At 45.0% G+C, this 56,501-nt stretch carries 59 protein-coding genes; 31 read left to right on the top strand and 28 right to left on the bottom strand.

What is annotated here, in order from left to right:
• Window positions 1-61 precede the first annotated feature (61 nt).
• Window positions 62-1,303, top strand: coding sequence for a protein kinase (locus tag JGK20_RS00985; RefSeq protein WP_293181982.1), 1,242 nt, complete (start codon window positions 62-64; stop codon window positions 1,301-1,303).
• 661 nt (window positions 1,304-1,964) lie between these two features.
• Here JGK20_RS00985 and JGK20_RS00980 read toward each other — a convergent pair.
• Window positions 1,965-2,183 carry a DUF4327 family protein gene (locus tag JGK20_RS00980; RefSeq protein ID WP_293181980.1) on the bottom strand — a complete coding sequence of 73 codons (219 nt, stop codon included), beginning with the start codon at window positions 2,181-2,183 and terminating at the stop codon, window positions 1,965-1,967.
• A gap of 201 nt (window positions 2,184-2,384) precedes the next feature.
• On the bottom strand, window positions 2,385-2,708 hold the full coding sequence (locus JGK20_RS00975) for a hypothetical protein (protein ID WP_293189827.1): 324 nt from the start codon (window positions 2,706-2,708) through the stop codon (window positions 2,385-2,387).
• 254 nt (window positions 2,709-2,962) lie between these two features.
• Here JGK20_RS00975 and JGK20_RS00970 point away from each other — a divergent pair, with 254 nt between their 5' ends.
• The gene (locus JGK20_RS00970) at window positions 2,963-3,943 is read left to right on the top strand and encodes an aspartate carbamoyltransferase catalytic subunit (RefSeq protein WP_293181976.1); all 981 of its coding nucleotides are present in this window, start codon (window positions 2,963-2,965) and stop codon (window positions 3,941-3,943) included.
• A 213-nt stretch (window positions 3,944-4,156) separates the two neighbouring features.
• Window positions 4,157-5,383 carry an RNA-guided endonuclease TnpB family protein gene (locus tag JGK20_RS00965; protein WP_293181974.1) on the top strand — a complete coding sequence of 409 codons (1,227 nt, stop codon included), beginning with the start codon at window positions 4,157-4,159 and terminating at the stop codon, window positions 5,381-5,383.
• Between the two features lie 252 nt (window positions 5,384-5,635).
• Here JGK20_RS00965 and JGK20_RS00960 read toward each other — a convergent pair whose 3' ends face one another.
• Window positions 5,636-5,995, bottom strand: a complete 360-nt coding sequence (locus JGK20_RS00960) for an SH3 domain-containing protein (RefSeq protein ID WP_293228927.1) — start codon at window positions 5,993-5,995, stop codon at window positions 5,636-5,638.
• Between the two features lie 724 nt (window positions 5,996-6,719).
• Between JGK20_RS00960 and JGK20_RS00955 the strand changes: the two genes are divergently transcribed.
• The 4 genes from JGK20_RS00955 (at window position 6,720) to JGK20_RS00940 (ending at window position 8,980) form a co-directional block, all read left to right on the top strand.
• Complete coding sequence (locus JGK20_RS00955; RefSeq protein WP_293189830.1) at window positions 6,720-6,947, top strand: hypothetical protein; 228 nt, start codon at window positions 6,720-6,722, stop codon at window positions 6,945-6,947.
• 45 nt (window positions 6,948-6,992) lie between these two features.
• Entirely contained in the window at window positions 6,993-7,484 is a 492-nt protein-coding gene (locus JGK20_RS00950) for a molybdenum cofactor biosynthesis protein MoaE (RefSeq protein WP_293181968.1), read from the top strand.
• A 91-nt stretch (window positions 7,485-7,575) separates the two neighbouring features.
• Complete coding sequence (locus JGK20_RS00945; protein ID WP_293181966.1) at window positions 7,576-8,235, top strand: sigma-70 family RNA polymerase sigma factor; 660 nt, start codon at window positions 7,576-7,578, stop codon at window positions 8,233-8,235.
• Between the two features lie 142 nt (window positions 8,236-8,377).
• On the top strand, window positions 8,378-8,980 hold the full coding sequence (locus tag JGK20_RS00940) for a zf-HC2 domain-containing protein (protein ID WP_293181964.1): 603 nt from the start codon (window positions 8,378-8,380) through the stop codon (window positions 8,978-8,980).
• Window positions 8,981-9,274: 294 nt separating this feature from the next.
• Here the strand turns inward: JGK20_RS00940 and JGK20_RS00935 are convergent, their stop codons facing one another.
• Window positions 9,275-9,385, bottom strand: a complete 111-nt coding sequence (locus JGK20_RS00935) for a type II toxin-antitoxin system ParD family antitoxin (protein WP_293181962.1) — start codon at window positions 9,383-9,385, stop codon at window positions 9,275-9,277.
• A 738-nt stretch (window positions 9,386-10,123) separates the two neighbouring features.
• Here JGK20_RS00935 and JGK20_RS00930 point away from each other — a divergent pair.
• A complete protein-coding gene (locus JGK20_RS00930; protein WP_293189833.1) occupies window positions 10,124-10,687 on the top strand; it encodes an ATP-binding protein in 564 nt (187 codons plus the stop codon).
• Between the two features lie 481 nt (window positions 10,688-11,168).
• Here the strand turns inward: JGK20_RS00930 and JGK20_RS00925 are convergent, their stop codons facing one another.
• Window positions 11,169-11,444, bottom strand: a complete 276-nt coding sequence (locus JGK20_RS00925; RefSeq protein ID WP_293187195.1) for an SUMF1/EgtB/PvdO family nonheme iron enzyme — start codon at window positions 11,442-11,444, stop codon at window positions 11,169-11,171.
• 293 nt (window positions 11,445-11,737) lie between these two features.
• Window positions 11,738-12,145 carry a gamma-glutamylcyclotransferase family protein gene (locus tag JGK20_RS00920; protein ID WP_293189834.1) on the bottom strand — a complete coding sequence of 136 codons (408 nt, stop codon included), beginning with the start codon at window positions 12,143-12,145 and terminating at the stop codon, window positions 11,738-11,740.
• A 120-nt stretch (window positions 12,146-12,265) separates the two neighbouring features.
• On the opposite strand from JGK20_RS00920, the gene JGK20_RS00915 reads away from it, so the two are divergent.
• Window positions 12,266-12,865 carry a glyoxalase-like domain protein gene (locus JGK20_RS00915; RefSeq protein WP_293144617.1) on the top strand — a complete coding sequence of 200 codons (600 nt, stop codon included), beginning with the start codon at window positions 12,266-12,268 and terminating at the stop codon, window positions 12,863-12,865.
• 182 nt (window positions 12,866-13,047) lie between these two features.
• On the opposite strand, the gene JGK20_RS00910 is transcribed toward JGK20_RS00915, so the two are convergent.
• The 11 genes from JGK20_RS00910 to JGK20_RS00860 all read right to left on the bottom strand — a co-directional run bounded on the left by JGK20_RS00910 (window position 13,048) and on the right by JGK20_RS00860 (window position 27,068).
• Window positions 13,048-14,325, bottom strand: coding sequence for a bifunctional sterol desaturase/short chain dehydrogenase (locus JGK20_RS00910; RefSeq protein WP_293184170.1), 1,278 nt, complete (start codon window positions 14,323-14,325; stop codon window positions 13,048-13,050).
• Window positions 14,326-14,399: 74 nt separating this feature from the next.
• The gene (locus JGK20_RS00905) at window positions 14,400-15,023 is read right to left on the bottom strand and encodes a restriction endonuclease subunit R (RefSeq protein ID WP_293184168.1); all 624 of its coding nucleotides are present in this window, start codon (window positions 15,021-15,023) and stop codon (window positions 14,400-14,402) included.
• Window positions 15,024-15,157: 134 nt separating this feature from the next.
• Window positions 15,158-16,054, bottom strand: a complete 897-nt coding sequence (locus JGK20_RS00900) for a polysaccharide deacetylase family protein (RefSeq protein ID WP_293228925.1) — start codon at window positions 16,052-16,054, stop codon at window positions 15,158-15,160.
• Between the two features lie 141 nt (window positions 16,055-16,195).
• Window positions 16,196-17,137, bottom strand: coding sequence for a hypothetical protein (locus JGK20_RS00895; RefSeq protein ID WP_293189838.1), 942 nt, complete (start codon window positions 17,135-17,137; stop codon window positions 16,196-16,198).
• A 3-nt stretch (window positions 17,138-17,140) separates the two neighbouring features.
• Complete coding sequence (locus JGK20_RS00890) at window positions 17,141-18,292, bottom strand: DUF3696 domain-containing protein (RefSeq protein ID WP_293189839.1); 1,152 nt, start codon at window positions 18,290-18,292, stop codon at window positions 17,141-17,143.
• Window positions 18,289-19,443: a DUF262 domain-containing protein gene (locus tag JGK20_RS00885; protein ID WP_293189840.1), complete on the bottom strand. Its 1,155-nt coding sequence runs from the start codon at window positions 19,441-19,443 to the stop codon at window positions 18,289-18,291. The genes JGK20_RS00890 and JGK20_RS00885 overlap by 4 nt, the downstream gene beginning before the upstream one ends.
• Window positions 19,444-19,603: 160 nt before the next feature.
• Window positions 19,604-21,253, bottom strand: coding sequence for a family 10 glycosylhydrolase (locus JGK20_RS00880; RefSeq protein ID WP_293189841.1), 1,650 nt, complete (start codon window positions 21,251-21,253; stop codon window positions 19,604-19,606).
• A gap of 421 nt (window positions 21,254-21,674) precedes the next feature.
• Complete coding sequence (gene psb27, locus JGK20_RS00875) at window positions 21,675-22,073, bottom strand: photosystem II protein Psb27 (protein WP_293184160.1); 399 nt, start codon at window positions 22,071-22,073, stop codon at window positions 21,675-21,677.
• Between the two features lie 294 nt (window positions 22,074-22,367).
• Complete coding sequence (locus tag JGK20_RS00870) at window positions 22,368-23,621, bottom strand: DNA replication/repair protein RecF (protein WP_293228924.1); 1,254 nt, start codon at window positions 23,619-23,621, stop codon at window positions 22,368-22,370.
• 221 nt (window positions 23,622-23,842) lie between these two features.
• A complete protein-coding gene (locus JGK20_RS00865) occupies window positions 23,843-26,662 on the bottom strand; it encodes a cation-transporting P-type ATPase (RefSeq protein WP_293184156.1) in 2,820 nt (939 codons plus the stop codon).
• Between the two features lie 271 nt (window positions 26,663-26,933).
• The gene (locus JGK20_RS00860; protein WP_293184154.1) at window positions 26,934-27,068 is read right to left on the bottom strand and encodes a hypothetical protein; all 135 of its coding nucleotides are present in this window, start codon (window positions 27,066-27,068) and stop codon (window positions 26,934-26,936) included.
• A gap of 53 nt (window positions 27,069-27,121) precedes the next feature.
• On the opposite strand from JGK20_RS00860, the gene JGK20_RS00855 reads away from it, so the two are divergent.
• The 9 genes from JGK20_RS00855 (at window position 27,122) to JGK20_RS00815 (ending at window position 35,216) form a co-directional block, all read left to right on the top strand.
• A complete protein-coding gene (locus JGK20_RS00855) occupies window positions 27,122-27,262 on the top strand; it encodes a hypothetical protein (protein ID WP_293184152.1) in 141 nt (46 codons plus the stop codon).
• Window positions 27,263-27,796: 534 nt separating this feature from the next.
• The gene (locus JGK20_RS00850; protein ID WP_293184150.1) at window positions 27,797-28,315 is read left to right on the top strand and encodes a phycocyanin subunit beta; all 519 of its coding nucleotides are present in this window, start codon (window positions 27,797-27,799) and stop codon (window positions 28,313-28,315) included.
• A gap of 108 nt (window positions 28,316-28,423) precedes the next feature.
• Window positions 28,424-28,912: a phycocyanin subunit alpha gene (cpcA, locus tag JGK20_RS00845; protein ID WP_293184148.1), complete on the top strand. Its 489-nt coding sequence runs from the start codon at window positions 28,424-28,426 to the stop codon at window positions 28,910-28,912.
• A 151-nt stretch (window positions 28,913-29,063) separates the two neighbouring features.
• Window positions 29,064-29,366, top strand: a complete 303-nt coding sequence (locus tag JGK20_RS00840; protein WP_363319182.1) for a phycobilisome rod-core linker polypeptide — start codon at window positions 29,064-29,066, stop codon at window positions 29,364-29,366.
• A gap of 343 nt (window positions 29,367-29,709) precedes the next feature.
• Window positions 29,710-29,817, top strand: coding sequence for a phycobilisome linker polypeptide (locus tag JGK20_RS00835; RefSeq protein WP_293184146.1), 108 nt, complete (start codon window positions 29,710-29,712; stop codon window positions 29,815-29,817).
• Between the two features lie 174 nt (window positions 29,818-29,991).
• The gene (locus JGK20_RS00830; RefSeq protein ID WP_293184144.1) at window positions 29,992-30,861 is read left to right on the top strand and encodes a phycobilisome linker polypeptide; all 870 of its coding nucleotides are present in this window, start codon (window positions 29,992-29,994) and stop codon (window positions 30,859-30,861) included.
• 383 nt (window positions 30,862-31,244) lie between these two features.
• The gene (locus JGK20_RS00825) at window positions 31,245-32,084 is read left to right on the top strand and encodes a HEAT repeat domain-containing protein (protein WP_293184142.1); all 840 of its coding nucleotides are present in this window, start codon (window positions 31,245-31,247) and stop codon (window positions 32,082-32,084) included.
• Window positions 32,085-32,486: 402 nt separating this feature from the next.
• Window positions 32,487-34,415: a hypothetical protein gene (locus tag JGK20_RS00820; protein WP_293218874.1), complete on the top strand. Its 1,929-nt coding sequence runs from the start codon at window positions 32,487-32,489 to the stop codon at window positions 34,413-34,415.
• Window positions 34,416-34,589: 174 nt separating this feature from the next.
• Window positions 34,590-35,216, top strand: coding sequence for a HEAT repeat domain-containing protein (locus JGK20_RS00815; protein WP_293184138.1), 627 nt, complete (start codon window positions 34,590-34,592; stop codon window positions 35,214-35,216).
• On the opposite strand, the gene JGK20_RS00810 is transcribed toward JGK20_RS00815, so the two are convergent.
• Window positions 35,205-35,498: a DUF2103 domain-containing protein gene (locus JGK20_RS00810; protein ID WP_293184136.1), complete on the bottom strand. Its 294-nt coding sequence runs from the start codon at window positions 35,496-35,498 to the stop codon at window positions 35,205-35,207. The two genes, JGK20_RS00815 and JGK20_RS00810, sit on opposite strands and share 12 nt — an antisense overlap.
• Window positions 35,499-35,597: 99 nt before the next feature.
• Complete coding sequence (locus JGK20_RS00805; RefSeq protein WP_293184134.1) at window positions 35,598-36,068, bottom strand: response regulator; 471 nt, start codon at window positions 36,066-36,068, stop codon at window positions 35,598-35,600.
• Between the two features lie 260 nt (window positions 36,069-36,328).
• Between JGK20_RS00805 and JGK20_RS00800 the strand changes: the two genes are divergently transcribed.
• Complete coding sequence (locus JGK20_RS00800) at window positions 36,329-36,655, top strand: antibiotic biosynthesis monooxygenase (protein ID WP_293184132.1); 327 nt, start codon at window positions 36,329-36,331, stop codon at window positions 36,653-36,655.
• On the opposite strand, the gene cas6 is transcribed toward JGK20_RS00800, so the two are convergent.
• Window positions 36,656-37,537, bottom strand: coding sequence for a CRISPR-associated endoribonuclease Cas6 (gene cas6 / locus JGK20_RS00795; RefSeq protein ID WP_293228922.1), 882 nt, complete (start codon window positions 37,535-37,537; stop codon window positions 36,656-36,658).
• 531 nt (window positions 37,538-38,068) lie between these two features.
• Here cas6 and JGK20_RS00790 point away from each other — a divergent pair.
• Window positions 38,069-39,043, top strand: coding sequence for an MFS transporter (locus tag JGK20_RS00790; protein WP_293228920.1), 975 nt, complete (start codon window positions 38,069-38,071; stop codon window positions 39,041-39,043).
• 744 nt (window positions 39,044-39,787) lie between these two features.
• Window positions 39,788-40,555: a glucose 1-dehydrogenase gene (locus JGK20_RS00785; protein WP_293189848.1), complete on the top strand. Its 768-nt coding sequence runs from the start codon at window positions 39,788-39,790 to the stop codon at window positions 40,553-40,555.
• 407 nt (window positions 40,556-40,962) lie between these two features.
• Here JGK20_RS00785 and JGK20_RS00780 read toward each other — a convergent pair whose 3' ends face one another.
• Window positions 40,963-42,045, bottom strand: a complete 1,083-nt coding sequence (locus JGK20_RS00780) for a class I fructose-bisphosphate aldolase (RefSeq protein WP_293197488.1) — start codon at window positions 42,043-42,045, stop codon at window positions 40,963-40,965.
• Here JGK20_RS00780 and JGK20_RS00775 point away from each other — a divergent pair.
• The 4 genes from JGK20_RS00775 to JGK20_RS00760 all read left to right on the top strand — a co-directional run bounded on the left by JGK20_RS00775 (window position 42,044) and on the right by JGK20_RS00760 (window position 45,939).
• Window positions 42,044-42,292 (top strand): hypothetical protein, encoded by a 249-nt coding sequence (locus tag JGK20_RS00775; protein WP_293202859.1) that lies wholly within the window; start codon window positions 42,044-42,046, stop codon window positions 42,290-42,292. The genes JGK20_RS00780 and JGK20_RS00775 overlap by 2 nt on opposite strands.
• The gene (locus JGK20_RS00770; protein ID WP_293228918.1) at window positions 42,273-44,891 is read left to right on the top strand and encodes a M1 family metallopeptidase; all 2,619 of its coding nucleotides are present in this window, start codon (window positions 42,273-42,275) and stop codon (window positions 44,889-44,891) included. The genes JGK20_RS00775 and JGK20_RS00770 overlap by 20 nt, the downstream gene beginning before the upstream one ends.
• 157 nt (window positions 44,892-45,048) lie before the next feature.
• Window positions 45,049-45,201 carry a hypothetical protein gene (locus JGK20_RS00765; RefSeq protein WP_293228916.1) on the top strand — a complete coding sequence of 51 codons (153 nt, stop codon included), beginning with the start codon at window positions 45,049-45,051 and terminating at the stop codon, window positions 45,199-45,201.
• Between the two features lie 321 nt (window positions 45,202-45,522).
• On the top strand, window positions 45,523-45,939 hold the full coding sequence (locus JGK20_RS00760) for an NUDIX hydrolase (protein ID WP_293184117.1): 417 nt from the start codon (window positions 45,523-45,525) through the stop codon (window positions 45,937-45,939).
• Window positions 45,940-46,190: 251 nt separating this feature from the next.
• On the opposite strand, the gene JGK20_RS00755 is transcribed toward JGK20_RS00760, so the two are convergent.
• From JGK20_RS00755 to petC, 6 genes are all read right to left on the bottom strand, one after another.
• Window positions 46,191-46,673 carry a hypothetical protein gene (locus JGK20_RS00755; RefSeq protein ID WP_293184114.1) on the bottom strand — a complete coding sequence of 161 codons (483 nt, stop codon included), beginning with the start codon at window positions 46,671-46,673 and terminating at the stop codon, window positions 46,191-46,193.
• Between the two features lie 177 nt (window positions 46,674-46,850).
• Window positions 46,851-48,020: an FAD-dependent oxidoreductase gene (locus JGK20_RS00750; RefSeq protein WP_293228914.1), complete on the bottom strand. Its 1,170-nt coding sequence runs from the start codon at window positions 48,018-48,020 to the stop codon at window positions 46,851-46,853.
• A 365-nt stretch (window positions 48,021-48,385) separates the two neighbouring features.
• Window positions 48,386-48,829, bottom strand: coding sequence for a photosystem II protein PsbQ (psbQ, locus tag JGK20_RS00745; protein WP_293228912.1), 444 nt, complete (start codon window positions 48,827-48,829; stop codon window positions 48,386-48,388).
• A gap of 91 nt (window positions 48,830-48,920) precedes the next feature.
• Entirely contained in the window at window positions 48,921-49,772 is an 852-nt protein-coding gene (locus JGK20_RS00740; RefSeq protein WP_293228910.1) for an alpha/beta fold hydrolase, read from the bottom strand.
• A gap of 410 nt (window positions 49,773-50,182) precedes the next feature.
• Window positions 50,183-51,172 (bottom strand): cytochrome f, encoded by a 990-nt coding sequence (gene petA, locus JGK20_RS00735; protein ID WP_293184106.1) that lies wholly within the window; start codon window positions 51,170-51,172, stop codon window positions 50,183-50,185.
• A 202-nt stretch (window positions 51,173-51,374) separates the two neighbouring features.
• A complete protein-coding gene (gene petC, locus JGK20_RS00730) occupies window positions 51,375-51,917 on the bottom strand; it encodes a cytochrome b6-f complex iron-sulfur subunit (protein WP_293184104.1) in 543 nt (180 codons plus the stop codon).
• Window positions 51,918-52,123: 206 nt separating this feature from the next.
• Between petC and JGK20_RS00725 the strand changes: the two genes are divergently transcribed.
• Window positions 52,124-52,441, top strand: a complete 318-nt coding sequence (locus tag JGK20_RS00725; RefSeq protein ID WP_293214398.1) for a DUF3067 family protein — start codon at window positions 52,124-52,126, stop codon at window positions 52,439-52,441.
• A gap of 255 nt (window positions 52,442-52,696) precedes the next feature.
• Here JGK20_RS00725 and JGK20_RS00720 read toward each other — a convergent pair whose 3' ends face one another.
• Window positions 52,697-52,846, bottom strand: coding sequence for a hypothetical protein (locus JGK20_RS00720; RefSeq protein ID WP_293197480.1), 150 nt, complete (start codon window positions 52,844-52,846; stop codon window positions 52,697-52,699).
• Window positions 52,847-52,892: 46 nt separating this feature from the next.
• Here JGK20_RS00720 and JGK20_RS00715 point away from each other — a divergent pair, with 46 nt between their 5' ends.
• The 5 genes from JGK20_RS00715 to JGK20_RS00695 all read left to right on the top strand — a co-directional run bounded on the left by JGK20_RS00715 (window position 52,893) and on the right by JGK20_RS00695 (window position 56,415).
• Window positions 52,893-53,201: a carbon dioxide-concentrating mechanism protein CcmK gene (locus JGK20_RS00715; protein ID WP_106149684.1), complete on the top strand. Its 309-nt coding sequence runs from the start codon at window positions 52,893-52,895 to the stop codon at window positions 53,199-53,201.
• Window positions 53,202-53,753: 552 nt separating this feature from the next.
• The gene (locus JGK20_RS00710; protein ID WP_293228908.1) at window positions 53,754-54,491 is read left to right on the top strand and encodes a hypothetical protein; all 738 of its coding nucleotides are present in this window, start codon (window positions 53,754-53,756) and stop codon (window positions 54,489-54,491) included.
• A 6-nt stretch (window positions 54,492-54,497) separates the two neighbouring features.
• Window positions 54,498-54,815, top strand: a complete 318-nt coding sequence (locus JGK20_RS00705) for a hypothetical protein (RefSeq protein ID WP_293228906.1) — start codon at window positions 54,498-54,500, stop codon at window positions 54,813-54,815.
• 484 nt (window positions 54,816-55,299) lie between these two features.
• Window positions 55,300-56,145 (top strand): hypothetical protein, encoded by an 846-nt coding sequence (locus tag JGK20_RS00700; RefSeq protein ID WP_293228904.1) that lies wholly within the window; start codon window positions 55,300-55,302, stop codon window positions 56,143-56,145.
• 87 nt (window positions 56,146-56,232) lie between these two features.
• On the top strand, window positions 56,233-56,415 hold the full coding sequence (locus JGK20_RS00695; RefSeq protein ID WP_293214390.1) for a hypothetical protein: 183 nt from the start codon (window positions 56,233-56,235) through the stop codon (window positions 56,413-56,415).
• Window positions 56,416-56,501: the final 86 nt, after the last annotated feature.

The following is a 56,501-nucleotide window of genomic DNA, read 5'->3' as shown; positions in this document are numbered from 1 at the left end:
GCCTACCCAGAAGCGGGGCAACTCTTGCTAGTTATTAGCAGATTAATCACATCAATCTAAAATGCTGCTGACTCTTTTAGATCCAGAAAAAAATACCCCTCTGCAACAGTGGAGTTTCGAGAACGAGTCCATTGTCCGCATCGGCCGATCGCCTGAAAATCATGTTGTGATTCCCAATGCTTTGGTATCACGGGATCACGTGGAATTGCAAAGAGTTAAAAGCGGTGCTAACCGCCAGTGGTACTTAGTCAATTCCGGGACAAATGGCACTTTTGTTAACGGTACTCTCATGTCTCAGGGTTGGATATCCGACGGTGCCCTGATCCAATTGGCGCGGGACGGCCCAATTCTGCATTTCCAAGTTCTGACTATTCAAGTCGGCGGCAAAATTGAGGCGATCCCTACTCTCAATCCTGGGACGCCGCGGTGTACCCACGCGGGAAATCCGCCCGGTAATTTATTCTGCATCCACTGTGGGGAACCGATTAAAGTCGATCGCACAATCCGCCACTACCAAGTGCTGCGAACTTTGGGCCAAGGCGGTATGGGAACAACAACTTTAGCCTGGGATCGACAGAAAGCCAAAGCTCAACAACCGGGAAGTTCTCCCGCAGCTTCTCTGGTAGTTCTCAAGGAAATGAATGCTGACATGGCTCAAATAGTCAAAGCTCAAGAACTGTTTGAACGTGAAGCTAAAACTCTCAAAGCGCTGCACCATCCTGGTATTCCTCAGTTTTTTGACTTTTTTGTCGAAGGTGGCAAAAAATATTTGGTGATGGAAATGCTCCACGGCGAGGATTTAGAAAAACGCATTTACAATCGCGGGCCAGTTGCTCCCCAACAGGCGATCGAGTGGATGATCCAAACCTGTGAAATTTTGGACTACATTCACTCTCAAAAACCCCCGATCGTCCACCGGGATATTAAACCTGCTAATTTGCTAGTGCGCCACCGGGACAATCGCATTACAGTGCTGGATTTTGGCGCCGTTAAAGAAATCGGCACTCCTCCGGGTACTCGCATCGGCGTGGAAGGCTACACCGCACCAGAACAAGACCGGGGACAGCCTCTCCCTCAGTCAGATTTATATGCTATTGGGCCGACTTTGATTTTTTTGCTGACAGCCCAAAGCCCTCAAAAGTTTTACGGAAAAATTACTAGAGGTTACGGATTTAAGCTCGATAATATTCCGACGATCGGCCCGAAGTTGCGGGAGGTCATTCTACGAACCACAGCAGCTAAACCTGGGGATCGCTTTCAAACTGCTCAACAATTAGCTAGAGCTCTAGCCACTTGTCTTTAATAGAAGGAACAGTCATTAGTCATTAGTCATTAGTCATTAGTCATTAGTCATTAGTCATTAGTCATATCAAATCCAGTAGCATCGGAATTATTAATATTACCGAAATCAGGAGACGGCAGTGCCGTTTCCCTACAATTAATTAGGGTAGGGAAACGGCACTGCCTTGGACTCTATATTATTCCGGTGCAGCCAGAATTGATATCATTAGTCATTAGTCATTAGTCATTAGTCATTAGTCATTAGTCATTAGTCATTAGTCATTAGTTGGTAAACAGTCAACTGTCAACCCTTGTTTTGCGCTCTTCGGGCAAGCTGTCAACTGTCAACTGTCAACTGTCAACTGTCAACTGTCAACCGTCAACTGTCATCACTCATTAGTGAGAAGGAAAAAGTCTGCTGTCATTCGTCAGAAGTCACTCTGAAGAAGGAAGAAGGAAGAGAGAAGAGGGAACAAGGCAGAGGGAAGAAGTTAGCAACGGAAAATTTATTGATGAAATTTAGCCGATCGCCTTTTAATTTCGGGTGCATCTCATTTTGGCGAATATATACGTAGGGGCGAAGCATGACCGCAGAAAATAGGAGATTCTAACTAATAACTTATATTCGGTCATGCTTCGCCCTCCTCAAAAGTGATATGCACCCAAGTCCTAGGTTTCCTCTGTTATTCCTCGTCCCAACCTTCTACAGCTATCAACTCGCTCACGGGGTCTTGCATAGAAAAATCAAACTCTAGGAGTTGCTGTTTCCAGTAAGGCCATTCATCTCCATAAAGTAGAGCTATTTTCCAAATGCTGTCTGTCGGCTTGATAATGTCAGACGTGACAAGAGAATGCACCTGACGCTGGAACTTAACCATCGGCTGTATAACCTTCTGGCTCATAATACCTCTTGAATTGTTTAAATCTTGTTTAATTAACACTTCCCAGCGCACACTTTTTACCGCAGTTTCGCCAAGAACAGTCTCGCCAAGATACGTGTAGATTTTTGTCGGGAAGCTACATATTCAACTTGTATCTTAACACAGTTCATTTTGACAAGGGGCTATAAGCAGGACTGAAGAGTCAAGACCGACTGCAAAGAATTAATAATCTTTGGGATGTCCCGCTATATGCTGTCGATCGGCAGTAGGAGGTCTGCCTCCTTGATTATTTCCACATAATAGCAGATGCAATGGCTGCTGAGGATGGTTTTTGACAAGGCTGAGGTTCCGAGAAACTGCAATTACTGCTTGAGCGCTACTACAGCTTAATTTCCGCTTTCGGGCGAGTAAACTAAACTCCACCGCACTTGTTTCAGCTTCAACGCTGGCTTTGCTGTGAGAGGGGAGTCCGATCCGGCATCTACTAATTATAACTCTATTGACGGCAAAGGTGGTCAAAAATTGTTGGATACTGTTGATCGGCATCCCCGCGACTGTCGATCGACCATTGTAGACCGCCCGACACAGGCGTGCAATTCAACAGTTGACAGTTGACAGTTGACAGTTGACCGAAGGAGAGCGACCTCTACCCTTAAGTCCGAGGATTGGAGTAATGAATAGTCTGATTTTAATTTCTCCCGAGCAGGCGGGCGGGCTTTCAACCAATTCTTTCTGGTAAGTTCCCAACCCATCATCCTAAATCTCAAATCTCAAATCTCAAATCTCAAATCTAAAATTGTATGACTTGGAAAAGGCGACACATTCTCACTCTGGCTGATTTTACCTCCGACGAATACGACACGGTGCTGCAAACTGCCGCCAGTTTTCGGGAGGTGCTCGGCCGCCGCACCAAGAAAGTGCCCGCCCTACAGGGTCAAGTGGTCGCGAATTTGTTTTTTGAACCTTCAACCCGAACTCGCAACAGTTTTGAGTTGGCGGCGAAGCGGCTGTCGGCGGATACGCTGAATTTTACCCCAGGCAGTTCTTCTCTGACGAAGGGGGAAACCATTCTGGATACGGCTAAGACTTATCTGGCGATGGGAACGGATTTGATGGTGATCCGGCACGAACAGGCTGGAGTTCCCAGTACAATTGCTTCAGAAATGGATCGCTTGGGTTCGAGAGTCAGCGTTCTCAATGCTGGAGACGGCCAGCACGAACACCCGTCGCAAGGTTTGCTAGACTTATTTACTATTTGTTCTTTGTTAGATGCCGAACGTCCGCGACTGGAACTTTTAGCGGGCAAAAAAATTGCTGTGGTGGGGGATATCTTGCATTCCCGGGTAGCGAGGTCTAATATTTGGAGTTTAACGGCTTCGGGGGCTGAGGTTCATTTAGCCGGGCCGCCGACTTTGTTGCCGCTGTTGTTTGCTGAGTGTGGCAATGGTAGGGAAGGTAAGTTATTTTTGCACTGGCAGCTTGAACCTGCTTTGGTCGATGCTGATTTTGTGATGACTTTGCGGCTGCAAAAGGAACGGATGAGCCAGCATTTGCTGCCGAGTTTACGAGAGTATCATGCTTTGTATGGAGTTACGCGCGATCGGCTGAAACTCTGCAAGCCGGATGTGAAGGTGTTGCACCCAGGCCCGGTCAACCGCGGCGTGGAAATTAGCTCGGATTTGATGGACGATCCGCAATTTAGCCTGATTTCTCAGCAAGTTACCAGCGGCGTAGCGGTGCGGATGGCCTTACTGTATTTGATCGGTGGCGGTAAAGTTTAGCTAGACAGGCGGGAATCCCCGCGTCCATACCCGATCGAGGGTTGGCGTGGGATGAAAGCTGTGTAAGCGGACGATTGCACCTGCTCACAAGACGCTCTTGTCGTAGCCTGCGGGAGATGCGCGGGTGTATGATGATGCGAACAAATCCCTTGCACTTGCCAATGTTTTCAGCTACAATATTCTTAGAGCAATCAAAGAAGTAATCTAAGTTTCGTGTTAAAAGCTGTCAAAGTCCGAATCTATCCTACCGTTGCCCAGCAAGTACACCTGGCTCAAGCTTTTGGTTGTGTTCGTTGGGTCTGGAATCAGTCTTTGGCTACGATGACAGCGACCTATCAAGAGACTGGTAAGGGCGTTACAGCTATGACAATGAAGAAGTCCATACCTGTGTGGAAAGCTGAATTTGAGTGGTTGTCTGAGTGTTACTCACAATGCCTTCAACAGTCAGTTTTGAATCTGGGCGTGGCTTTTGGCAACTTTTTTGATGGTCGATCCCTGTACCCAACATTCAAGAAACGCCAAGGAAAACAATCTATTCAATACCCTCAAAACGTTAAAATCTTGAGCGATCGTGAGATTAAGTTCCCTGGTAAATTGGGTGTGGTTAAAGCCATAGTTCATCGGGATATTGAAGGCAAAGTTAAAACTGTGACTTTATCCAAAAATCCTGACGGCAGATATTTTGCTTCGATGCTATTAGATGATGGGACTGAATCGCCAGAATCCAGTAGTGATGGGAATATAATTGGGATAGATCTAGGTCTAACTGATTTTGCGGTGACATCTAACGGCTCTAAATATCAACATCCTAAAGCAACCCAAAAACATGAAAAGAACCTAGCTCGTAAGCAGAAAAAACTAGCTCGTAAAAAGGATAAGACGACTAACAAAAGTCGCAAAGCAAAGCTGGCGGTAGCTAAGGTTCATTCTAAAATCAAAAGAGTCCGCGAGGATTTTCTACACAAACTATCGCGCAGGATAGTAGACGAAAACCAAGTCATAGTAGTAGAAAATCTGGCAGTGAGAAACATGGTAAAAAATCATTGCCTAGCCAAGGCAATATCCGATGCTGGCTGGGGAATGTTCTGCACTATGCTTAAGTACAAAGCCGAAATGGTGGGCAAGATTTATCTAGAAATAGGTCGATTTTTTGCCTCAACTCATCTTTGCTCGAATACCTTGAAGCCATTGCCAAAAATGGATCTGTCTGTGCGTGCATTTGATTGCCCGCACTGTAAACAGCGACATGACAGAGATATCAACGCGGCGATAAATATCAAAAATGAAGGCTTGCGCGTACTGACGTTGGGAACCAGCGTTATTGCTCCTGAAGGCTATGTAAGACCAAAACAGTATGGGCGTAAGTCTACTACTGTGGCGGCTGTGGTTGTTGAAGGGAGAAGCCCACACTCTACCCGATCGAGGGTGAGTGTGTGGTAGTTCACGTTGTCAGTTGTTAACGATATATAGCGGATCTAGCGAAAGATTCGCGGACGTTGTTGCCAAGAGAACCCTATACGTTTAAGGCTTATATAAGCTGTCAGTCATACCTCATCTTTTTGAGAAAGGCTATAACTTCGGATCTTCGATTATTTGTTACCGTCCAGCGCCTCATGAAAAATAATCGTTACCAAAACCAGCTTGGTAACGATTCAAACTCTTTCTAGAAATGTAAATTACTCTAGTTAAGAATTAGTCAAGCCACGCAGTAGAAACCCAGCCCCCACCTGCAAGTTTAGCCCAGCCGTGCTTGTAATGACCGGTCAATTTCACATTGTCTCCATTGTGTAACTTGCCGATGACATGAGAACAGCGACTGGCCCGGTGGCGGATATTCAGTCTGCCACCATTGGTGGCAACTTCGGCGTAGCTGTGATGGCTGCGACCGCCGCAGCGCTTGTAGTGGCAACCTGCCTGTGCTTCGCCACTCACACTCAGAATAGACAGGGCTACTGCCAGACCTGCAACGCCTACCACGGCAGATTTAGGAATTTTCAATTCCAGTTGGAGCTCGGACTCTGGAGATTCATAAGCAACAAAAGAGTGGCTCAATGCTAGTGCTTCCATAGTTTCCTCGTGATTGTGATTAACGTTTTTTCGTGCAGACTCATTTTATACTCCCCATGCCTAAAGGCGAAGGGATTCTTGACAAATCCGAATCTGGATTTTTACTCGTGGCTATCAAGTCGCCCCTACCCGCTCAGTTGAGATTTCTCCAAACATTGCGTATAGTTTTTTGACGCTTTCAGACCATCGCTAGCCAATCGCTAGCCAACAGATATACTACGCTCTACAACCTGCCATTATTTGCCCTTTAACTATTCCGAATCTTCTGGCGTCGGATATGTCAGTTGCCGGGATTTCTCCGTACTAGGATGTTTCAACACGTAGATGGTTTCTCCTACTTGCTTTGGTGACTTTAACACAACTATTTCGATTAGTGTGTAAAGAAATATTCAAGGCGGTTGAAACCGCAACGGAATTTTCCCGGTGTCGGTATTCCGGAGTTTGCGTCTTGTTCTTTGGTCAAAACAGGCGCAAGAGGTTGTTACCGTCTTGCTTTTGCCGAGTATAGGCTTGCTTTGGCTCAACTCTGCACAGGTATATCATGTCATTTAAGTAGCTTGGTGGAGCAAAAAATAAATAAAGTTTACATTTTCTGCTGAAAATTTGGACTGCGCCGATCGCAATCGGGGTTAAATTTAACTTAACTGTGTCATTCAAAAGGGAATGCAGTCATCGCTTAGAGTTGGAGATGGCTTGCAGCGAGTTGGGCATGATACTGCTTATTTTGGTGTGGTTACTGATTGAGTTGCTACAGCCCGATCGACTGTTCGATCGCACAAGTCTCCTATTCATATTCCAGCACCGTGTGAATTTGGTTCGGGCGAGTTATATTGACCCGATCGCACTGTTACAGCCGTTCGGGGCCATAGACATCTTGCTAAAGATTGACTTTTATGTATCCATGACAAAGATGCAAGATCGATCGCTCGCGACTTGATTTGTGTCAAGATCGATCGAGTTCTCCCGCACCATTTCTTTCGCAATGAACTATAGCGCTGCACTTTCGATCGGCACAATTCCTCAACGGAATAGTAAAGACAGTTTTGCCATTACCTTAGCTCCTTTGTCTGTAGAGGAAATCTACACTTTGGCAGATGACCCAGCGAACGGAGCCGTGGTAATGATGAGCGGTACAGTCCGCAACCAAACTGACGGTCAAGCTGTAGTTTCGTTAGAATATCAAGCCTACGAACCGATGGCCGTGCGAGTATTCCAGCAAATCGCTACTGAAATGCGCCGCCAGTGGGTCGATGTCAATCGGGTCGTCATTCACCACCGCGTCGGACACTTGCAGGTGGGGGAAATCAGTGTGCTGGTGGCTGTGGGCTGTCCCCACCGAGGGGAGGCTTTTGCAGCTTGCCAGTACGCCATAGATACGCTCAAACACAATGTACCGATTTGGAAAAAGGAACATTGGGCCGATGGTTCTAGCAGTTGGGTTAGTATTGGAGCGTGCGAAGTTACCGGTCATTAGTCAGAAGTCGATCGCAGTTTCCGAGTCCAGGAACCAATCGCGATCGGGCAGCGTCAAACACAGTGGAATGTTCGATGAGCCAATTCCACACATGAGCGAATTTATTTCCGTGTCCTGGTCTGCGGTTGTGGCGACCGTTGAAAGAGTGCAATTGCCATCCGAAAAACTCTCTAATTATGACTTAGTGTTGCGGTGTCAGGAAGGAAATCGACCTGAGAGCACTGCCTTTTCAGAACTTTTGAAGCGGTATCAGTCCCACGTAGACAGGGTTCTGTATCACCTAGCCCCTGACTGGCAAGACCGAGCAGATTTGGCTCAGGAAGTCTGGATTCGAGTTTATCGCAATATTAACCGCTTGCAAGAGCCAGTTAAATTTCGGGGCTGGCTGAGTCGCATCGCCACTAATTTGTTTTACGATGAGTTGCGTAAGCGCAAGCGGGTGCGAACTCCGCTGTCGTTAGACGTACCCCGTGCTCTGGAAGATGGGGAGATTGATTGGGAACTTCCGGCCGACAGTCCGGGGCCGGATGAAGATTTGACAACCAGAGAATTTTACGATCAGTTGCGAGTGGCGATCGCAGATTTGCCGGAAGTATTCCGCACGACAATTGTGTTGAGAGAAATTGAAGGTTTAGCCTATGAAGAAATAGCGGAAATGACCGGAGTTTCTCTCGGAACGGTCAAGTCAAGAATTGCTAGAGCTCGCCAAAGGTTGCAGTTACAATTGCAAAAATATCTCGACGGTCATTAGCAAGGGTGATTTCCGAGGCGGGTTAAGAAGATTTGGTGAAGTTTGCTGTGACATCAAAGCTTCTATTTTACAATATAAATAAGCAGTAAATCATTCTAATAGCGAACAGATGCTTCCGCTAATTTTACAAGTGGTGTGAAATATGAATTCTAAATTTGAATCGGATAAAAATCAGAATGATCAAGGTATTGGGGATTCGCTCGCCCAAAGTCAAGGTAACAACAGTTATCCCCAAGGGAATGTAACTACTATGATGCGGGATCGCTTTGAATTGTTGAGTGCCTACATCGATGGCGAAGTGACGGCGGCAGAACGCCGGGAAGTTGAGGAATTGCTGACAAACGACCCCACGACGAAGCGTTTGTACTCCCGACTAATGATGATGCAACAGGCTTTTGGGTCAATGCCCGTACCTGCTGCGGAACAATCTGCACAGGATTTGGCGGCAAAGATTGTGCAGCGCGAGAAACGCCAGACGAAACGGACTTGGGTTTTGGGTGGAGGTGCGATCGCAGCTTTGTTGATTGCAGCAGTGGCTGGTGTCGCTGGCACTCGTCAATTGTTTGCTCCCCAGTTTGCTACATCCCCCGTTCTTCCTGAATCTGACGGTTTGATTGTCGCTTTAAACGAGCCTGTAGTAGAGATTGTTAATCCCAACGATTTGATGCTTGGGGTGAATGCACCCGTGATGGATATTCCGAAAGCTGTAGTAAGCCCTCACAAGTCATCGCCCAAGGCGCAGTAAAATTTCTGTTTTGATCGATAACGGAATATTTTTTAAGAAGACCGGGCGGTTGAAACCGCTTCTATACAAATAAAACCCGCCTCCGCGGGTTGAATACCCGGCGGTTTCAACCGCGTTTTTTTCTTCATTCCGCTTGGCGTGGAATTCGTTTGTGTAGTTTTACCTCGAATTCGTATTCCAGGGGCGCTTCGCCACATACGAATTTGAGGTCAACAGGTTTCAACCGCCGTCTTATCTTTTGGACGAGTTTCCTCAACCCATTCTTGATAACAATCGCTCTGTGGGTGTTCGCTTCTACAGTAGTTCCAGCGCCGCCGCAATTACCTCATCCACCGAAGAATATTTACCGCTTTTGACTTGCGCTTCAATGAATTGATTACGATCCGGTTTTAGAGTAATGTGCACGATCTTTACTTCTATAGTCCTGGACGCACGGGTGGTCAGAAACCGTGTTTTTTTACGAAAAGACGCATTTTAGGCTATAGATTAGGTAAAAAACCCGGTTTCTTAGGTCTTAATTCGATCGCGAACTGTTATAAAAACTTTTGGCTATTATATCATTTCTACTGGGTCTCAAGTGTAAAGGTGAACGGGAGGGCGATCGATCGCAATTAAACTCGATCGCCAACGCCCCTAAGTAGGGAGCCAGAGGCCATCGGCATAGGGCCCGACCTCTGTCCAAGGGCGATCGCGCTCTAACTCTTGACTCGCTTCTACCAGCCATCAGGGCTCTTCTATAGTGCATCCCCTCTCACTTCTAGCTTGCTTAATCCTTTCTCGTCCCTCCTCAGAGGCTTTGAGGGTCGTCGAGGCTTTGAGGGTCGTCACTGTATAATTTACTTATTTATTTGTCAATGTCAGTTTTCGATCGGTTTAGCGATCGCCAACTGAGTTTGTCAAGACGCGAGCAACCAAGAGACAATGATAAGGACTACAACGGGAGCATCCCTATTTCGTAAAAACCGTTCGTTTTTTGTGCTTGAGTGCGATCGTCCCCCACAGCTAAGCCTGTATATGCCAAATTGGCTCTATATTTCCAGGGATCGAGATGTTCGCACTCCAGTCAAAGAAAGCCACTCCTTTTTTAACTAAAAAATTACCCATTAAATAATGACAAAGGATAGCAACCAAATGAGAGATAACATGGATGACATTCCGTCGGGTGGGATAGGCATAAAAGTCCTTGGCAAAATAGCCGATCAGCTAAGCTATACCCGTACTTATGACAGTCGAAACTGTTTGTTCCTGATGAAACATTATCAGCCCCAAGACAGCACTCAAGCTAGTGGTGTTAAGCGACCGATCGATGTTTTAAATAAATGGTTTCAAAAACAACGAGATACCGAATCCGAGGTCAGTTCAAACCAGCCACTTCAAAAAATCAGCCTTACAAGTAATTCTGATATCAAGGCGGTTGCTAAAGTTTTATCTTGGGTCGATCAATTAGAGCATCTACAGATTCCAGAAGCAGTTTTTCACCAATGGAAACTTGCAACAATCGAAGGATTTACAAATGCTGTTCGCCATGCTCATAAAGACCTGCCCTTAGCAACTCCAATCGAGTTGGAAATAACAGTATTTCCAGAACGCCTAGAAATCAAAATTTGGGATTGTGGGAAGCCCTTTGACTTGGAAGCAAAACTGCAAGGAGAATTGGCAGAAACAAGTCCGTTTACCTGGAACGAGCTGGGATTTACCCTTCGCTAACATGACTGTACGCACGGGTGACCACAAACCGGGTTTTTTACGAAAAGATGCCTTTTAACCTGCATATTAAGGAAAAAACGCGGTTTCTTTGGTCTATTTCTAAGTCCTAAATTTACCATGAAAAAAGTTTTTTGTCATGACTGCTAATGCACATTGGAGACTGCTTCAGCATTGTTTGAATAATTCTAGATCGATACAGTTGAGTTGACATTTTTAGTCCGAGGGACGAAGCAGTCGCAGTATTTATTTTTCACAGCTTTTTATGTCCAAAATAGTCTTAAATCAAGCGTATTGGTCTATCTGTTAATAAACATTGTCTTATAAATATACGTCGGTACAAATTTGATTAAATTCGCAATTACTAAATTGCAGAGATGGGTTCGCAGACATCCATCAAACCCACAAACAATCTCATAAACTCGCCCTCTCTTTGCCATGATTTACATCAACATCCTACTACGAATTAGCGGTACATTTTTATTTAAGTCCACGCAGCTATATACACAACCCGAAAACCGAGGACGTTAAAGTCGATGTCCGGCGCATCGTAGTAGCGAAAAGCAGAGCGGCAGAGCCACGGACTGAGGAACCACGAACCCCCGCGCAGCATTCGAGCTTGGTAATCCTCATTGGTATTGACCAATAAATCAATACTGTTTTGATAAGGACGATCGTGTCTTGAAATGAAAAGCTTTACACTGTAGGAGTTCCAGCATATCTTGGCATACCTCATCTTTCTGAGAAAGGCTATATACATACAATTCTGAGCGCCGCAATTATCTGTCGATCGTTAAATATTTCCAGCCTGTACTACCTCAACATAGCACTCAAGCTGGTCGTTAGAAGCGATCGAGCGATGTGTTCGGGATTATGGTTACAGGTTCGATCGCAATTCGCGATCGGAAAACTGGGCGGTTGAAACCGCGTCGATACAAACAAAACCCATTCCAAGCGGGTTGAAGTTGAAGAAAACCCGGCGGTTTCAACCGCGTCGATACAAACAAAACCCACTGCAAGCGGGTTGAAGTTGAAGAAAACCGCCGTCCGATCTTATTTTGTCAAAAACCGATTTTCCCACGTCCCATCGGGCAGCCAGATGCCTCCTAGGGCACGAACGCGATCGCGCAACATGAAGTATGTCCAAGCTGTGCCTAAGGGTTTGAGGTGTCGATCGCAAATTTCGATTTCCTGCCGCTGATATTCGTTTTCCGTCGGTTCCCGCTGCGGGTGATAGTCTTCCAGTCTGTCTAAATCGTCCAAAATAGCGGAATTTGCGAAACAAAGCAGAAAACCATAGACAGTGCCCTCTCCGACCACCATTGCAGGATAGCCGATCGGCAGTGCAAAAAGTTGGCATTGACGTGCGATCGCGGGCAAAGCATCCACAACCTTTCCCTCGCAGTAGCGCAGATAGTTGCACTCCCCCGGTTTGAGAGTGCCGTAGACAAAGACTTTCATCGGGTAGGGCCTAATCGCTAGTTTTTGCTATATTAGATGCCTAAGCTAATAGTTTAAGTCTCGCGGGCGATCGCGACCGCAATCTTGATAAATTTCGTTGTTTACCCTTTCTTATAATTCATGACTCTAGCAGTTAGTTTTATTGCTTTTGGACTTCGGCCCTTGTACCTGAGCTCTTTTTTGCCCGACTTACCCCTAGACGGCTTGTTTTCCACTCAAGGGATCATGGTGATGCTGCTAGCCGCCTATGCGGGGGCGATGTGGATGTTTCTCACCAGTGCTCCCAAGGTACACACGGTGATGGTATCGGATCTCGCACAGGCGAGGGAGTTCTATGAAGGTATGCTAAGCCTTCCTGTAGCAGAAGTGCCGCTGCATTACTACTACAATTACGAACAAACCTTGGGGACAACGGGTATCGACCCCCTGTATTTGTCGCCCAATGTCGGGAGGGGAACGAGCTCTCAAACGATGGGGAGTCCCGAGGGTTTGTGGTATCAGTTGATGAAAAATACGCAACTGCACATTATTAGCGGGGCTGGCGCAGGCGAAAAAAATCGCGAACGTCATGTTTGTTTCGATCGCGATTGTTTGGATCAGCTATTAATGAGAGTACAAACTCGCGGGATTAGTTATAAAATTCGCCGGGAAAAGCCGCTTAATTTTTTGGTTAAGGATTATGATGGGCGCGTGATTGAAATGGCTGAGGTTAGTAATTAGATCGGAGTAGGCGGTTGAAACTCGGCGGTTGAAACTCGGCGGTTGAAACCGCGTCTATACAAACGATGTCCGCCTCCGCGGACTGAAGATAATAACGTAAATTTAACGGCCTGTTTTCAACCCGCGGAGGGGCGTGAGTGTCTGTGTAGCCGCCGTTTCCAACCGCCCGGTCTTCTTCTTTGTCAATTAATCTTAGCTTCAACGCTGGATTTTTCCGCTGTCGCCGCTGCTTTAATCTCTGCAACTGTCTTGCGGCTGAAGAGTTGGAAATACGAAGAAACAAAGAATTCTTTAACTGGGAAAACGATCAAAGTCAAAGGATTGATTGTGACGATGATATTGCGGACATCAGCTTTAGCTTGTTTGACAATTTGCTGCGCTACCCAGTCAGGAGACATAATGCCGATCGGGTTTAAGTTGCTTTTGAACGGCCCTAAAATCAGTTTGCGGACGATACAGGGCGCATCCAGCCGTCGCAGAGTGACTAAATCTCCCAGGGCACGCTTGCTGAGTTCGTACAGGGGACTGACAGCGGGAATCACTTCGGCTTCGGAAGTGTTGATCCAAACTTCTTTGCAAGCTATATTTTCATTAGTGCGAACTGTTAAGAAAAACAGTTCCATCAGCCGCCATGCCGAAAAAGTGTTAATTTCGTAGGAATTTGCGATCGCCTCTCCGGTTCTTTCTTTCTGTAAATTAATCCCGTGATTGATGACGAGAATATCAATTTTTTCTAACAATTTAGCTAAATCAGCCTCTTCGCCAGCCTGCCAAGTTACGGTTTTTACAGGCAAAATCTCGCCGTCTACATTCACAGTAATTTCCTCATTTCCAGAGGAGAGGGCGATAACTTTTGCACCAGCTTTGTGCAGGTGTTTCAGAAGCAAACGCCCCAATGTTCCTGATGCGCCGGTGACGGCGACAGTTTTGCCTTTGAGAGAAAGTGCTGTACCCATAAGTTTATCTATTAAGGTGAAAGTACCGCAATAGTAAGCATTTTGATTGTCGAAATGATGCTTCCAGTGGTAAGGTTTATTCACAAACCATTTACCGGGGATAGTTTGGAAGTTTCCCGGTTGGTGGGTGATGTCGGTTAACTCGTCTGCGCCTTTGATTCCGATCGCGCGGGCGATCGCACTCAACAAAAAGCTTAAAGTATAAATACAACCCGCTGCTGCGCCCCAGTGATATTGCGGCAACGCAAAATAAGCTAAAACCCACAGCAACAAGCCCAAAACCATCATCGCCGCAGCTTCGGGCACATCGTGACGCCAGTGCGCTTGCTTGTAAATTGTCTCGCTGACGGGCGTCAAATTCGGGCGAAAAACCCGGTGATGCCAATTGTGCAGCTTTTGCAGTGGCGGCACATAATGAGACGCGACGTGATAAAAGTCTCGGATGATTTCTGCCCAAAAGACAGAAGCTATTGCTACAGCGCCGACTATCCAGTAATTTACCATGCTCGCACCAGTTTGAAATTTGAGATATTAGATGATTGTCTGCTTTGAAAGATAGCTCAAAATGGCTTTTCTCGCTAGTCTGGCAATTGACTCAGGCGTTTTAAAATCTGCAAAACGCGGTACAATTCATTGCCGGGATTGGAAACAACAAATTCAGGCGATCGGGCATACTGCAAAGTTTCGCCTCTGACTAACTTGACAAAAGAGAAGTTAGCACCTGTGGAAATCATCCCAAAAGTAGGAGTTTCTGGATTCGGATCTGCCAGCATATATGTCAGGAGTTGGGAAAGTGCTTCGTCTGTTGAGAAAGCAAGTTGTTTGGATTCAATTACTGTCACCCATAGGTTTGCTTTCATAATTAAGATATCTATTCTACCTTCGATGATTCTGCCTTCGTCTTCTTCTTGAATGGCGATCGACTTTTCGGCTTTGACTTGAAAAGGAGACTCAAAGAGACCGGCAATAAACAAAATCGGGCTGATGATTGTTAGCTTGACTGCATTCTCCAACACAGGCGGGGTGTCTACTAAGTTAAAGTATATGTCTTGAACGCGATCGAGCAATTGTTTCTCCGAGTCTGTTACTTCGGGCAAGTTTTCTTGCCATTCTCGGAAAAACTCTTGATTCCGCACTCGCTGTAAACCGAAGTTGTCGATTAAATAGCGGAGGTTGATATCTCTTGCTTGTAGTTTTTGCATGATGATTGATAAAAGTTTTTATGGTTATTCATAAGTTTAGCACGATCGGGATTTTGAACCGCAGATAAAGGCAGATTAACGCGGATGTAGGCGAAGCCTTCCCGAAGGGTACGCAGATGAGATACAAGGTGTGTTTATTGGGATTTGCGATCGCCCTTTTCCTGTTTTTGGGCTGCTTGCATTTCCAGTAATTGCGGTACGGTGACAAAACGGTATCCCTGCTGTTTGAGTTTGGGAATAATTGCAGATACGGCCTCGACTGTTTGCTGGCGATCGCCACCACCGTCATGCAACAATACGATCGCCCCTGATGTCGCTTGAGACAGCACAGTACGGGCTATAGCAGCCGCCGGAGGTTGCGAAAAGTCCTTAGGATCGATCGACCACATCACCACCACATAATTTTTCTTTTTGGCGTAATCCGCAAAACCGTTATTTAAGCGCCCACCGGGAGGACGAAACAACAAACTTTTCGCCCCAGTCGATCGATAAATGTGCACTCCTGTATTATCAATTTCATCCGATGCTGTTTTTTCGTTAACATTGTGATAAAAGTGATGCCAAGTATGATTGCCGATCGCATTTCCCGCCTTTACTACTTGTTTGGCAATTTCTGGATTCTCTCGCAAATTTGCACCCAAGCAGAAAAACGTAGCTACCGCGTTATGTTTCTGCAATATTTTTAATATTTTCAAAGTTTCCGCAGTTGGGCCATCATCAAAAGTCAGGGCAATAACTTTTGAGTCGCTGATACTTGCTTGGTAAACAATTTGTCCGCGAAATTGCGCCGGTGGTGCGAATACTAAAGGTTCTACGACAGGTTTGGGAGACGGAGTTGCGGCGGGAGAAGGAAGTATTTGGGGTTTGGGTGGTTTCAGCAGGTTTGGTGGGGGATTGCCAAAAGGGGGGATTTGGGCTAACGAATTTGAATTTGCGGTTTTTAGGCGATCGGGAAATAGCAAAATTAGGGCGAGCGCTACGACAAGTATAAAGGTTTGAATTGCAGATTTTTTAGTAAATTTGCGAGTCATGCACTGTACTATTTGCTGTTAACGATCTAATTATCGCTTACAGCTTTGCCAGCTTGAGAGTTGGCTAAATTAATTTTTGTTTAAAAACAGCGATTTACGCCACGCCAAAACCTTCAGCTAAAAGTTTGGCGAATCTTAAAATTATTGTATTTTGGGGCCAATATACCCAATGATTATCTTTCCCGGCCCTAATTCTGTGCAGAAATGAAGTCGCCAAGCTCCCGGTGTCATGCGGACGTGCAAACTGAACATACGCTTTGTTCCGTCAAGACATTTAATATTTAGTTGCTCTCTAAACTGCTTAAGCCTTGACTCGCTCTCTGGAGATACCTTGCTAGGAAGCTTCTCTAAATCCAGCGCTCCGTCTGTCCAATTTTTGGATAATGCCTCAAGCTCAAATAACTTTCTGACAATTTGTCGTAACATTGTTGGATCGACAACGCTTTGTATCTGTTCGCTAAGGCGATCGCAAAATTCCAGGCTGGAGAATAACTCAGCTCGACGGTTCCAAAGCTCTAAACCGTCAATAACTCCTGTTAGCTGGCGCTTTTGAATCCAATCATCGTGTTCGATAACGTGGTTTTTCTGACTAGCATGAATAACCTCTACAATTTCTTCTATCAGCTCCCCACTCTCATCAATTTGTGTTAGTTCTAACTTGATGCGACTGCTATTCCACAGCAATTCAGAATTCAGACTAATTGCCAGTGTTTCAAGATAGTGAGCAACTTTAAACCCTTCGGCTTGGCTACCCTGTAAACTTAACTCACAATTTGGATCTTCAACTTTTATTTTAATCTTTAGATCGGAAATATCAACGGATAAAGGAGTCTTAGTTGCCAGAGTTCTCAGAAAAGTCCGCTCATCTCGATTAACTTGATTATCGTTACGCCAACTAGCAAGAGGATAGTTTTCTGCGAGAACCATAGCATGAAAATCTGCTGGAATGCGAATTGCCTTCAGCCCACAGCGTTTAGCTTCAAGCATCGTACTAATCAATTCCGACATCCATTGTCGTGCTATAGAAATATCAGGAGCAAGATTTCGCGCGGACAGTTCATTAAACACCATCTCCAAATCCATTACTTACTCTCCTTGCACCGCAGGTTCCAACAAAATCTCCAAGCTATTGTCCCACTCATCAAAAAAACCATCGGGCCAGCGATCGATTCGTCCGTTGCGATCGATCTTTGGAGATATTACTTCAGTCATAGCTTGTTGTTCTTGATTTTGACGCTGGAAGTAATGCAACTGAACATCTTTCGGATCAAGTTTCCCCCCGTGAACCGCTAGGCGAATCCCATTTAAAACATGATCGCTGTGAGTTTCTATCACCACTTGAACGCCACCGCTAGCTGCCAAAGCTAACAATTCACCCATTTTAACTTGTCCTTTGGGATGAAGATGTGCTTCAGGATTTTCAATTAAAAGTATTGTACCCGGTGTTGATGCAAGTGCCGCTACAATAATCGGTAAAGTGTAGCTAATTCCAAATCCCACATTAGTTGCACGGTAAGGATTGCTATCTCCATAGGAATATTGAAAACTCATCAAATCGACATCCGATTTGGCATCAATTTTAAGGCGCGTCCCTGGACTAATTTCTCCCATCCACGCCTCAACTTGGTCGATTAAATCCATTGATTTATTCGCATTCTGTGCCAAATTTTGCCTTTTCAACTTTACATCGGGATGGCTGAGATTACTATTAGGGATAGTCGCACGCGCATTAATAGCAAGAAAATGTGCAGCATATTCGCCTTTAATTCCCAGTTGACCGAGCTGTCGTACTTGGTAATCAGACATTTCATTAAATGGGCGCGGCCCAAGCCTTTCTGCCTGAAGATAGTGAAAATCATTGCCAAAAAGATTCGATTTATAGACTTCAGAGCTAACTGGTTCCGAGTCAATGTTTAACACATCTACTTCTCTGTCATATTTGAAACGCCATGTCGCTTTGTTATTATTTTCCCAAACAATGCCAAAACCAATGAAGTCTTCTTTTGCTCCCTCAAAAAGTGCGTCTCTAGCAGTACCGATATTCACAAAATAGCCATTAAGTGCCAACCCTTTTTCTGGCAGTAAACCCTGTTGGTAAGATTGTCTTAGCAGTAGGAGCGATTGCATAACAGAAGATTTACCCGTGCTGTTCAAACCGGAAAATAACGTTAATTTTTTGAATTGCAATAACTGATTCGCAAAAGGTTTAAAGTTGAGCAAGTGGAGCGAAGTAATCATGTCAACACCTCCTGAATTATTTGTTCAATTATCATAAATCTGTACTCGATTTTTTCCGCTGCTTGAGAAATAGAAGTCAGAAAATCTCGATCGCTATCTACATAGTTTCTAAATTTTTCAATCAACTGCTCCTTTTGCTGCTTCAATATATCAAGTTGTTCGTCGCTAAGCAAACTGAGATTAACAGACCAAACTTCAAACAATGCTTTATTAATCGGAAACATTTTTGTTTGGTGTTGGGAGATTTTACGAAACGCATTTTTCCCAAAGATTTTCCAGGCTGCTACCATAGCTTTTATGAAATTATTTTCAATTACTTTTAATTCGGGTTCCGACATATTGTTAATTTTAGATAATGCTTTACTTAAAAACAAATTTCTCTTTTCAGATTGATAATCTTTATAAGATGTAAGCGTAAACGCTAAAAAACCTAGTATGAATTCGCGATCGTCCATTCGCATTTTACGCAACTTACTCAGCTTAGTAACTTGCTGGAATTCAGTAGATATAGCAAGTTTAGCTAAGAATTTTGTTGCCTTACCGGGGTTGAGAGCATGGCGCAGTTCTTGAGGAGACATGGGCAATCCACCTGTATTAATTCGTTTGAAAATATTATATTTAACTTCAGGAGGAGTACCTTTTTCAATCAAATAAACTGTCACCTGAGTCTCTTCAATTCTTCGCTGGTATCTGCGTTCTATTTCATCGTAAGTTTTGTCCTCTAAATTGAGCAGGTATTCTAGTCCGCATAACTTGAGTGTTTTATCGCTCATAAATTGCTTCAGAGCAGATAGCCGCTGCAATCCATCCACAACTAACCATTTATCTTCATCAGTTGCATCTATATAAAAAGCTGGTAATGGAATCCGAATCAGGATAGATTCAATCAGTCTGCTTTTTGCGTCATCTTTCCAGATGTTTGCATGACGCTGAAAGTCGGGTGCTAAGTCAAGAGCTTCCTCATTGATTCTTCTTAGGAGTTGCTCGATGGTTGGTTCTCTGGTGAAAATATTAATTTCATCAGGATCGTATATCAATTTGTCGGTTTCATAAAGTTCATCACCGTTATCTTCTTCTTGACTCAAATTTAAGTCATTAATCATTGAATCTTGGTTGGATACTTGCTGTTCTAGTTCTGGCTGACCTACCATAGGAAATACTCCTTTGTGTTAACTTTTATTATAATTCCGTATTGTCCTAATAAAACTTGGATGACGCTGCGCTCCTAACAGGAAGGAACATTTCCAAAAATTATCGCACAAATTGCCGCTTATAGAGACGCTACGAATTGCGTCTCTACAAATAATTAGACTACAACCGGCAAGTTTGCCGCGCCCTTTCATCCTCCGGTTCTTGCCACCCAAAAGAAAAATGGCTCACCGCATTAATTTGCGGCGTTGCAGCACGAATTGCCCGCATTTGAATCTCCAAAGACGGACGATTTTTCAGAGATTTTCCCCAATCTCCGGCAATAGCAGGAATGATTTTTGCTCCCGGAGGCGCTAAACTCAACGTCCGCTGCACCTGCGGCACAATGCAGCTTACATTCCCACAATTGCCGTAAGACATCGCGTGGAATTCCACCCCAGCCGGAAACCTGTCCCAAGGCTGCAATCTCGAATCAAATCCCCCTTGATTTATCTTTTCATTTCCATTAGGAAAAAACACCGCTCCTACAGGAATCCCCATTCTTTGAGCTGGTTGAGTCGCCATCCCAAAAAAATCTAAAATTCCTTGGACTGCGTGAGCAACGCTCAGTTGCCAGAGGTCTTTTTGCAGAATGCCGGTATCGGGAAGCGGCCGTGTTGGTGTCGGTTTTGGTGTGGGAGTTGCAGGGTTTTGCGATTTGGTAGCGGGAGTTATTGAAGCTGCTTTTGATGTGCTATTCCCTCTTCTAGAAGCTGGAGTTGCTACTGGTATCGCTCGCGGAATTCGCCCCTGCCAAAGAGGTTCTTGCTCGGTTGGATACTGTTTGACTACTGCTTGAACGTCATTAGTATTGATAAATCCTTTAGTCAAATATCGCTGAATTAAATCTCGTCCTTGCTGATTGTTAGCCCGCTGTAAAAGCATTTGCTGTGATGCTGAACCGTAAATCCACAAGTCTTGAACTTTGGTAGCAACTGAGGCAGGCCCGACGCCCCGCACATAACGAATGTAGTCGAATAACATTCCTTGCGGCCTGCGCTTGACTATTTGATTTACTAACAAACTATAGTCTTGCTTTGCTTGCGGATTGTAGGGATCGACAAAGGCGTGGGTGGCGTGACTTTCTCCGGTTTGGTCGTCTAAACCTGCGTCTTGAATTACTGTTAAACTTGTCTGATTTTTGCCGTTGAGGGCGAGGGTTTGCTGTCTGTCGGAACGCTGAGCATAGGTATAGCCAAAGTTCATGGTAAATAACCAGGCGTATACTTTTAATCCTCGCTGTTTGCCTTTGGCGATCGCCTTTTCCAACAAATCATACTTTTCGTAGCCGCGATTTCGCAAAACCGAAGGCCAAGCAGTTGGATTATCTGCGGCTGGGAGGAGCACTTGACCGTCGTAAAACACTTCGACGTAGACTTGATTGTAGCCTTTGTTGACAACTTTGTCTAATACGCGATCGATCTCTCCGGGCCTGACATCGCAGGGATATAAACGCAACCAAACTGCTTGGGTTTCGGGCCAAGTTTTTTGGCGGCATTCTGCGATTTCCCGTGCGTGTTTGCTCAAGACGGCAAAATATGCTTGCTGGGATTCCGGTTTTCCTGACAGGGCGGCGCGGCGCAAGTCTTCTTTTTGATTGACTTGCTCTTTGGATAATTGACAATAGGCTGATGTTTCGGCAAAAGCTGGTTGATTTTCGATAAATGGCAAAACAAGCTGGCTGATGAAGCTACTGGTTAAAACAGCAGTTACCGCACTTAAACAGCGTCGCTGGGATTGAAAGTTGGCGATGCGAGTTGGTGCAATTTTCATGGGATAATTGAATCTGGTTTTTTAGTTGAAATTGGGTGGCGATCGCATTTTTGGCGATCGCGCAGACGCACAGCTACAAATTTTCTACTTTTTTTTAGGTTTACCCCGTCCAACAACAGGTGCAAGCCCCCCAATCGAGTTGTGGAGAACCCTAATCTTAGATCAAAGTTAAATTTCCCAGACTAATCTGTGGAGTCAGTCAATCTCAAATCTAAAATGGACTGACCTAGTTATGGCACAAGTCGATCGCACAATGCAAATGTCAATGGCGGCTAACCCTACAGCAAAATCCTGCAAAAAAAGCGCCTGGGTACAGCCGGCGCTAAAAGCAGTTGATATTTCTACTAAAAATTGTTGATTATCAAATATTAAGGATAAAAGATGAATTATTCAAATTATCTTTTATCCCTAATGTTTGAGATTAAGCTCCTCTATTGAGAGCAGATTCTACTTGCTGAAATTCCGACTCAAGACGTTTTTTCAACTTTTCAGGAACGGGACGGTTTGGATAGGAACTGTAATGTCCAGCCAAAGAGTTTAATGCCGTCCGCATTGTGGTGAAAGATGCCAGCTTTGTAAGAGCGGGATCGCGGCGGTATGCTGCGAAAAAATCATTGATACTTGTGCGAGCAGTGGCTTGAGCGGCTGCTTTTTCCGGCGTGCCTTCTGGCAAAGTAAGCGCTGTTCTCAAGCTGGTGACTAATGCTAATGTATCTTTGCTGTAGTCTCCGCTCAGAGTGGCAGGAACATTGGTACAGCCTGCTACGCCGATGACAACAACTAATACCAGAGCTAACAGACGGGAAATGTAATGCTTCATAAGGCTTAGAAAAATGGAGGCGAAAGCGGCAATCAAAATTAACCTTTATCCTATCTCGAATTGACCTAATTATGTCAACTTTTCAAGATTTTTGCATGGATACCATGAAAAGTAAAATTTGTCAATCTCACATAGATTGATATCATATCCGCTCGAACGACCACAATCAAATTGGTTTGATCGTTCGGGCTTTAGTCCGCATCCACTACTAGGACTAAAGTCCTCACTACAAACTATTTTTATTAGGGATAAGTGAGCAGACATAATATGATTTATCAATCTCAACTCTCAAATCTAAAATTGATTGATTTGTCCGGAAACGACGGATAGAATTTGAGTCTGGCGCAGCCACTGACTGTCAAAAGCGCCTAGGTGAGTGGTAGTAATCAGAGTTTGAAATCGTTCTTGAATTGTTTCTAAAAGTTGATTTTGGCGGCTCAGATCGAGTTCTGCAAGTACGTCGTCGAGCAATAGTAAAGGTGCTTCTCCCACGACTTCTTCAATAAGCTGCAATTCGGCTAATTTTAATGCTAGTACGAGAGTTCGCTGCTGACCTTGGGAGGCGTACTGACGCGCTGGGGTGTTGTTAATTGTAAATGTAATGTCGTCGCGGTGCGGGCCGACTAAGGTGGTTCCTTGAAATTGTTCTGCGATCGCCCTTTTTTGAATTTTCTCTAAAAATGCTTGCCGCACTCCTTCGAGATTGTCTTTACCGATTAATTCCGAGCTGACTTCAATATTAGCATCGTATTTGACATCTAAAACTTCTGTGGAACCGCTAATTGAACCGTGCCAATTGCGCGCTAAAGGCATCAAACGTTCCAAAATACGATCGCGCCTGCGGATTACCCGAGCCCCGGCTGTCGCCAACTGTGCGTCCCACAAGGCTAATTCTGAACTGGGAATGGGGGATTGGGCATTGGGCATTGGGAATGGGGCATTGGGCATTGGGGATTCTGCGATATTTTGGTCTTCGGGAGTTTCAGATCCGATAAATCGCATTTTGTCCAAACTTTGGGAAAATTCTGTTTTTCTGGTTTCTCTAGAACATTTTAACAGAGCGTTTCGCTGGCGCAAAATTTGGTTGTACTGGTGCAAAATGTGAGCGTAAATCGGCTCTAGTTGGATGACTAGCCGATCGATCCAGTTGCGCCTTCCTTCGGGCCCGCCGCGCACTAAGTCTAAATCCAAACAGGAAAATTGTACTACATTGATGACGCTCAAGAAGTCTAAATGGCGGCGCAGCGGTTCGCCGTTGAGCTTCAGGCTGCGGCGCGCCCCGGAGCGCAGTGTTAAAGATAAGTCGATCGCTCCGGTTTGACGTTCGAGTGTAGCATCTATTTGGGCGATCGGCTTTGAGTCGAGGATTAAGTCGCGATCGCGCGATACTCTGTGGCTTTTTAATGTCGAAAGCAACTCTACCGCTTCTAACAGGTTAGATTTGCCTTGGGCGTTATTTCCTACTAATATGGTTTTGGGAGCGTCAAAGGCTACCTTTTGATCGAAGTAGTTGCGAAACTGCCGTAGGTGCAGTGTTTTCAAATACATAATATTGTTATTGGTTAGTTGTTATTCGTTATTAGTTATTGGTAATACAGTCATCGTAGGGTGTGCATTGGGCACCTTACCTAATTCAAGGGCAAATCGGTGGAATTCCATTTTTTGCGGATCGTTGTGCTTGCTATGACTTGATGGTGTTGAAAATCTTGCCAAGTGTCAGCGACCTAACGAATAATGAAACAGCGCTCATTATCCGTCAGCCGTTAACACTATTTGCGAGCTTTGTATAAGCGCACGAACAGTTTTTCCATTTCAATCCAGACAAACATTAGGGCGCTGAATCCGAAGCAAATCATCAATTCAAAAGGCGTTAAATAGTGAGTTCCGAAAAATGCTCTCAGCGGTGGAACGTAAATCAACATTAATTGCAAAGCAGTAGTCACAATCACAGCTCCCCACACAAAAACATTAGTGAAGGGATTTAACTCGATCGTTAGCTGAGTGTTAGATCGAATTGCGATCGCATGACCCATTTGCGCTAAACACAGAGTAGTAAATACCATGGTTTTCCAAGCATCTGGATCGCCGTGTCCGGGAGTGTGAGTATATCCGTAAGCCCAGGACATCATCGCGATCGTCAAAATTGCAAAGATAATCCCGATCCGAATCATGTAAGAACCCAAACCCCGGGCAAAAATACTTTCGCGCGGACTGAAAGGAGGTTTTCTCATCACGTTTGGTTCGGCTGGTTCCACGGCTAAGGCCAAAGCCGGAACGCCATCTGTTACTAAGTTCATCCACAAAATTTGGAGGGGCGTCAGCGGTACTCCTCCCAAACCCAATAAAGGTGCAGCGGCAATTGTCAAAACTTCGCCGATGTTGCTGCCCAAAATGTACTTAATAAAGCGGCGAATGTTGGTATAAACGACTCGCCCTTCTTCGGCGGCGGCGACAATAGTTGCGAAGTTGTCGTCGAGGAGTACCATATCGCTAGCTTCTTTACTGACATCGGTGCCGGTAATCCCCATTGCAATGCCGATATCGGCTTGTTTCAAGGCGGGCGCGTCGTTAACTCCGTCGCCTGTCATGGCGACAAATTTGCCTAAACTTTGCAAAGCTTGGACAATCCGCAATTTGTGTTCGGGGGAGACGCGGGCGTAAACGCTGACGTGTTCGACTTGTTGTTTTAGTTGTTCTTGACTGAGCTTTTCTAATTCTTGACCGGTGAGAACTCGATCGCCCTCTGTCGCAATACCTAAATCGTAGGCGATCGCCTGTGCCGTCAACTGGTGATCTCCTGTAATCATCACCACCCGAATCCCTGCATCGCGGCACTTCACCACGGCTTCCCGTACTTCCGGGCGCGGCGCGTCAAGCATACTGACGAGTCCCAGCCAAATCATCTCTTGTTCGCTGATTTCCTCGGAACCTTCGGGCGGCACGTTTTCCCAGATTTTGTATGCAAACCCGAGGACTCGCAAACCCCCGCTTGCCATGTTATTGTTTTCGGCGAGGATGCGATCGCGCATTTCCTGGTTTAAAGGTTGTACTCGATCGCCGACTATAATTCCTTGACAGCGCTCCAAAGTCAACTCGGGAGAACCTTTCGTCAGCATCAAATAATTCTGCTGCTGTCCGTTTGGTGCGGGAAAGCCCGAATGTCCCGAATGTCCGGGTACTTCGCAAATTACGCTCATCCGCTTGCGTTCGGAAGAAAAAGGAAACTCCGCCGTGCGCGGCAGCAATTGAGACTGTTTTTCCCTATAAATGCCTGCTTTTCCCGCTAAAGATAGCAGAGCTCCTTCCGTAGGATCGCCCAAAATCTTCCATTCTTGCTGTTCGTGCTGCAATACTGCGTCGTTGCAAACTGCACAAGCAATTAATAAAGATTCGAGTTCTGGATATTCTTCTAAATTATTAATTTGGGTCGAGGTATGCCGATCGGTAAAATCTCCGATCGGGGCATAGCCGTCGCCTGCAACACTGATAGTGCAGTCGCCTGTAGATAGTAGCTGCACTACCATTTTATTTTGAGTCAGAGTACCTGTTTTGTCGGAACAAATGGTTGTTACCGAACCCAAAGTTTCTACAGCCGGCAGTTTGCGAATTAGAGCGTTTCGCTTCACCATCCGCCTAGTTCCCAGCGCCAAAGTAACTGTGACGACGGCCGCAAGTCCTTCGGGAACGACAGCCACAGCCATGCTGAGAGAAACTTCTAACAATTCTTCAAATCTGCTGGTATCGAACCCAATGCTGCCGTTGTTGAAGGTAATCATCCCACCGATGACGACAATTGCCACTAAGCCTAGGGCGCCGGAGACTAGAACATTTCCCAACTGTCCCATCCGCTGTTGTAGGGGAGTTGGTTCGGTTTCTACTGACTGAAGCATGGCGGCAATTTTGCCCAATTCCGTTTGCATTCCGGTGTTGGTGACGATCGCCTTGGCCCGTCCCTGAACAACTTCTGTCCCCTGAAAAATCAGGTTGAGTCGATCGCCCAACGAAGCATCTTCGGGAAGTTCGAGATCGGCTTGTTTGGTAGCTGCGATCGCTTCTCCCGTCAAAGCAGATTCTCTGACTTGCAGGTTGGAAGCTTCGATCAAGCGCCCGTCTGCTGCTATTTTTACCCCAGCCTCCAACAGCATCACGTCTCCGGGTACGAGTTCCTTGGCTGCGATTTCCGAAGTTTTGCCGTCCCGCAGGACTCGGACTAGGGGGGAAGAGAGGTTTTTGAGGGCTGCGAGGGCTTTTTCGGCACTTTGCTCTTGGAAATAGCCGAGAATGCCGTTGAGTATGACGATCGCAAAAATGGCGATCGCATCTTTCGGAAAAGTATTTGACCTGATATCTAAGAATGCAGAAACCACCGCCACACCTATCAGCATCAACAACATGATGTTGGTGAACTGATCGACAAAAATCGACCAAGCACTGCGGCCTCCTGTTTCTTCGAGTTCATTGGGGCCGTATTGCTGCAAGCGTTCGGACACCTGTTGGCTGCTCAAGCCCCCGTCTTTGTTACTGCTTAGCTGCTGGAGGGTTTTATCAATTGGTACGGTGTGCCAAGAAGATGGAGAATTTGAAGACATAAATTACGATCGAGCATGGGGCAATTAGGGGACTGCGGCCGAACAAGTTACAGCCGATGAATGTGGCTGATGGCAGTAAAAGAGTTTTTAGTTTTGAGTTCTGAATCAAAAACTGCTGAACTTGAGACTCGTATTGGGCCCCGGTTCGATGCCGAGAGAGCAGGAAGCTGTCAACTTCACTGCGTCTGGCGGCTCTCTCGCACCGTTTGTAGACCTACCGCTGATAGCACTTATCCACCTTACAACTAAAAATTAGCAATTTCTCCGGCTTTTACCCAAGACCCAGCGGCTGAGTTTTGTCTTTAAATGGTGATATTTCGTTCAAAAGCTGAGGTTGTGCCGATCGCCCTGCCAATCTGTTGGATTTTACCAACACCACATTCTGCCGACATCCTGCATCGGACATAATTTTTGCTTTTTTCCCTATTCCCCCGGGCTTGTTTTAGCAAAACTTAAATTTTGTTAACTTTTCTTCACTATTCGGCTTTGCCCTGGGAAAGCCAACAGAGGCGATCGGCCCACGGGACAATTCAGGGCGATGGCAGAGTGACAAAAAGGGCGATCGAAGCCAACTCTAGACTTATGTTGTGCTGCATTTGAATTCTATATTTCAAGGGATCGAAACTCGTCAAATCCTTTCCCTGTCTGCCCTAATCCCCGAATCCCATCGGATTTTCTCCCCATCGAACCCTCGAATATCACAGACAATCTCTCGATCGGCAGTTTACCGCTGCAATCTGGCATCTATCCCAGGGATTAGATTTGCCACCACTTGCCCCACATCGATTTACCTTCTCACAGAAATAAGTTTTCGTAATAATTTGTAATAAACAAAGAGGAACCAGCATTGTATAAAGGTTATCAGAGGGTTGAAACGACAGGCGAAAGTTAACAAAAACACTGATTGACAAGGTTTGTCGCATCTCATAAAAGATGTAAAATTTTCTAAGGTTTCTTAAATGTCCGTTGCAATGTCACAATAGTGAAGGTAGCGGAAAGGGAGAGATCGAGCCGGCCAGCGCAGTAGCTGGCGTCAACCTTCAACCCTTGCAGGCCCAACAGCCTGAACAAATTTAACTTAACGGTTTTATACCGCAACCAAACTCAATTAACTCAAAGTAGGAGAGTTCGTTCATGTTTGACGCATTTACAAAAGTGGTTTCCCAAGCAGACGCTCGCGGCGAATTTTTGGCTGCTGGCCAACTAGATGCTCTCAGCAGCATGGTTTCTGACGCCAACAAGCGGATTGACGCAGTAAACCGCATCACCGGTAACGCATCCACAATCGTCGCTAATGCAGCTCGCTCTTTGTTTGCTGAACAGCCTCAGTTGATCGCCCCCGGTGGCAACGCATACACCAGCCGCCGCATGGCAGCTTGCTTGCGCGACATGGAAATCATCTTGCGCTACGTAACCTACGCCACATTTGCAGGCGACGCCAGCGTTTTGGACGATCGTTGCTTGAACGGTCTGCGCGAAACATACCAAGCTCTGGGAACTCCAGGTGCATCCGTTGCAACCGGCGTACAAAAAATGAAAGAAGCAGCGATCGCGCTTGCTAACGACCCCAACGGCATTACCCGTGGTGATTGCAGCTCGCTGATGTCCGAAATCGGCAGCTACTTCGACCGCGCAGCTAATGCAGTCGGCTAAAAATAGCGAGCCCGAACATTTCTTCCTGTAAAGAAGCGAGCGATCGCATTATTTGCAAGCAATCATTTTGGTACAAACAAAACAAAACATTAGGGAGACACCAGAACAATGAAAACCCCTTTGACTGAAGCAGTAACCGCCGCCGATTCTCAAGGCCGCTTCCTGAGCAGCACCGAATTGCAAGTAGCCTTCGGTCGTTTCCGCCAAGCAGCAGCAGGTTTGGAAGCAGCCAAGTCTTTGAGCGCCAACTCTGCGCGCTTGATCGACGGTGCAGCTCAAGCTGTGTACAACAAGTTCCCGTACACTCAACAAATGCAAGGGCCAAACTACGCTTCTACCTCAACCGGTAAAGCTAAGTGCTCCCGCGACATCGGCTACTACCTGCGGATGGTAACCTACTGCTTAGTTGCAGGCGGCACAGGTCCAATGGATGAGTACCTGATTGCAGGTATTGACGAAATCAACCGGACATTTGAATTGTCTCCTAGCTGGTATGTTGAAGCTCTCAAGTACATCAAAGCCAACCACGGTTTGAGTGGCGATGCTGCAACTGAAGCCAATTCCTACCTCGACTACGCAGTCAACGCTCTAAGCTAGATTTGCGTGATGCCCGGAAATGTAAGCTGCTGTTAGCTTGAGTGTTAACTGTTGTTTACGATTCCGGGCATCTGCGATCTTAGCGGAGTCTTCCAAATACTTTTTTCAGAACTTTTTAGTTTTTCAAGCATGAAAAGCAGAAAAGTTAGGAATAAAAGCATTTGAAAAAGCGAGACGAGTAGAACTGCGCCCTCGGTGGACGCAAGACGATGCGAAAGCAGTAATTTGTGTCGCTTACAGCCAAGTTTTCGGTAACGAGTATTTAATGTCGAGCGAACGAGTTACCAGTGCCAAATCTTTCCTGCTGGAAGGGCAGATTTCAGTTAAAGATTTTGTGCGGGAGTTCCTGAGTCCGAAACTTATAAAAAAAGTTCGGCAAGCGGAAAACGAGCGAGTCTTTAGACCTTCCATGAAAGCGGCACGGGCGGTTTTAACCGCCGTGAATCTTTCTTGATTTTTCACATTTTTAGCAGTGTAAAAAGGGCTTTTGCCGTTACACTCTATTGTTGGGATGGATACACAGGTGCAAACCTGAGAAGCAAATTCCTACCATATATTAAAGGTACGCGGGGACTCTCGCGTTACCAAGGGCTTAGCCCCTTAAACGCTTGAGGAGCTTGCCCAAAGGCAAGGATAGCAGCCCACCATTTTTTGGTAAGAGGATTGCGCCCAGGAACCCTAGCAATAGGGATATTAAGAACGAAATTTCTTAAGAATCTCAGTCGCGAAGAGCGCTGAGAGTGTCAACGGAAAAAGTTTTTTGAATCGAAGGTTCGGCGGCTAAGTTTTCACCCCAAGTGCGGTGTAGAACTACCGAATATCTCGTGTCTTACGATCGACTTTCGACCCGCTTGCAGCAAATCAACAAACGTGGTGGCAAAGTGGTAAGTATTACCACAGCTTAAAGTTTGTATGTAAAGATGTTTTTTGAAACGTCTTTAGCAAATTAGGATTAATTGATGTGTACATACAAGCTGCGCCGGGAGTGCACCCAAATTTGACACATCTTGGCCTTAGTCCTAAAAATCTCAAGTTCAACCAAGCTTTAAATTTTTGTTATTAATTTAGGAGAAAATCTGGTGGCTATTTCCACAGCAGCGTCCAGACTGGGAACATCCGCATTGAGCGATGCACCTAAGGTAGAATTGCGCCCGAACTACACCAAAGACGACATTGAAACTGTGATTCGTGCAGTTTACCGTCAGGTGCTGGGCAACGACTATTTGATGAAATCCGAGCGCCTGACAAGTGCTGAATCTCTCCTGCGAGACGGCAGTTTAACGGTGCGAGAATTTGTGCGGGCAGTGGCAAAATCGGAACTGTACAAAACCAAGTTTTTGTACAGCAGCTTCCAAACTCGGACGATCGAACTAAACTACAAACACTTGCTCGGTCGCGCTCCCTACGACGAATCTGAAGTAATTTATCACTTAGATTTGTACCAAACAGAAGGCTACGATGCTGATATTGATTCTTACATCGATTCAGTAGAGTATCAAGAAAGTTTCGGTGATAATATCGTCCCTTACTACCGGGGCTTTAACACTCAGACAGGTCAAAAAACCGTTGGTTTTACCCGGATGTTCCGGCTATATCGCGGCTATGCCAACAGCGATACATCTCAACTCGAAGGAAATAACTCCCGCTTAGCTGTCGAATTAGGCACTAACAGCGCTACTGCTGTAGTTGGGCCTTCTGGTGGCAACGAAGGTTGGGCATACCGGTCTTCGACACAAAACGTAACTCCCAGCAGCGGTTTTGGTGGTGCGGCAGCTTACGGTAAAGAAGGGCGGCTTTTCCGCGTTGAAGTGTCGGGCATTCGGACGGGTGGCTATCCCAGGGTGCGCCACAGCAGCAAGGCGTTTATCGTACCTGGTGAGGATTTGTCCTCGCAAATGCAGAAATTTCAACGCTTGGGCGGGAAAATCGCCAGCATTACTCCAATTTAGTCGTTAGTCATCAGTTATTAGTGCTGTCCCCGCTCGCGAACAGTAGTCATCGGTCGTTAGTCATTAGTAAATTTACTAGAGATTAATGGCCATTGGCTAAGGTCTAATAGCTAGTGTAATCCGACTAGATGCAGAAATCAATTTTTTATGATTGTCCGGTTCTGTGCGATCGCAGAATCATTGCCTGCATCATCGTCGGATCATAATTAATAGCAAAGTCCGCTAGAACGGGCGATTTTAATCGCCGAGTTTCCCCAACCCGCGCAGGCGGGTTTCGTTTGTCTAGACGCGATTTCAATCGCCGAGTTTCCCCAACCCGCGCAGGCGGGTTTTGTTTGTCTAGCAGCGATTTCAATCGCCGATTTCCCTAATCACTATGAATTATGACTATGAATTATGATGAATCCGACTCACCACCAGCGGGTGTAGCTGAGGGCGAGTCTTTAACAATAGAACAGGCGATCGCAAATTTGCACTCCCAAGACTACAGTCTCCGCTATTATGCTGCTTGGTGGGTAGGCAGATTTCGAGTCAAGGAACCGGCAGCGATTGCAGCTTTGATTGCCGCCTTGCAAGAAGAATCAGAACAGACAAAAATCGGCGACTATTCCCTACTGCGAAATGCGGCACGAGCTCTAGGAAAATTGGGCGATAAACAAGCCTTGCCGGCGCTAACTCGCTGTTTGGAATGCGCGGATTATTACGTGCGGGAAGCGGCGGCTCAAGCTCTAGAAATGCTGGGCGATCGCGATTCCATTCCACCGCTGATGAAACTCTTAGATGGGGGCGTAGCTGTAGCCCTGCGAGTGCCTGGAAAATCGCACCTCGTGCAGCCTTACGACTCGGTAATTGAAGCTTTGGGTACGCTGGAAGCGACAGAGGCAATACCGCTAATTTCACCTTTTTTAGAGCATTCTGTGGAGCGGGTGCAGTACGCTTCGGCGCGAGCGATGTATCAGTTGACTGGCGATCGCATTTACGGAGATCGGTTGGTAACTGCTTTGAATGGGGATAATTTGCAGTTGAGGCGATCGGCTTTGATGGACTTGGGGGCGATCGGCTATTTACCCGCAGCGCCAGCTATTGCTGAAACTTTAGCTGAAAATAGCATGAAATTGATTGCGCTAAAAGGAGTTTTGGAGCATCACCTCAATCAACAAGTATTACTATCTTTGTCAGATGAAGCTATCCAAGTTATGAACTTAATGGATAGTTTACTTTGAAAAAAATTCGTTCATAACTGCAATAGAATTGCTTTAGCGATTCTTAATTGTCTGGCGTATATTTAGGACATAGCAGATTTCAGGACACAGCGCCGTGCTCTTTCCCTACCCCCTATCTGTATTTCAGGCAGTTGAGAACTACTATTTTCTCCCTTTTATTCGGGTGAACCGATGGCTGATGATTTGATGGAATTAAAAACGAGGCTTTAGGTACGAATTTTTATAAATTTCAGTAAAAATACTGAGGTTTATAGCTGTAGTTGGTGAAATAGCTCGTGTTAAAATAATATTACCATCTGCATAAGTCTTCAGTTAAAAAAGTTTTGGTTTTGACTCCGGGCGATCGCGGAATGCTGCGAGATGGTTGTGTAGCAGCTAGAAGTATAAATCGGGTGATTCACCATGAGCAACGATCCTTTTGAAGTCCAGGTGCAACATTTTGCAGCGCTGAAGTCTAAGTATCAAGCCACAAAATATGAAGATTCATCTCCCTCTAGTCTTCTCTATCTCATTCTGCGAAAAGCTGATTTAGAATTTGAAATTACCGACTTCGAGTGGAATTGGTTATTAGAGCATGAGCTTTTGGAAACAATAGAAGCTATCGAGCAAGAGCCACTACGTAAGGCTGAAGAACCAAGAAAACTAGATGCTAAATTTTCTCAACTCAAGTCTAAGTTCAAAGTAACCAGACATCGCGATTTACGGCTATCCAGTCCTTTGTATCCTATCCTTTGGAAACTTGACTCAGAAAATAAGCTAACTGACTTAGAAGTTAAATACCTGCAAGAACAGGGGCTTACTGAAATAGTTGCTATTGTTGAAGAGATGGCGCGATTTGCTGCACTAAAGGCTAAGTACCGAGCAACTCAATATCCAGATTGTTCACTGGATAGCCCCTTGTATCAAATCCTCAAGCAACTGGATGCAGGAGAAATATTAAGTGATGTAGAGGCTAACTGGCTTGTCAATAACAAACTGGTGGATACTCTCGAAATTTTTGGGCAACAAAAAGCTGTATGGGAAGCTGAATTTGCCCAACTCAAGGATAAGTACAAAGCTAGTGAATACCCAGAAACATCTGCATCAAGTCCGCTCTATCAAGTCCTGAAAAATCTTGAGGTAGATCAGCAGTTGAGCGAGTCAGAACTTAACTGGCTGGAAGAGCATCAACTTAGCGAAACGCTTAATCTTGTTTTGGAGATAGAACAGACACGACACTTTGCTGAACTGAAAGTTAAGTATAAAGCTAATGAATCTGAGGATTCATCCCTCTCTAGCCATCTGTATAAAGTTCTTAAAAAAATTGATTTAGACAATCAGCTAGGTGAGCAGGATATTAACTTTCTTAAAAAGCGTAAACTGACTGAGACAATTACTCTTGCGCTTGACAAATATGCGGCTATTCTCAAGTCTAAGATCAAATCGGGAGAGCAGTTAAGTGAGGCTGATATTGATTGGTTGCAAAAGAATGGACGTGAGGATGTAATTACTTTTGCTATTGACAAATATGCGGCTAGTCTCAAGTCTAAGATCAAATCGGGAGAGCAGTTAAGTGAGGCTGATATTGATTGGTCACAAAAGAATGGACGTGAGGATATAATTACTTTTGCACAAGAAAAGAAATTTGCTGCTCTCAAGGTCAAGTATCGGATTATAGATCGTGATTTCCCCTTCGATCCGTTTTACGCAATTATGGTAAAATTGGAGAAAGAAGAGCGTCTAGATCCTGTGTTAGTTGTTCAGTTAATACAACAAAAACTTTTAGCTAGTCATGGAAGGATTGCTATAGCGTACCACAGGCTTGAAGCGTGTTTCTATGAGCAGGAATATGAGCGCACTGGAAACAAATGGAACTTGCCCAACGCCAGCAGTCATTGGCGCAAGGCAGATGAACCAAACAGTGCATTGAAGGTGACAGAAAATCTGGACTTCGACCAAATCAAAGAAAATAAGCTCAAGTCAGCTTTGCTAACAACGAGGGGCGGTGCTTTCCGAGATATTCATAAACTAGGTGATGCTGAAAAGTGCGCGCTCAAAGCTATTGAGTATCAGCCTCAGAGTCATCATCCTTACACTTTGATGGGAGCTATTTGTTTTGAGCGGAGTCAATTTTCAGAGGGTGAGCGTTGGTTTAAGGAGGCAATTAAACGCGGTGCTGAATCAGAAGATATAGATTCCGAACTCAAGCAGGTTGTCAAAAATACTAAGGATGAGAATAAGCGTCGGCAAGTTGTGGAATATCTGCTTAAAAAAGATCCGCAGCGCTATGCTTGGGCTAAGGCTTATAGGAAGCGTCAAGAGGGTGAGGATGCACAGCGCAAGAATTCCTAGCGCAGGTATGGAGTCGAGTTTTTGGCGAATTCGACTCTTTAACCAAGATTGTCCTATTTCGAGCTGGGGAAGCTTTTCAAGTTAATCACCGCTCCTTACCCACGCAACAAAAAGTTCGATCGCGCGATCGAGCCAACCTACAATTACAATGGTCACGATACATTTGATAAGTAAATGGCATTAGAACTAATTCAATCTGTAGAACAAGCAGATTCTTCCGAGGGCTTGTTAAACGCAGTAAAAGCACTGGCGGCCGCTTCTTCACAAGAAGCAATTCCCACATTAATTACAGTCCTCGGTTACAACAACCCAGGAGCTGCCGTTGCCGCCGTTGACGGGCTGATTCAAATCGGAGAACCTGCGGTACAGCCACTTCTAGAACAGCTTGACGGCTACAATTACGGAGCGAGAGCTTGGGCTGTTCGGGCTTTGGCGGGAATTGGCGATCCTAGGGGTTTAGAGATTTTGCTGGATGCGGCGGCGAATGACTTTGCTTTGAGCGTGCGGCGGGCGGCGGCTAGGGGTTTGGGAACGATTTGCTGGGAACTGATGCCCGCAGAACAAGCTTTAGACGCTCAACTTCGCACTGTGAAAACGCTGCTGCAAGCGTCCCGAGATCCGGAATGGGTGGTTCGCTACGCAGCGGCGGGAGGTTTGCAAGCTTTGGCTGGTGCTGCGACTGTTAAACCGGATTGGTTAGCGGAAGTTTCGGCAAAACTTGAGGAAATAGCCCAAAGCGATGAAACTTTGGCAGTTAGAGCCCGGGCTTTGCTTGCTAAGGAAAAATTGTCATTTGGCTAGGGTTTGGGCGATCGTCTCTTCCAAGTCCCTTTGTGTGAGAGTGGTTAATATAAAGACTTCTTGTACGGTTTTGCCTTGTCTGGCAATGATTTTAAATCCCCCGCGAATGGGTACTGACACTCTTAATGTCATGTGGGGGATGTGTCCTTTAACTTTGTTAATGACGCCTGGGGTAACGGTTTGAATGCCCATTATGAGAGTGAGGCGCTCTAAAATTGGTATCAAACCGGGAAGGTGGGTAGAGTGATTCCAAACTAGGCGGCCTTTGGGTTGTGCCTTCATGACTTTTTTACCAAATCAACATACCCAGTCTAAGTCACCTCCGGCTGGAACCAATTTGATATTCCCTGAATTTATGTATCAGTAATGTTACTGCGGGCGTCATTGGGAGCAAAGCGATGCAATCTCAAAGCGAGATTTTTGATTCCTGGCGCGCGAGCTGAGATTTGAGCGGGCGGAATTGTCTTGTATTTTTTGATATTTTGGGTTGGTAACAGTCGGTTTTTCTAGTTGAGTTGCGATCGCCCCGAGGATTTCTGTCATGCTGCAAGGTTTCTTGAGATAGCCGTCTGCTTTGAGTTCGAGGGCTTTTTCCATTTCGGAGGCTGTCAGAAAAATAAACGGAATGCTGGCGGTGGCAGGGTGCGATCGCAAAATCGCGAAAACTTCAAAGCCGTTGAATTCCGGCATCATGACATCAGACAAGATTAGATCGGGAATTTGGGCGATCGCTAACTCGACACCAAGTTTTCCGTTTTCGGCGCCGACAGCTTCAAAATCGCCCAAGTTCAGAATTTCTAAAACGGTTTCTCGGATTAAGTTATTGTCTTCAATTACTAATATTTTTGGCATTTTTTGTAGCGATTATTTACTTTATTGATATTTTTCTGTTAGAATTTTTGCAGATAAGTTCTACAAATTTCAATAGGGTTATTGCAAAAAACCGTTTTTTACGTGTTTTTACGGGTAAAGTGCGATCGCAGCTAGCTGCAATATCTCATAAATCCGTGGCTGTGCTGAGCGCGAAGCTACTAAAGGGGCGAATTTTACAATTTTCTGGCGATCGCCTAAAATATAACTTGGTATATCACGATTTTTTGAGGAATAAGGATATGTCAGAATTTTTAGACTTTCTCAGACATCAGTTTGCCTACGTTGCCATTGGCGAATTTAAACCAGGAAAATTCAAAGAAGCCGAAGAACTTTTTGGCAAAGCGGTTGCGACTTATGCCACAGGATTTAAGGGAGCATACCTACTGCAATTGCCCAATACAGACAAAGGTATTGCCATCATTTTTTGGGAAAGCGTAGAAGAGATGGCTGCCAATCAAAGCGAATCTTATCAGCAAATATTGAAGCAGATGACGCCTTTGTTTGCAAAAATTCCCGACACTGATGTTTATGAAATTGTCAGTGAAATTAAGCAGAAAAGTGAATAATTAAAAATTTGGCAATCGGCGCGTCATTCCCATTCCCATCGGCGTCTTGCGCCCGACTCCGCTGTAAAGTGCAAAATCTGCTAAAGCATTAATTTGCTTGACAGCAAGCGGATTGACATCTCCCATAATTCGGTAACTAACTTCCCCGACGCAACCAATAAATTTACTGCGAGAATCCGTACAAACTTCGGTGCGGATATCGAAGAAACTGGGAAAAATAGCTTCTGTGAAAGTAGATTCGATCGCAATTTCGCTATACTTGTTCCAACGATTTGCCAAACTGCCAAACACACTTTCTCTACTTGGCATCGCACTATCGTACACGCCTTGCCGAAAATTAGTAGGAGTGCAGAAGGTAAACGCAATTTGGCGCTCAGTTTCCGAAGCTTTGTCAAACAATTCGTCGTAACTGGAAAAGTTTACCCACGGCTGGTTTGCAGTGGGTTGGCTGACAATGTTAGTCACGTACAAATCTGTCGGGCCCAGATGCCACGGGCGCTCGAAGTTGAGTTGCTGCCACAGTTGAGTTAGGCGATCGAACAAACCGTCATCCAGCAGAGAAATGCGCCACCAAATCGCTGTATTTTCCCCAATTGCTTGCTTGTGTTCCCACTGTAGGGTCTGCAAAATAGTGCGCGCAGCCGGAGGCAAAACTCTCTTTTGTGGCTGTGGGTTGCTAGTTTTGTAAGTTTCTTTTCTGCTTACTTGGAAAGGGCTTAATGTGAAAGCTTTTTCGTTTGATTGGTCGTGCAGGTACGCGCTCAAATCGCTGTCTACAGCACTCACAAGGTTGAGAAATAAGGCGTGGAGATGCCGTCCCGTTAAAAATTGGGATGGGATTGGTGCAACTGGCAGTAGGTTTAAAATCAGGCTGTGAGGCATCTTTTAATTATATAGCTTTTTTCAAAAAAATAAGTTAGGATTTTAGATTTTAAATTTAAGATGTGTATCTATTCACGATGGTTTATGGTAAGGGCAAGCTAGAAAATATTGCGAAGATTCAATATCCGCCGCTCGCAGTAACTTCTGTAGCAGAATACATTGGTCAAGTAGGATTATAACTGAGGTCTTGCACCATTCCCAATTAGCTTTTTAGGAACGGGCTAGAAGCCCATTCCACAAGAAATCCATTCTTTGTGGAACAGGCATCTTGTCTGTTATTCAGAATGGTACAAGATGTGAGATTATAATCGACTTCAAACCCTAGTCAACCATTTTGAATAGACAGAAATTGCATTATCTCCAAAATACCCTGAAATTATCTGCGCTCATCTGTGTTTACCTGCCTGATATTTGGGGTCGATCTAAGCAGATGGGTGAAAAAAAATCTTGGTATGTAACAATTTGATAGGTCGATCGCAAATGACAAGCAGATCCACACAGATAAAGGCAGATAATTTCCTCTCATAATCTATGAAACCACGCAGCTCTGACACTTTTCTCGTTAAAGCAACCCTGCTGCTAGTCAGCACCCTAACCGTGATGGCAGGAGCCACGATCGCCCCTTCCCTCCCAGCAATGCGGCAGCACTTTTCGGCTGTTCCTAATGCCGATTATTGGGTGAGATTGGTGTTGACAGCCCCAGCTTTGTTTATCGCGATCGGTGCGCCCATTGCCGGAATTGCGATCGATCGCTTTGGGCGCAAAGGCTTGCTGGGTTTATCTGTGTTTCTCTATGGCTTCGCAGGCAGCTCTGGCTTCCTGTTGGATCAAATTGGACTAATTTTGCTGGGACGGATGCTCCTGGGCTTCAGCGTGGCAGGTATTATGACGACTGCAACCACGCTGATTGCTGATTATTACATCGGTGCGGCTCGATCGCAATTCCTGGGATTGCAAGCAGCTTTCATGGGGTTCGGCGGCATGATTTTTCTCACCCTCGGCGGCTATTTGGCCGATCGCAATTGGCGGCAACCGTTTCTAATTTACCTGATGGCGTGGTTGATTCTGCCATTAATTTTGCTGGTACTTCCCGAACCCGATCGCCATCAAGATGCTGTTCAACAAACGGGTGCGATCGCCTCTGAGCCAGTCCCGCGGACGCTGCTACTGACAACCTACGGTATTGCACTGCTTACTCAAATCGTGTTTTACATGATTCCGGTGCAAATTCCGTTTTATCTCCAGCAGTTAATGTATGAACGTATGTTTGACCTCATCAACTCCCGCATCTCTGCGAGGGCTAATTTTGGGCGGACTTACCACCAGCTTTTTCCTAGGTCAATTTATTTCACCATTTGTCAGTCAACCTTTGAGTCAATGGGCGGGTTTAGGTACAACTTATGGTCTAGCTGGTGGATTGATGCTCGCAACCGCAGTTATCACTTGTGGAGTCATGCTCCGGTAGTTTCTAGGCTGTGTATTGCGGGTCGATTGAATTCTCATTAATTGGGAAATTTTGATTCCAACCAAAGCTTTTAAAAGTTATTTGTCTGACAATTTACTTACATTAATTTCCGGACAATTTTTAACGTTATGGGTGTATTTTTTAGACAGGCAAATATATGTGTAGGGGCGAAGCATGACCGCAGTAAACATGAGATTATAGCTAATAACTTATATGCGGTCATGCTTCGCCCTCTTCAAAACCCAGATTCACCAAAAAATATCTACGCCGCCCTGCCGGACATCTGCGGTTTACCAGCCTTCAAAAATGCGTCCATCAGCCTCTTAGGAATGATAATTAAATAACTTTCACAATTTTGTAGGATGTCGAGTCCGCCCTTTTTGGACGGGTTCTTCTGGCCCATCCCACATCACAATTAAAATTGTAAGTTATTTAATTCGCGAGCCTTAATTAAAATAAAAATCTGAACGTTAAATCCTAGTTTTCTGATATCTCCCTGGTTCTCGCTTCCGATCGTGGACGATCGCGCGAATGCCATACTTCGACAAAAATTGATTGAGTTACAACAAGTAATTGTGGCTTGGTTCAACCCACACATCGTACAAGCAGGTTCCTGATACACTATACTATTTGCGTAGCATATTCGCCAGAATCCCCACATTATACCTGTAGCCTGGTTGGTGTCGGGATGGATCGGCAAATTGGTTAGTTTCGCTACATCATACTTGTAGCCAAGTTGGTGTATCCGATGTCACAGTTTTAACTCATTTCTTGAAGAGGTTTTTATGAATAGAGTAGAAGGGAAAGTTGCGGTTGTCACAGGTGGCGCTTCGGGAATTGGTCGGGCGACTTGTCTGTTGCTGGCGAAAGAAGGAGCCTGTGTAGCGGTAACGGATATAGCTGAGAAGGAAGGCAGAGGTTTGGTAGAAGAGATTACCGAAAAAGGCGGAAAAGCAGAATACTGGCATCTAAATGTTACACAAGAAGCGAGCGTTAAACAGGTGGTGTCTGAAGTTCGAGAAAAGTGGGGCAAAATTGACATTTTAGTGAACAATGCAGGGATTGTTGGTATCAATAAACCCACCCACGAAATCGCCGAAGATGAATGGAATTCGTTGATGGCAATAAATGTAAATGGTGTTTTTCTCTGTACTAAACACGTTTTGATTTCGATGCTAGAAACGGGAGGTGGCAGCATTATTAATTTGTCTTCTGTTTACGGATTGGTTGGCGGCCCGGATATGCCTCCTTATCATGCCTCAAAGGGAGCAGTGCGGTTGATGAGCAAAACAGATGCGCTATTGTATGCCAAAAATAAGATTCGGGTTAATTCAGTTCATCCGGCATTTATCTGGACACCGCTGGTAGAGAAGTTGTTGGCCGAACAAGGTGATGTGACTGAAGGACGGAAAATTCTTGATAGCTTACATCCGGTGGGACACGTGGGTGAACCTGATGATGTTGCTTACGGTATTCTTTATCTGGCATCGGATGAATCGAAGTTTGTTACTGGTTCTGAATTGGTAATTGATGGGGGTTATACCGCTCATTGATAGTTGATAGTTGACAGTTGACAGTTGATAGTTGACAGTTGATAGTTGATAGTTGACAGTTGATAGTTGACAGTTGACAGTTGCACAGTTGATAGTTGACAGTTGATAGTTGCACAGTATGGAAATCAGACCGTTTCCTCAACTTTTTTGCTTGAGATTAGAACTGATATCATGTCCGGTAGATTAGTAGGCGAAGCATGACCGCATATAAGTTATTAGTTATCATCTCATATTGACTGCGGTCATGCTTCGCCCCTACGGATATATTCGCTTGCATTGAGATGCACCTTGCGGACTAAAGTCCGCACTACGAACCTTGCTTTTATTCTACTGACTCAAGTCCGCACTACGAACCTTATAGCATTGGGTGCGCGGCACGCACCCTAATTTTAGTGTGCTGTGAAGTTTTAGGCGATCGTGATTTCGGGCGACAAATAAACGTCTTGAATGGCGTTAAACAATTTTACGCCTTCTTCAAACGGACGCTGAAAAGTTTTGCGGCCGGAAATTAAGCCGCAGCCGCCTGCGCGTTTGTTGATTACCGCCGTGCGAATTGCTTCGGCAAAATCGGTTTTTCCCGAAGCACCGCCGGAGTTGATTAAACCCATCCTTCCTGCATAACAGTTGAGGACTTGATAGCGGGTTAGATCGATCGGGTGATCCGTCGTCAAATCAGTATAAACCCGCTTGTCGGTTTTGCCGTAACTATGACCGCTAGCTTTAGCAACAGCTTCGTAACCGTTGTTGCACTCCGGCAATTTTTGCTTGATAATGTCAGCTTGAATTGTCACTCCCAAGTGATTTGCTTGCCCGGTCAAATCAGCGGCTGTGTGATAATCTTTGTCTTGTTTGAAGATATCATTGCGGAGATAACACCACAGAATTGTTGCCATTCCGTACTCGTGAGCGTGGGCAAAAGCTTGACTGATTTCTTGGATTTGCCTGGTCGATTCTGGGGAACCAAAATAAATTGTGGCTCCGACTGCAACGGCTCCCAAATTCCAAGCTTGTTCGACGGAAGCAAACATTATTTGGTCGGATTGATTGGGATAAGTTAGCAGTTCGTTGTGATTGAGTTTGAGAATGAAAGGGATTTTGTGCGCGTATTTGCGAGATACGCTTCCTAATACTCCAAGAGTTGTCGCGACAGCATTGCATCCTGCGGAGATTGCTAGTCTGATGATGTTTTCGCTGTCAAAATAGATGGGATTTGGTGCAAAAGAAGCGGCCGCTGAGTGTTCGATTCCTTGGTCTACTGGCAGGATTGATAAATAGCCGGTATTTGCCAAGCGTCCGCTAGAATAAAGTTGCTGGAGCGATCGCAAAACTTGAGGAGAGCGATCGGTTTGAGCGAAAATGCGATCGACCCAATCCGGGCCGGGCAGGTGCAACAAATCTTTAGAAATTTTTGCTTGATGGGTGAGCAAGTCTTCGGCTTCGTCGCCTAGCCAAGATTCGATCGCACTGGGAACTGATAGTGTAGCTGTCATGCAGATTTACCCTCTCAATTTCAATGGCAGGCTGATGATTGCAGACATTAGCCTTACTGATATTGTAACTGAAAAATCTTTTTTTCCATCCTGGCAACGATCGCCTGAATTTTTAACAACATTAGCGACAACAGCAACTAGGACGCGCTACTCTGTAATTAAGCTGGCAGTTCCGCCCGATAGCTGCTGCCTGCGATCGCCGATCGACTCACAACTCCTCCATCACAATGTCACACACTTACTTTGATTCTGAAAACAGCCACAAATCCTTCGAGATGCCCGGTGCTAGACCCCACTACAACCCCGATCGCCCCGGACAAGTAGAGCATATTTTCCTCGATTTAGTGCTCGATATTCCCAAACAAAGTTTTCGCGGCACTTGCAGCATCCGCATAAATCCAGTCCGCAGCGGTATTGACAAATTAACCTTAGATGCTGTCAACCTGAACATTAAATCTGTCAAAGTCGGGGAAACCGAGCAGAATTTCGACAGCGACGGCGAAGTGCTGCAAATTCAACTGCACGAACCAACAACAGCTTACGAACCGATTACAATTGCGATCGCATACTCGGTCGAAAAACCCCAGCGCGGCCTCTATTTTGTCGGGCCAGACAAACACTATCCCGACAAACCAACACAAGTTTGGACTCAAGGCGAAGACGAAGATTCTCGCTTCTGGTTTCCCTGTTTCGACTATCCCGGACAGTTGGCAACTTCCGAAATTCGCGTGCAAGTTCCCAGACAACTTTTTGCAATATCCAACGGCGAATTAGTTAGCACAAAAAACGATGGCGACGACAAGATTTATCACTGGTCGCAAACCCAAATCCACCCGACATATTTAATGACCTTAGCAGTCGGAGATTTTGCTGAAATCAAAGACGAATGGAACGGCAAACCTGTTAATTATTACGTCGAAAAAGGTCGCGAAGCTGACGGTAAGCGCAGCATGGGCAAAACGCCGAAAATGATTGAATTTTTCTCTAAAGCATTTGGCTATCCTTACCCTTTTCCTAAATACGCTCAAGTCTGCGTCGATGATTTCATCTTCGGCGGCATGGAAAATACTTCGACAACTTTGCTAACAGATAGGTGCTTGTTAGATGAACGCGCCAGCCTGGACAATCGCGGTACAGAAAGCTTGGTCGCCCACGAATTAGCTCACCAATGGTTCGGCGATTTAGTAGTAATTAAACATTGGTCTCATGCTTGGATCAAAGAAGGCATGGCTTCCTATTGTGAGGTGTTGTGGACTGACCAAGAATACGGCAAAGAAGATGCGGCTTATTATATGTTAGGTGAAGCCCGCAATTATTTAGCTGAAGACAGTTCTCGCTACCGCCGCCCGATGGTGACTCACGTTTACCGCGAAGCAATTGAATTGTACGATCGCCATTTGTACGAAAAAGGCGCTTGCGTGTATCACATGATCCGCGCCGAGTTGGGCGACGAACTATTTTACAAAGCAATTCACACTTTTGTGCGCGATAACGCTCACCAAACTGTGGAAACGATCGATTTGCTAAGGGCGATCGAAAAAGCTACCGGTCGCAATCTGACATTTTTGTTTGACCAGTACGTTTATCGTGGCGGTCATCCAGATTACAAAGTTGCTTATTCCTGGGACGGCGACAGCAAATTAGCCAAGGTTACTATTACCCAAACTCAGGTAAAAGACAACAAAAATGGTAACGGGAACAGCAAAGATGTCTTTGACCTAAAAATTCCGATCGGCTTCGGTTACAAACCAGAAAAAGATGCAGATGAGCGAAATGCTGCTAATATAAAAACTTTCACGGTTCGAGTTCACGAACGCGAGCAAAGTTTCTATTTTCCGCTAGAAGAGAAGCCCGCATATATCAGTTTTGATGTCGGCAATAAATACCTAAAAACAGTTGCTCTAGAGTATGGAGTTGCCGAACTTAAAGCTCAGTTACAGTTCGATCCAGACCCGGTTTCTAGGATTTACGCCGCCCACGCTTTGGCGAAAAAGGGAGGCTTGGAAGCTGTGAAAGCGCTGTCAGAAGTTCTCAAAAAAGAGCCGTTTTGGGCTGTGCGGGCGGAAGTAGCCGGTCAGTTGGTTGATATTAAACTCGACCAAGCTTTTGATGGTTTAGTAACTGGTTTGAAGGATAAAGATGCTCGGGTTCGCCGTGCGGTGGTGAATGCGCTGGGTAAAATCAAGACTCACGAGACTTATAAGGCGCTGAGGTCGATCGTTGAAAAAGGCGATGACAGCTATTATGTAGAAGCGGCCGCAGCGAGTGCTATGGGTTCGATCGCAGGTGCTAACCCCGACGAAAAACCCACGGACGAACAGGTACTCAAAGAGTTAAAATTGGTTTTGAAGGAGCGTGAGGGCTGGAATGAGGTTGTGCGATCGGGTGCTATTTCCGGTTTGGCGCAAATGAAAACTTCGGAAGATGCGCTCAACCTGATTTTGAAATACACAGCCGTCGGTACTCCGCAAGCTTTGCGCTTGGCTGCAATTCGCTCTTTGGGGACAATTTCGACAGGTCAAACTAAGCTCAATTTGGAACGGATTTTGCATCGATTGGCAGAACTTTCTAAAGAGACTTTTTTCTTGACTCAAGTATCTGTTGTTGTCGGTTTAGGACAGATGGAAACTCGCAAAGCTATCAGAATTTTACGTTCTTTAGCTGACCAAACTCCAGACGGCCGCGTCCGCATGATGGCTGATGAAGCTGTGCAAAGAGTGCAGAAAAATGCTGGTTCTGATGCGGCGGTGAAGCAGTTGCGCGAGGAGTTAGATCAGGTTAAAAAGGACAATCAAGATTTGAAGAGTCGGATGGAAAATCTGGAGGCTAAGGCGAAGAAAGATTAGTTCAACAGTTGACAGTTGACCGCTTGACAGTTGACAGTTTGAGAGCGACCTCTACCTAGAAGGAAGAGGATTGGAGTAATGAATAGTCTGATTTTAATTTCTCCCGATCAGGGTTCCGACTTTCAACCAATTCTTTCTGGTCAGTGAATTTTGTAAGGTGCGTCGCTCGCTCGATTGTCGCTACGATCGAGGATTGTTTCGGGCGACGTCAACAGCAGCCATCTATTTTGTGGATGAATTTGCCAAAAGTCTCGAAACGCCGTTAGTTGTGTTGGGTGCAGTTTGCGATTGGCGATCGCCCTGTTATTAAAATAATCTTATTTTTTAGCTGTATTGCCTTGAAGTTTGGTATTTTAAGCACAGGTAAAATCCTACATATTTCTATTTCTGACTTAGTTATTGTCTCGACTGAGAGCGCAAATAGAACTTAAGCAATCCCACTCAATAAATAAACCGGGCTTTTTTTATGAAAAAATAGCTTTCAGCAATTATTTTTCATAAAAGGAACTGATTTTGCTGTATCGGTGGGTAAGTTCTAATAGATAATCGGGGTGTATCAACTTTTTTGTTTTGAATCTTCAACTGTCAATCAAGTTGAAGCAGCCTTTGCACCCTAAAGATTGCATAAATCATGAGTACAAGAACTATTGTATTGGTAGAACAATCGGCTGTCATTCCCTACCGCATTCAAAACGGACAAATTGAAGTAATGGTGATTACTTCTTCAACGGGTAAGCGTTGGGTGATTCCTAAAGGATTAATTGAACCTGATATGACTCCTCAAGATTCTGCTGCTAAGGAAGCTTGGGAAGAAGCAGGTTTGTTGGGTAAGGTGTTCCCTGATTTGCTGGGAACTTATGAGTACCAAAAGTCTGGCTATATTTGTCAGGTAGAAGTATTTTTACTGCAAGTACAAACTGTTCTGGAAAAATGGCCGGAAGCTAGCTGTAGAAAGCGACAGTGGGTAACTATTCCGAAAGCAATTAAGCGGGTTAATGAACCGGAACTTAAACTTATTCTTGCTAATTTACCGAATCGGTTTTGCTGATTAAAAGGTTCGTAGTGAGGACTTTAGTCCTAATTAACTAACTCAAACATAGAGAAAGGTCGGCTCGCATTTGGGCCAAGGTACGTAGTTGCGCTTCAGCGCTCTTTCCTAATCTTATAAAGAGCGCTAAAGCGCAACTACGTACCTAATTTGTCTATCGCACTACAGTCGAAAAATCATTATTCCGGTGTAAATGGAAAGGACTGAAGTCCTCACTACAAACCTATGATATCGGTGTGAAAAGTTTTACCTCAAGCGTTAGCTGACAGAAAAGGAAGGCTTTCGGCCAAGTTATCCTTGACTTCAATGCCCTGTTTTCTTGCCCAAAACTGGCTTAAGAAATGAATTTGCCGCAAGCCAACAATTAAATTTAAACCTGGTACAAACATCCACCAAACTGTTAGCGGTTCTTTAATTCCTTCTTGGCGATAAAGTTCGTTAACTGTGTTATAAAGTTTGAACTGCACGATGTAAATCCAAGCAATTCCTACGAAGGAAAACCAACCAAACCATCCGGGAACGTCGGGGTCGAATATCCGCAAAGCTTGGGGGATGGCTACTCCTAAAACAAAGGGCAATAAGCAAAGTGTCCCCGACCAACCCTTGCCGTTATAACTCCGCAATTCTTCTTGAATAATCCATTTGTACCAGCCGTAATATAGCAGCAAGCTGACTCCAGATAGCAAGATTACTCGCCACAAAATGCGTGGCTTTCCTAAGGGTTTTTCGGACATTTTTAGATGTAAGATATGACGGCGGTTGAAACCGCGCCTAGACAAACAATGTCCGCCTCCGCGGACTCAAGAAGATAACGTAATTTCAATTACCTAGTCTTCAACCCGCACTCCTCGGGTAAAGTCTCGTGTTGACGCGGTTTCAACCACTTTATTGATTATATTAACATTTGTTAATTATTGCAAAATCATCTCTCGGATCGATCGCGCGGTAGCAGGGGCCAGCAGAACACCATTGCGGTAGTGGCCGCTAGCGATGAGAACCTTGCTGTTACTGGGAAGCGCTTCGATAATTGGGGCTGGGCGTCCTTCGGGGCGCGGGCGCAATCCCGACCATTTTCGGATGATTTCAGCTTCGGCTAAGGCTGGACAAAGTGCGATCGCCCTTGCCATCACTTCATCCAACATATCAGCATTTGCCTGCACTTCCCCGCCGTTTTCGGGAAACTCCACCGTCGCCCCTACCCAACATTCTTGATTTGCCAAAGGTACAATGTGAACGTCATCGCAGGTAATTACTGGCGCAAAATCTGGGTTTCCTAAGGGATTTTTTGACCGCAAATGCAGCGCTTGTCCCAACACCGGGCGAATGTCCACCAATTGATTTAAGGATGCAGTGACAGCAGCAGTACCTAAGCCAGCAGATACAATTAGTCGATCGAATTTTTCAGTAACAGGCAAGATGCCTGTTCCACAAGATATTAAGTTTATTGTGGGGTTGGTACTATTTTCAGTAACAGGCAAGATGCCTGTTCCACAAGATAGGGAGTTTGTTGTGGAACAGGCATCTTGCCCGCTCTTGATGCCTTGAACTTCTACCCCAAACTGAAAATTAACTCCATTGAGCTTAGCAGCATCAACCAAAGCTAAAGTTAAAGTAGTTGGATCGACTTGCCGGTCTTGAGGCGAATAAATCCCAGCAATTATGTTATGATTTAAATCAAGATGAGGGCAAAACTCGCGCACTTGTTCCACCTCCCAAAGTTCTAATTTCCAACCTTGAGACTTGCGAGTTGCTGCTAGCTTTTCCCACTTACTTAAATCTTCTCCTTCCGAACACAGCAGCAAAATTCCCTGTTTGTTAAATGGAATTTTCCGCCCCGTAGCTGCTTCCAATTCAGGAATCAAAGTTTCGTAGCGCTGAAGGCTGGTTTCCCTTAAATGCCAATTTCTGCCCTTAGTTTTGTGGCTGATAACTCCCATCAAAACGCCGAGGGCTGCACCTGTAGAACCTTGTACTGGGGGCTGTTTGTCGAATACAGTGACTTTTAATTCGGGAAATTTACTTAGTTCAAAGGCGATCGAAGCCCCGACAATACCGCAACCAATAATTGCAATGCGAACCATTCAATTTTAGATTTTAGATTTTAGATTTTAGATTGTACAGAAGAATACCGGGCGGTTAGAAACCGCGGCTACATAAACGAAACCCGCCTCCGCGGGTTGAAGAACGGGCAGTAAAAATTACGTTTTACGTTATTTTCTTCAGTCCACGGAGGTGGACTTCGTGTGTGTAGACGCGGTTTCAACCGCCGTGGCAGTAAAAATTACGTTTTACGTTATTTTCTTCAGTCCGCGGAGGCGGACTTCGTGTGTGTAGACGCGGTTTCAACCGCCGTGTTCGTCTGTGTAGACGCGGTTTCAACCGCCGTGTTTTTGTGTGTAAACCAGGTTTCAACCCTACGTCCGATCTGCGCGACAAACTAAAGCGATTAGGCTTTAGGAAGTAGCTGCAAGAAAGTATCGAAATCCTTCACAGCTTTGCTATAACTAGCGGTGATTTTGGCATTGTCAGCCATTTTAGCAGCGTTATCAATCTCTACCAAATCAGCAAACAAACTCTTGGTCAAATCCATAGCTTGCTGTTGAGATTTCGGCAACAAACTGCCCGACACGGTTTTCATGGTGCCGCGCAATTCGCCGAGAGGCCCGTGAATGTAAGTTTTGGCATCAATCCAATTTTTTTTCTGAATTAGGGTTCCTAGGTTGTTCATGCGCGATCGGAACTCTGTCAGAGTAGGAACATAGCGCTGAATCTGTTGGATCTGGGCTGTTGTGTAAGTTGTGGGAACTTTTACTTCGACACTGCTGCAACTAACCAGAAATGCCATCAAACAGGCCATCATCAAGGCTAAAAATGAACGGGGACGAGTCATATCGATTTCAGATTTTAGATTTTAGATTTCTCGTTGCGGGCGGGTATGGGAGTACCGCCCCGACTTAGCACCGAGAGTTAGGTACAAAATATTATGTTACCTCTTGACGGCGCAGAAAAGTTATCAGAGCACCGCCAACTTTTTCTGACCAATGTTCTTGAGGATAATGGGAGACTTCTTCTAGGGTGACTAACTCGGCATTTTTCATGGAATTGACTAATTTTTTAGCTGGTTCAACACTCAGCCAAGGGTCGGTTAAACCCCACACAAATAAGGTTGGGCTTGTCCATCCTTGTAAGCCGGATTCAATTTCTGCCATTGACTTTGGCAGTTGAATGTTGCGGATGGTGTTCATTAGCGATCGCCCTGCATCCGAGCTCTTCAAAAACGGGCGTCGGTAAACATCTAAATCCTTGTCTAATACCCTGATGCGACTTCCGCCTTCGAGGGTTCTGTCCACCAAAAGTGGGTCTTGCGTCAGCATATCGCCAATAAAAGGCAGCCCCAACTGCTGCATTTTCCAAGGCAATTTGATATCTGCTGAAATTGGTGTATTTATAATGACTAAACGATCGATCTTATCGGGGTTTCGTAAAGCGTATTGAATGCCGGCAGATGCTAAAAATCCTTGGACGACTAGGGAAACTCGGTCTACTTCTAGGGTTTGAATAAAGCCTGTGAGGGCGTCTACAAAGGCATCGGGAGTATAAGCAAAGTCGCGTTTGTCTGGTTTTGTCGATCGCCCGTAGCCCACCCAATCCGGCGCGATCGATCGAAATCCACTCGTCGCCAAATCTGGCATAATCGCAGTCCAGGTAAAGCTTTGGGACGGTATACCGTGCAGCAGCAACACTGGTGATTTATCACTTTCGTTTACCGGATTTGCTTCCCGATAAAACCATTCCAGTGACCCTATTTGAATTGTTTTCTCATCAATTGGCATTATTTTACTTATATCTTGAAGGAAGAAGGAAGAAGGAAGAAGGAAGAAGGAAGAGGGAAGAGGGAAGAATAGGGAGCATCTCACTTTTGCAAAAAAGCAAATTCTTTACAGTGCGAGCGTCCCCGCTCGCGAGTGTTCGATAGATCGCGAGCGGGGACGCTCACACTATAAAATCAAAACTGAGATGTTCCAGAAGAATGGAAGAATGAAGAATGAAGAATGAAAAATTAAAAGGGAAAAGGGAAGAAGGAAAAGAGAAGAGGGAATAAAAAATCTAGTAGGGAAGAAGGCTTTAGTTATCGTCGCGAGTTTGTGATATTTATCTAAAGAATAAGGCGGGTATTCCCCGCCTTACTTACTTAATAGTTGAGTACGCACAAAGCACTCTACCCAACTCATGAAAGTCCAGCTTAGAAATTCATTTCAGCAGCTTGAACTTTTTCCACCTGTTTCTTCTTGAGAACCAGCATAATTTGAGCCAACATAGTCAAAGCTACGAAAGCCATCAATCCTGTAACTCGATTGGCACTTTGTAGCACAATTTCTACATCTTTTTGACCGAAACCGCCTACATTAGGATTGTTCGTCAAAAGTTCGGCGGCTGCAACTGTTTGTCCTTCAGTAACAATCAGTTCTGGGCCTGCGGGAATTGTATCAACAACCGCTGCACCTTCTGCTGGTTGAATTGTCACTTCATAGCCACCATCTTCGGGTTGAGCAATTTTAGAAATAGTGCCAGCTACTGAGGCATTATAAACAGTATTGTTGCTCTTGGCGCCAGTAGGATAAACCTGACCGCGACCGCGGTTTCCACCGACATAAATTAGATATTTGCCGTAGTGAACTGACTTGTCAGTTGCGGGATTTGGCGACAAAACTGGGAATACCAATTCTTTGTATTGTTCACCAGGCAGCGGGCCCACTAACACAATATTTTCTTGGGTTTCGCTGTAAGGTTGGAAGTAAAGATCGCCGACTTTTTCCTTCATTTCTTCGGGAATTCTGTCAGCGGGAGCAATCTTGAAACCTTCGGGTAACATCACAACTGCGCCTACGTTCAAGCCGCCTTTAGTACCGTCGCCGGTAACTTGCTGCACGCTTTGATCGTAGGGAACTTTGACAATTGCTTCAAAAACTGTGTCAGGTAAAACAGATTGGGGGACTTCTACTTCAGTCGGTTTGGCACCGAGGTGACAGTTGGCGCAAACAATTTTGCCAGTTGCTTCGCGGGGAGTAGCGGGTGCTGTTTGCTGGGCCCAGAAAGGGTAAGCGAATGCTGCTTGGGGAAGTGCGATGTCGCTACTGAGAAAAAATCCGGCGGCGGCGATCGCAATTAAGGCAGTTTTGGCGATCGTCCTGGCACTGCGGCGAAATATCGCAGATAAGTTAGTTTGTGGCATCAGAGTATTCAATCTCAAAGGTTCAGACAATTTAGTGATTAGTCATTGGTCATTAGTCATTGGTCATTGGTCATTGGTCATTAGTTATTAGTTATTGGTTATTGGTTATTGGTTATTGGTTATTGGTTATTGAAACTAACTGCTAACCACTAACGACTAATGACTAACTACTAACTACTAACTGCTAACTAATGACTAATAACTATGACCAGGTAGGTGCTTCGCCGGTGCGGAAATCTGTTTCTTTCCAAGGGGTAAAGGCCACCTTGTCATCTGCGACAGTGGCGTGGGCCAAGGCGAGAGATAAAGGTGCGGGGCCGCGTACCACTTTGCCCTCACTGTTGTACTGAGAACCATGACAAGGACACATAAACTTGTTTTCGCTAGCATTCCAAGGCACGACGCAACCTAAGTGAGTGCAGACTGCGTTGATGCCGTATTCGGCGAGAGTTAAGTCTTTTTGCACCACGAGATAGGTGGGGTCGCCTTTGAGGCCTTGGGCCAAACTGCGATCGCCCGCAGGGTGCGAAGTCAAATATTCGCTAACGATGATGTCGTTACCCAAGGCATCTTTAGCTGTCACGCCACCGCCAACAGCCCCACTCGACGGAGGAACAAAATATTGGACAACGGGATAAAGTGCGCCCAGTGCCACACCTGTGACTGTACCGAACGTCAGCAAATTCATAAATTGGCGACGCCCCATATCGGGAACATCGGGATTTCCAGCAGAAGTTTGAGCCATGACCTGCCTTTACGGTTTTAAGTTACGTTTGTTTGTGAGCCAACTTGTACGTGCAGACAACTCGGACTATCGGTGCTAATCTGCTCGCACAAATTTGAGGCAGCGAAAATTCCTTTTAAGAATGCGCCTTCCAGCCTTTATTAGAGTATTATTACATTTTTTGAACTTTGTCTTTTAATGTTTAACAGATTCACTCAGGAGCAACCATGACGGGCAAGGATTTACACCAGCTACTCCTACAAAAATGGGGAAAGTCTTACGATATCAGATTGCGGCGGACGCGGGGCAAGATTTTTGTGCAGGTGATGTGGAAATATTTGGAACAGGTGTCTTTTCCGATGACGGAGGCTGATTATTTCGAGCATTTGGAGGCGGTGGCCAATTACCTCAATGGCTGGGGCAGCACCGAACAGGTGAGAGAATATATTGTCACTACTCGCGATCGTCCGCGCTTGGGCAAAGCTGTCAGCATTCCCCTGGATTTGGGCGAAAGAGCCTCGGAGTGGTTGCTTGACGAGTTTTGAGTCATTAGTCATCAGTCAATAGTCATCAGTCATCAGTCATCAGTCATATCCGAATGATACCGGAGTGCGAGCGTTCTGCTCGCTGCAAGGGAAACCACAACGGTCGATCGCCCCTTCGCAGCTTGTAAAGTTTTGTGTCTGGGCGGGGCTGGATTTTTTAAGTTGAAAGTCCCAAAAATCGTCAGGCAAATTTGTCAGCCAACTTGCTGGCGGTGAGAAACTAAGCTGTCGCGCAGCTAATTTTTGCAGTTTATTTTATTCAAACTCTGATGTGGCGGGCTTTCCGGCGCGAAGACTGCTGTGGGATTTAAATGTCGCAACAGCTTCTGGAGTTTTTTTAATTTTGGGCGATCGGGTTTCTAGCTGACCAAAATCATCCGAACCAATTTCTGTCAACACTTTCACATACAATGAGTCTCAGATATCTTGTGAAACTTAGGAGAATGTTGTAATGGGTGTTGCAGTTGGAATGGTTGAAGTCTTAGGATTTCCCGCTGCCGTAGAAGTTGCAGACTCAATGGTGAAAGCAGCCCGAGTTACTTTAGTTCGCTATGAAAAAATAACCCGTGCTTACTGGACAATTATAGTTCGAGGAGATATCTCTGAAGTGCAAGCAGCCGTTGCTGCTGGAATTGAATCAGTTAAAAAGGTCGATGGCGGAAAGTTGCTATCGTATCACATAATTGCTCGTCCCCACGAGAATCTCGATTACATTTTGCCGATCGGCTATACGCCTGAAGTAGAACAGTTCCGAATGTAGACAAAGTTTTGACAAAACTTTGGTATGGAATTTTAACTTTTAGTAAAATATAGAGGCGCGGGCGATCGCACCTCTATATTTTTATTGCCTGTTTATCCATCTTTTTTTGCTGCGGACACAAGTAATGTTGCAGCAGTTGGGTATGATGCGACATATTTGGTGGAAGCATAAACAAGTTTAATAAGTGCTATTTATTAAATTAATCAATCATAACGCATTATCAATATATCTGCGGTTGTTAAATTAACATGAGAGTGCAATTTAGTGTTTTTACTGCTCTTCGGAAAGAAAATTGGTTGAAAAAATTCCGTATTTTTACGGTTCCAATATGAAGGCATTCCTCCTAATACATATTCAAATAGCTGAGAAGTGACTTTCAACAAGCAATGCTAATTGATGTGAGCAAGCATTTTTTCTAGTTTATATTGAATTTCATCATTTTTAGAGTCCTGGCATTAAATAAAGTACAGAAAATAGTTACTGTTAATGAAAACTTGGGGCATATAAAGGGTAATAAATATGACAGATTTTAATTGAAGTGACAACAATACAGTGGAACAAAAGGGTATTGATATAGAAATCTGGGAACCCGAATTTATAGTCGTGCCAGTACCGAAGAACAGTACGAATGCAACTACATTTGTACAGATTCATATAGAAATTACTAATAATATACCAAGATTGTTTCCTTTCATAGATAAATTTTTAACGCCCGAACTTTTTACTGTTGACCGTAAAGAAATACGCCCTCAAAAAACGAGCGATAGACCAATAGCAACTAACTATTACAAGGGTATAGCAATTCCCCAAAATAGAGCTATAGTGCGGTCTTTTATGGCAAAGCTGTTTTGGCAAAATAACTGCCTGCAACTCCAAACGAGTCTTTTTTCTACTACCACAACCATTATTGGGCCTGAGAAAATTTATTTGTTTCAACCTTTACGACTAGGAACTTACCAGCTTCGATTCATCTACTTAACTCCGGGCGATAATTTCTTATTAGAAAATTCACCAGGGGAAATAATTAGAGTAGAAGAAAGTGAGAGAAGTTTGTTTGCAAGTCCTGCGATTAATTTACGATTTATTGAACCTGTGCCGCATCACAACAATCGAGTAGAAGTCGATAGTATGTGCTTTGAAACGCTAGTTCCTGAGCCAAGCTTAAGAGTTCCACTAACCGCATCATCTGCGAAAATTCCCGTACAGATTGGGATGAAAATTACCAACAATACCTCAACTCCTTTTCGCTTTATCTTATTTGATACATTGATTCCCCAACTAATAGGATAAAATGGTATGATACCTCGCCTAGACTGTGGCGGTAGTCTGGGATGGGTTATTCCTCAAGAATCCGACTTACAACTTGTGAAACCAGGAGAAAGCATTACTTTATTTCTCAAAGCTAGCCTTACAAGGCAAGCAAATAATCTGTTAAGCCTGATAGTTTCAGGTGGAGGTAGATCCTGTTCGAGGTTTAACGATCTCGCCTTCGGTACATACCAGATTCACTTAACATACAGATCCCTCACAGAAAAATTAGAGTTTTTATGTGAAGACCTCTGGATGGGAATGGTGAATACACCTTTTGTGGAGTTTAGGCTGATTCCGCCTTAAAGTGAGTCAAACGAGGAGGAAGAGAGAAACAGATGGTTTGCTGTATCTCCTAAATAATCAATTTGGTCGATCGTGGAAATTTATACACCTGTATCTATTAACAGCAATACAGTTGAAGTAGATGGCATTCACTTTCAAATTTTCATGCCAGATCGTGTCTTGACAATCCCCTCAAATAAGCCCTATGCTACAACTCTTGTAAAACTCGCTCTTCAGATTACGAATAAAACGGCAGCCTCGTTGCGCTTCCAATAGTTAAATAAAACGTTACAGATTCTAGGGAAATATGGTAAAAAACTGCGGTGAATTGTATCGATCGCTAATTTTTGGACTAAGCATTCGAGAGAGCCGTTCTACTGCTGGTAGTAGGGAAAATTGGTCTAAAAAAGTTCAGTATTTTTACGCTTAAAAGATTAATAGATTTGTCCTAATATATATCGTCAAATAGTAATGAGTCACTTTTAAAAAAGCAGAGCTAATTCATGTGATTAAGCATTTTGCCTTGTTTTTATTGGCTTTAATCCTTTCGGGTGTAATCGAACTGAGCCATAAGTCCGCAGGAGGGACAACGCCCTCTGATATAGGAATAACCAGGGTGGCTGAGTTGAAATCCGCTGAAATTGATGGCATCCGCTTTGAAAGCATAATGCCAGAGCCTGTATTGACCCTCCCCAAAAAACAACCTGACACTTCTGGTGTAATCGCGCTCGGCCATGTACCCAGATTGTTAGCTGGGGGTGTTGATGCCCAACTGGGGAGGGCAACTGAATTGACATCCTTTGAATCAACACATAGCAATGTAGTTGAAGTAGATGGTATCCATTTAGAAACTGTGGTGTTTAACCCGATATGGCCAATTCCAGCCAATCTGCACGGTGCAAATACCCCTGTGCAATTTGGTGTCCGCATTACCAACAAAACATCAGAGTCTATTCGCGTCCCCTTGGCGCTTAGCTTTGGTCCAAAGATTATAAAAATGGATGGTCAAGAATTAAAAATAGCCAACAAGGTAATTTCATCTGATCCACCGACCTTAAACAAACCCCTTTGTCCGTCAATCAAACCTGGAAAAAGTGAAACTTTCGTTTGGAACTGGATACTTCAGTGGCAGAATAATCAGCTTCAGCTTGAAGGTACTAATGCTCAAGGTGCCCCTTGGATTTATGAGCCTCTCAGTCCTGGCGTGTACTCGATTGCTTTAGAGTATGATGTCCGCAGCACAATAGTACGACTCTGCGAACTAATAACGCAAGTACCAAGGACAGAAGAAAAAATCTGGGTAGGTCGGGGAACTACTCCCTCAAAGAATATCAGCTTAGTCCACCTTTGAACATAAATTGCTGCAAGATTGCCATTATAAGATACTTCCAACAAAGGTTGATAAATGTTAGATATCTACTTTATAGAGGATAAAAAAATGTCATTACCCAGATATTCCCTGTTTTTATTTGTAACACCTTTGCTTGTGACACTAACAAGTCAAAAATGCGAAGCTTTCTCTATTACACCCGTAGGAGGCGGTGCTATTCAAAACTATGTGCCAGAAGTAAAATACGATTCTGGACGAGGCAAAGTCTTTCTCAATCCGCTGTCGGGGTGACAAGTCGCCTATAACGCTGATAGAATAAGGCTCATAGCTCTTATGCCTTGTTGATAATTAGGCAGTTTATGTGGAGATAAAGACAT

Origin of the sequence: Microcoleus sp. PH2017_05_CCC_O_A, from assembly GCF_020738785.1 — a bacterium.
Taxonomy (GTDB): Bacteria; Cyanobacteriota; Cyanobacteriia; order Cyanobacteriales; family Microcoleaceae; genus Microcoleus.
This window is presented reverse-complemented; position numbering and strand designations above follow the sequence as displayed.

What these genes read in the sequence shown, in the direction of transcription:
- JGK20_RS00985 (WP_293181982.1), top strand. Translation starts at nt 62, where the DNA reads ATGCTGCTGACTCTTTTAGATCCAGAAAAAAATACCCCTCTGCAACAG.
- JGK20_RS00980 (WP_293181980.1), bottom strand. Translation starts at nt 2,183, where the DNA reads ATGAGCCAGAAGGTTATACAGCCGATGGTTAAGTTCCAGCGTCAGGTG.
- JGK20_RS00975 (WP_293189827.1), bottom strand. Translation starts at nt 2,708, where the DNA reads ATGCCGATCAACAGTATCCAACAATTTTTGACCACCTTTGCCGTCAAT.
- JGK20_RS00970 (WP_293181976.1), top strand. Translation starts at nt 2,963, where the DNA reads ATGACTTGGAAAAGGCGACACATTCTCACTCTGGCTGATTTTACCTCC.
- JGK20_RS00955 (WP_293189830.1), top strand. Translation starts at nt 6,720, where the DNA reads ATGATACTGCTTATTTTGGTGTGGTTACTGATTGAGTTGCTACAGCCC.
- JGK20_RS00950 (WP_293181968.1), top strand. Translation starts at nt 6,993, where the DNA reads ATGAACTATAGCGCTGCACTTTCGATCGGCACAATTCCTCAACGGAAT.
- JGK20_RS00945 (WP_293181966.1), top strand. Translation starts at nt 7,576, where the DNA reads ATGAGCGAATTTATTTCCGTGTCCTGGTCTGCGGTTGTGGCGACCGTT.
- JGK20_RS00940 (WP_293181964.1), top strand. Translation starts at nt 8,378, where the DNA reads ATGAATTCTAAATTTGAATCGGATAAAAATCAGAATGATCAAGGTATT.
- JGK20_RS00930 (WP_293189833.1), top strand. Translation starts at nt 10,124, where the DNA reads ATGGATGACATTCCGTCGGGTGGGATAGGCATAAAAGTCCTTGGCAAA.
- JGK20_RS00925 (WP_293187195.1), bottom strand. Translation starts at nt 11,444, where the DNA reads ATGTATATAGCCTTTCTCAGAAAGATGAGGTATGCCAAGATATGCTGG.
- JGK20_RS00920 (WP_293189834.1), bottom strand. Translation starts at nt 12,145, where the DNA reads ATGAAAGTCTTTGTCTACGGCACTCTCAAACCGGGGGAGTGCAACTAT.
- JGK20_RS00915 (WP_293144617.1), top strand. Translation starts at nt 12,266, where the DNA reads ATGACTCTAGCAGTTAGTTTTATTGCTTTTGGACTTCGGCCCTTGTAC.
- JGK20_RS00910 (WP_293184170.1), bottom strand. Translation starts at nt 14,325, where the DNA reads ATGGTAAATTACTGGATAGTCGGCGCTGTAGCAATAGCTTCTGTCTTT.
- JGK20_RS00905 (WP_293184168.1), bottom strand. Translation starts at nt 15,023, where the DNA reads ATGCAAAAACTACAAGCAAGAGATATCAACCTCCGCTATTTAATCGAC.
- JGK20_RS00900 (WP_293228925.1), bottom strand. Translation starts at nt 16,054, where the DNA reads ATGACTCGCAAATTTACTAAAAAATCTGCAATTCAAACCTTTATACTT.
- JGK20_RS00895 (WP_293189838.1), bottom strand. Translation starts at nt 17,137, where the DNA reads ATGGATTTGGAGATGGTGTTTAATGAACTGTCCGCGCGAAATCTTGCT.
- JGK20_RS00890 (WP_293189839.1), bottom strand. Translation starts at nt 18,292, where the DNA reads ATGATTACTTCGCTCCACTTGCTCAACTTTAAACCTTTTGCGAATCAG.
- JGK20_RS00885 (WP_293189840.1), bottom strand. Translation starts at nt 19,443, where the DNA reads ATGGTAGGTCAGCCAGAACTAGAACAGCAAGTATCCAACCAAGATTCA.
- JGK20_RS00880 (WP_293189841.1), bottom strand. Translation starts at nt 21,253, where the DNA reads ATGAAAATTGCACCAACTCGCATCGCCAACTTTCAATCCCAGCGACGC.
- psb27 (WP_293184160.1), bottom strand. Translation starts at nt 22,073, where the DNA reads ATGAAGCATTACATTTCCCGTCTGTTAGCTCTGGTATTAGTTGTTGTC.
- JGK20_RS00870 (WP_293228924.1), bottom strand. Translation starts at nt 23,621, where the DNA reads ATGTATTTGAAAACACTGCACCTACGGCAGTTTCGCAACTACTTCGAT.
- JGK20_RS00865 (WP_293184156.1), bottom strand. Translation starts at nt 26,662, where the DNA reads ATGTCTTCAAATTCTCCATCTTCTTGGCACACCGTACCAATTGATAAA.
- JGK20_RS00860 (WP_293184154.1), bottom strand. Translation starts at nt 27,068, where the DNA reads ATGTCCGATGCAGGATGTCGGCAGAATGTGGTGTTGGTAAAATCCAAC.
- JGK20_RS00850 (WP_293184150.1), top strand. Translation starts at nt 27,797, where the DNA reads ATGTTTGACGCATTTACAAAAGTGGTTTCCCAAGCAGACGCTCGCGGC.
- cpcA (WP_293184148.1), top strand. Translation starts at nt 28,424, where the DNA reads ATGAAAACCCCTTTGACTGAAGCAGTAACCGCCGCCGATTCTCAAGGC.
- JGK20_RS00825 (WP_293184142.1), top strand. Translation starts at nt 31,245, where the DNA reads ATGACTATGAATTATGATGAATCCGACTCACCACCAGCGGGTGTAGCT.
- JGK20_RS00820 (WP_293218874.1), top strand. Translation starts at nt 32,487, where the DNA reads ATGAGCAACGATCCTTTTGAAGTCCAGGTGCAACATTTTGCAGCGCTG.
- JGK20_RS00815 (WP_293184138.1), top strand. Translation starts at nt 34,590, where the DNA reads ATGGCATTAGAACTAATTCAATCTGTAGAACAAGCAGATTCTTCCGAG.
- JGK20_RS00810 (WP_293184136.1), bottom strand. Translation starts at nt 35,498, where the DNA reads ATGAAGGCACAACCCAAAGGCCGCCTAGTTTGGAATCACTCTACCCAC.
- JGK20_RS00805 (WP_293184134.1), bottom strand. Translation starts at nt 36,068, where the DNA reads ATGCCAAAAATATTAGTAATTGAAGACAATAACTTAATCCGAGAAACC.
- JGK20_RS00800 (WP_293184132.1), top strand. Translation starts at nt 36,329, where the DNA reads ATGTCAGAATTTTTAGACTTTCTCAGACATCAGTTTGCCTACGTTGCC.
- cas6 (WP_293228922.1), bottom strand. Translation starts at nt 37,537, where the DNA reads ATGCCTCACAGCCTGATTTTAAACCTACTGCCAGTTGCACCAATCCCA.
- JGK20_RS00790 (WP_293228920.1), top strand. Translation starts at nt 38,069, where the DNA reads ATGAAACCACGCAGCTCTGACACTTTTCTCGTTAAAGCAACCCTGCTG.
- JGK20_RS00785 (WP_293189848.1), top strand. Translation starts at nt 39,788, where the DNA reads ATGAATAGAGTAGAAGGGAAAGTTGCGGTTGTCACAGGTGGCGCTTCG.
- JGK20_RS00775 (WP_293202859.1), top strand. Translation starts at nt 42,044, where the DNA reads ATGCAGATTTACCCTCTCAATTTCAATGGCAGGCTGATGATTGCAGAC.
- JGK20_RS00780 (WP_293197488.1), bottom strand. Translation starts at nt 42,045, where the DNA reads ATGACAGCTACACTATCAGTTCCCAGTGCGATCGAATCTTGGCTAGGC.
- JGK20_RS00770 (WP_293228918.1), top strand. Translation starts at nt 42,273, where the DNA reads ATGTCACACACTTACTTTGATTCTGAAAACAGCCACAAATCCTTCGAG.
- JGK20_RS00760 (WP_293184117.1), top strand. Translation starts at nt 45,523, where the DNA reads ATGAGTACAAGAACTATTGTATTGGTAGAACAATCGGCTGTCATTCCC.
- JGK20_RS00755 (WP_293184114.1), bottom strand. Translation starts at nt 46,673, where the DNA reads ATGTCCGAAAAACCCTTAGGAAAGCCACGCATTTTGTGGCGAGTAATC.
- JGK20_RS00750 (WP_293228914.1), bottom strand. Translation starts at nt 48,020, where the DNA reads ATGGTTCGCATTGCAATTATTGGTTGCGGTATTGTCGGGGCTTCGATC.
- psbQ (WP_293228912.1), bottom strand. Translation starts at nt 48,829, where the DNA reads ATGACTCGTCCCCGTTCATTTTTAGCCTTGATGATGGCCTGTTTGATG.
- JGK20_RS00740 (WP_293228910.1), bottom strand. Translation starts at nt 49,772, where the DNA reads ATGCCAATTGATGAGAAAACAATTCAAATAGGGTCACTGGAATGGTTT.
- petA (WP_293184106.1), bottom strand. Translation starts at nt 51,172, where the DNA reads ATGCCACAAACTAACTTATCTGCGATATTTCGCCGCAGTGCCAGGACG.
- petC (WP_293184104.1), bottom strand. Translation starts at nt 51,917, where the DNA reads ATGGCTCAAACTTCTGCTGGAAATCCCGATGTTCCCGATATGGGGCGT.
- JGK20_RS00725 (WP_293214398.1), top strand. Translation starts at nt 52,124, where the DNA reads ATGACGGGCAAGGATTTACACCAGCTACTCCTACAAAAATGGGGAAAG.
- JGK20_RS00715 (WP_106149684.1), top strand. Translation starts at nt 52,893, where the DNA reads ATGGGTGTTGCAGTTGGAATGGTTGAAGTCTTAGGATTTCCCGCTGCC.
- JGK20_RS00705 (WP_293228906.1), top strand. Translation starts at nt 54,498, where the DNA reads ATGATACCTCGCCTAGACTGTGGCGGTAGTCTGGGATGGGTTATTCCT.
- JGK20_RS00695 (WP_293214390.1), top strand. Translation starts at nt 56,233, where the DNA reads ATGTCATTACCCAGATATTCCCTGTTTTTATTTGTAACACCTTTGCTT.